This window comes from Streptomyces sp. NPDC051567, from assembly GCF_044454165.1.
Lineage (GTDB): Bacteria > Actinomycetota > Actinomycetes > Streptomycetales > Streptomycetaceae > Streptomyces.
This window is the reverse complement of sequence record NZ_JBITDK010000036.1, coordinates 1-53006: the sequence shown is the minus strand read 5'-3', so window position 1 is coordinate 53006 and position 53006 is coordinate 1. Positions and strand designations below refer to the sequence as shown.

Here is a 53006-nt window from a genome sequence, read left to right as displayed (position 1 = left end):
CCTCGTACGGGACGTACCTGGGCTTTCGGCCGGTACGGCGGGAGTGCGTGCCGGGCGTCGCGACGGGGCGAACGTTGCCCGACGCGGCACTAGCTCCAGCTGGCGTGCAGCGGCTTGCCCTCGGCGTAGCCGGCGGCGGACTGGATGCCGATCACGGCCTTCTCCTCGAACTCCGCGAGGGAGCCCGCACCGGCGTAGGTGCAGGAGGAGCGGACGCCCGCGATGATCGAGTCGATCAGGTCCTCGACGCCCGGGCGGGCCGGGTCGAGGAACATGCGCGAGGTGGAGATGCCCTCCTCGAACAGCGCCTTGCGGGCGCGGTCGTAGGCGGACTCCTCCGAGGTGCGGTTGCGCACGGCGCGCGCCGAGGCCATGCCGAACGACTCCTTGTACAGGCGGCCGTCCGCCGACTGCTGGAGGTCGCCCGGGGACTCGTACGTCCCGGCGAACCAGGAGCCGATCATGACGTTCGAGGCACCGGCGGCCAGCGCCATCGCCACGTCGCGCGGGTGCCGCACGCCGCCGTCGGCCCACACGTTCTTGCCGTACTTCTTCGCCTCGGCCGCGCACTCCAGCACCGCGGAGAACTGCGGGCGGCCCACGCCGGTCATCATGCGGGTGGTGCACATGGCGCCGGGGCCCACACCGACCTTGATGATGTCGGCGCCCGCCTCGATGAGGTCCTTGACGCCCTCGGCGGCGACGATGTTGCCCGCGACGATCGGGACCTGCGGGTCCAGGGCGCGCACGGCCTTGATCGCGTTGATCATCGACTCCTGGTGGCCGTGGGCCGTGTCGATGACGATCGTGTCGACGCCCGCGTCCAGCAGCTGCCTGGCCTTGGCCGCGAAGTCGCCGTTGATGCCGACGGCCGCCGCGATGCGCAGCTTGCCGTTCGCGTCGGTGGCGGGGGTGTACAGGGTCGCGCGCAGGGCGCCCTTGCGGGTCAGGATGCCGACCAGCCTGCCGTCCTTGTCGACGGCCGGGGCCAGCTTGCGGTGGCCCGCGTCGAGCTGGTTGAAGGCTTCGCGGGGGTCGATGTCGGCGTCGATGAGCAGCAGCTCCTTCGACATGACCTCGGAGAGCTGGGTGAAGCGGTCCACGCCGGTCAGGTCGTGGTCGGTGACGACGCCGACCGGGCGGCCCTCGGCGTCGACGACGACACCGGCGCCGTGGGCGCGCTTGGGCAGCAGGGAGAGCGCGTCGGCGACGGTCTGGGTGGGCGCCAGGGTGATCGGGGTGTCGAGCACGTGGTGGCGGGTCTTCACCCAGGAGATGACGTCGGTGACGACCTCGATCGGGATGTCCTGCGGGATGACGACGATGCCGCCGCGGCGGGCGACGGTCTCGGCCATCCGGCGGCCCGCGATGGCGGTCATGTTCGCCACGACGAGCGGAATGGTGGTGCCGGTGCCGTCGGGCGAGGAGAGGTCGACGGCCTGACGGGAACCGACCGCGGAGCGGCTCGGCACCATGAACACATCGTCGTACGTCAGGTCGTACGGCGGCTTCAGGTCATTGAGGAAACGCACGTGCTGAACATCCCAGTCGATCGGAGGTGACCCCCGGCAGGGCAGCCGCCGGGGAAACGCACGTACCTCATTCTCCCACGGTCCGGCGCCGGACGGTCCCGGGGCGATCGTCCAGGACATACCGGACCTGCTCATCCTTTCCTACGGGGCCTTGGTCCCGGCCGGGTACACGGGTGGGGCGGGGCTCAGCGGACGCACTCGTGGCGGGCCTGGCCGGGGACGAAGGGGCGTGGGGGGAGCGCGGGGGGAGCGGCGGGCCGGAAGGCGGGGGGCCGGGCCATGGCGCGGAGGGCGGCGGGGCGGGCGGGGGCGGGGTGCGCCTCCCCCGTCCGGTCCCGCGTCCGGCCGTGCGCGCCGAGCAGGGCCGCCGCGTGGGCGACGCTGACCAGGGTGGCGTGGTGGTGCCAGCCCCGGAAGGAGCGGCCCTCGAAGTCCCGGACGCCGACCGGTTCGCAGGTGCCGGTGAAGTCGCGGGAGACCCGGTCGGCGAGTTTGGCGAGCAGGAAGAGCTGGGAGAGCGGGCGGTCGCCGATGTTGGTGATCCAGAACTCGGAGGGCAGCAGGGCCGCCTCGCTCCAGGCCCCGACGAGCAGCAGCGGGGCGGGCGGGGCGGGTGCGGTGCGGTCCTCGCCGGGGGCGGTGAGGACGGAGGCCGAGGTCAGCAGGGTCACCACGCTCTCGGTACGGCCGTCACGGGTCCACTCGACGACCCGGCGCCGGGAGCTCAGGGGGCGCAGGGTGTCGATGAGTTCGGCGGCGGGCGCGGTCTGCGGGCCGCAGCGGTGGCGCCCGCCGCCGCTGAAGGAGACGGGCAGTGAGCCGTCGACCTTCAGGACGAAGGGGATGTCGTGGAGGGCGAGGGACCCGGCGGTCCACGGCAGGTCGCCGTTGGCGACCTCCATCACGACGGGGCGGCGCTGGAGCCGCCAGGTCGCGGCCATCCGCTGCACGGCGTGCACGGCGTCCTGGGCGGGGGTGAGCGAGCGGGCGGTGTCGGGGATGCCCGCGTGGCGGCGGCGCAGGGGTTCGCGGGTCCAGGGCTCGGGGAGGGTGAGGGTCCATTCGACGGGGAAGCCGGCCTCGTCGGAGGCGAGCCATATCCCGCTGGCCTGCTGGCAGTTGGCGGTGCGGCCGAGCTGGGGGACGAACTGCCGCGCGACCCCGACGGAGCGGTCCCCGGCCTTCTCCACGACCATCGGCCGGACCACCCAGGCCAGCGGGGGCCGGGCGGCGTGTTCGAGGTACTGGGCGAGGGAGCGGCGGACCGGGGTCCAGTCCCAGGGGGACTTGCCGATGAACTGCTGGAGGCTCTGCTCGACGGAGCTGGCCCCGGCCCCGGCTCCGGCGATGTTGCGGACGGTCTTCTTGCCGGCGGTCCGCACGAGGCCGTTCAGATAAACGCGGGCCCAGTTCCGCTGGTCCCGCCGGGGTAACGATTCGAAGAGAACGGAAAGCAGACCGTCGATCAATTCGGAGATTTCCTGTGCGGAATCCTCCGGCAGCAGTAAGCGAGCCATCTGGTGTCTCCCCCGCGACCAGCTAGATCCCATAACCCTACGCGCCCGCGGAGAACGTCCGCAGGCCCCAGCGGCTGCTTCCTGGGGTCGCTCACAGTTTCGAGCCGCTCTTCCTCTGCCACGAGAGGGACGGTCATCCGGTTCCGCCGCACGACGGAACCCGACGGGAAAGTGCGCGAAGACAACAGCGGCCGGTGCCGTGGAATATGCCAGGGGCGTCTTGCCTGGACAGCGGATGGTCCCGGGCGGTAAACGCGGGGGTACGACGCGGAGCCACGGCATGCGGGTGGCTCCGCCGGACTCTGCGGCAAAGGCCCGGTCCGGTTTCCTCCGGGGGCTTCCGCTCCGGGTCCCCCAGCGCGGCGGAGAGGACGGACGGAACGTCGCCGAATGCCTCACCCCGCCGGGTTTCGCATTCCATGGCCTCCCCTTTGCCATTCCGTGCCGTATCTGCGGGAGAACGTTTCCCCGCGCTCTCCGCCTTCCCCGCACACGCTACCCGGATTCCGCGGTCCTGCCTCCGATATCCCGCTGTCCGCCACCAGATCCGGCCATCGCGCAGGGGTTCCCGTAAGACGTGCCCCGGCCCGGAATCCGGGGCCGCCCGGCGGCGCGGCGGCGCCCGGCAGAAGGGGCGGGAGCGGACCGGCGGAGGCGGGTCCGTGCGGGTGGGGCAGCAAGGGCGGACCGGCGGGGGCGGCCGGCGCGGGCCCGGGGGGCGTCCCGGCCGCGCGCCTGGCTTCCGTCCGGCTTCCGCCCGGCTCAGTCCCGGCGGCGCCCCGGGCGCACGGCCCCGGCGGCCGGTCCGGCGAGCAGTACCGTCAGCGGGGTCGGCGGCTCGTCCCCGTCGCTGTGCCGCCAGAAGTCGACGGCCTCCTCCAGGATCTCCCGCAGGGTCTCCCAGTCGCCCGGCCGGGCGGCGGCGTACGCCTGCCACGAGGTGACCACCAGCAGTCGCCCCGGCGCTCCCGGCAGCCAGGACAGGTCCGTCAGCGAGTCCGCCAGCGCGTCCCAGTTCGCGCCGAACCACTCGGGCGCCTCCAGGACGTCCCCGAACCGCCGCATCAGCGCGGCCTTGGCCCGTACGCCGTCCAGGTCCAGCCGCAGGACCGTCCAGTGGGCCTTCTCGGCGGCGGCGAGCGCCGGGGCGAGCGGCTGCGGGTCGAGGGTCATCGGAGAACCGCCTTGAAGGTCTTGTAGTGGTCGTCCGTGTAGAAGAACTCCCCGCCCTCGCCCGTCACGATCCGCCGGGCCCCACGGTCCCGCTCACCCGGCGTACGCACGGTGAACTCGTGGTAGTAGCCGCGTTTCTGTTTCGGCAGGAGCTTCTCGAAGTTCCCGAAGACGGTCCCGTCCTGCCGGTACGGGTACGGCCCGCCCTTGTCGATGAGCGTGAGCACCTCCCGGGCCTGCGCCGGCAGCGCGCCGGCCCGTACGGTGGCCTTCCCCTTCGCCCATCCGGGCGTGGTGGCGGCGCTCTCAGCGGCTGTGGCGGCGGGCGCGGGCTGGTTCCCGCCACAGCCCACCGCACCGGCCAGCGCGGCGCAGAGGAACAGAGCCCCCAGCAGACGCAGCAACGATCGGGGCACGTTCCGAAAGATCATGCACCGATCGTGCCAAATATCCGATTCGCCAGCGAATCGCCCGGTGGCCTCAGAGCGCGGCCATCTTGGTGTAGGGACTCAGGATGCGTTTCTGGACCGAGCCGAAGTCGACGAGAACAGCGATCCCCTCCTCGATACCGACGACACGGCCGAGACCGTGTTCGTCGTGAGTGACCCGGTCGCCGACGCTGAACTGCCGGAGCGGCGGTTCCACGGGGGCCTTGAACGGGCTGGACGGCAAATGGCGGCGAGGTACTGCTGACTTTGTCATTGGAACCAGTATGCGCCCCTCGGGCCGCCCTGCGGGCCGCCGTTCGGATCTCATTCCGGCACCATCCGCCCCTGCGGGGGCCGGACCCGCCCGATTCGTCCGATCGGTCGCTCCCGGCCCGTCACCCGCCCGTCACCCGCCTGCCGGTCACCCGGCGGTCACTCGTCGGGGTCGGCCCGCTCCAGCGCCGGCCGCAGCCCCGGGGCCGACTCGGTCAGCAGGTAGTCGGCGACCGCCGTGTCCGTCACCAGGCTCGTCACCAGGCCCGACCGCAGGACCGCGCCGATCGCGGACGCCTTGCGCAGCCCGCCCGCGATGGCCACGACCTCGGGAATCCGCCGCAGCCGGTCCGCCTCGACGGTGATGCACCGCTCGCCCAGGTCCCGGCCGACCCGGCGCCCCTCGGAGTCGAACAGGTGGGCGGACATCTCGGCCGCCACGCCCAGCGAGGCGTAGTGGGCCCGCTCCTCGTCGGTCAGCATGTCGTGGACGGTGGAGATCCCGGGCTCCCACGAGCCGATGGAGACCGCCGCGACCGTCACCTTGTCGAAGTAGTCGAAGGCGCGCGCGATCCCGGTCTGGCCGCGCAGCGCGGCGGCCGTCGCCGGATCGGGCAGGAGCATCGGCGCGTAGATCGGGTGCGCGTCGCCGCCCGAGACCTGCGCGGCCCGCCGTACCGCCTCGACCGAGCCGCGCTCGGCGGTGCCCGCGTCGTACACCCCGGTCAGCTGGACCACGGTGCAGGGCGGCAGCCGGTGCAGGGAGGCGGCCATGTGAATGGTCGAGCGCCCCCACGCCAGGCCCAGCACGTCGCCCTCGGCGACCAGCTCGCCCAGCAGGTCGGCCGCGACCGCGCCCAGGTTCTCCGGGTCGGGCGCGTCCTCGGTCGCGTCGGCCGGGGACTCCACGACCACCGCGTGGCGCAGCCCGTACCGGGAACGCAGCGCGTCGGAACGCTCCGCGTCCAGCTCGGCCGGCACCCGGATCTCGATCCGTACGAGGTCACGTTCGAGGGCGGTCTCCAGGACCCGGGCCACCTTGAAGCGGCTCACGCCGAACTCCTCGGCGATCTGGATCTTGGACTTGCCCTCCAGGTAGAAGCGGCGGGCCATCGCCGCCGCCTGCACCAGCTCCGCGGGTCCCATCCGCAGGGCTGACCGTCCCGCCGACATTGCAGACACCGCGTTCTCCTCACTGCTGTTCACACTCTCGTGTGCACGCTCTCGACTCGTCGTTCATCCTGTCAGATCCGACGGCCGCTGATCGGCCTGGACGGCTTCCGTTCACCGAGCCGTCCCGTCAACTCCCCGGCTCAGTGCCGGCACCCCCACGGCGCCGCCGCGATCGCCGCGTCCGCCTGCTCGCGCAGCGTACGGACGGCGGTGGCCGGATCGACCGAGCCGTAGACCGCGCTGCCCGCCACGAAGACGTCGGCCCCGGCCTCGGCGCAGCGTTCGATGGTCGCGGCGGAGACACCCCCGTCGACCTGGAGCCACAGCTCCAGACCGTGCCGGGAGATCAGTTCCCGGGTGCGCCGGATCTTGGGCAGCATGATGTCCAGGAACGCCTGCCCGCCGAAGCCCGGCTCCACGGTCATGATCAGCAGCATGTCGAGCTCGGGGAGGAGGTCCTCGTACTGCTCGACGGGCGTCGCGGGCTTGAGCGCCATGGACGCCCGCGCCCCCTTGGCCCGGATCTCCCGCGCCAGCCGCACGGGCGCCGCCGCCGCCTCGGCGTGGAAGGTGACCGACCCGGCCCCGGCCTCCACGTACTGCGGGGCCCAGCGGTCCGGGTCCTCGATCATCAGGTGCAGGTCCAGCGGGATGTCCGTCGCCCGGCTCAGGGACTCCACGATCGGCACGCCGAGGGTGAGGTTCGGGACGAAATGGTTGTCCATGACGTCGACGTGCAGCCAGTCGGCCCCCTCCACCGCCTTCGCCTCCTCGGCGAGTCGGGCGAAGTCGGCGGACAGGATGCTGGGAAAGATCTGGGCGGCCATGCCCCAAGCCTGCCATGCCCCCGGCCCCGCCCGGCCACGCCCCCGTAACTGGTACGGGCAAGCCCCGGCCGGCCCCGGAAGGGACGGCTCCCCCGCCTCCCCTAGGTCGTGTCTTCAAAGTCTCGTCTGGCCGGCGGCCGGCCACCGCCCTCCGGGCGGACGACGCCACTTCGAAGACACTCCCTAGGCCACCCGCCTCAGCAGCGCCAGGTACATCGCGTCCGTCCCGTGCAGGTGCGGCCAGAGCTGGACGTCCGGGCCGTCGCCCAGGGCCGGGACGCCCCCCATGTACGGGCGGGCGTCGATCAGCTCCGCCACCACCGGGGCCGCCGCGGAGCCGCGGCCCTTCAGGACGTCGTCCACGACGACCCGGGTCTCCGCCAGGTGCGGCGAGCAGGTCGCGTAGCCCACGACACCGCCCACCCGGACCGCCGCCAGGGCCTCCCGCAGCAGTCCCCGCTGGAGCGGGGCGAAGCCCTCCAGGTCCTCGGGGCGGCGCCGCCAGCGCGCCTCGGGCCGGCGGCGCAGCGCGCCCAGGCCGGAGCACGGGACGTCCATCAGGACCCGGTCGAAGGAGCCCGGCCGCCACGGCGGGCGGGTGCCGTCCGCCGTGATCACCTGGTACGGGCCCGGGTTGCCCGCCAGCGCCCGTTCCACCAGGCGCGCCCGGTGCGGCTGCTTCTCGGAGGCCAGCAGGAACGCCCCGCGCCGCGCCGCCAGCGCGGCCAGCAGCGCCGCCTTGCCGCCGGGGCCCGCGCAGCCGTCCAGCCAGCGTTCGTCGCGGCCCTCGACCGGGACCTCCGCCAGGGCCATGGCCACCAGCTGGCTGCCCTCGTCCTGCACACCGGCGCGCCCCTCGCGCACCGCCTCCAGCGCGCCGGGCTCACCGCCCTCGGCCATCCGCACCGCGTACGGCGACCAGCGGCCGGGCAGCGCCGAGTCCTCGCCCAGCGCCTGCGTCAGCTCCTCGGTCGTGGACCGTCCCGGCCGCGCGACCAGGGTGACCTCGGGCCGCTCGTTGTCGGCCTCCAGCAGGTCCTCGATCCCGGCGCGCCCGCCGCCCAGCGCGTCCCACAGGGCGCTGACGACCCACCGCGGGTGCGAGTGGTAGACGGCGAGGTGTTCCTCGGCGTCGTCCTCGTAGGGCGGGGCGACCTTCTCCAGCCAGCCGTCCAGGTCGTGCGCGGTGATCTTGCGCAGCACCGCGTTGACGAACTTCGCGCGCCCGTCCCCGAGGACCACCCTGGCCAGCTCGACCGTGGCCGAGACCGCCGCGTGCGGCGGGATGCGCGTGCCCAGGAGCTGGTGCGCGCCGAGCGAGAGCACGTCCAGCACCGGCGGGTCCACCTCCCGCAGCGGCCGGTCGATGCACGCCTTGATCACCGCGTCGTAGGTGCCCTGCCGGCGCAGCGTCCCGTAGACCAGCTCGGTCGCCAGGGCGGCGTCGCGCGCCTCGAACTTCTCGTCCTGGCGGGCCTTGCGCAGCAGCGGCGGCAGGACGAGGTTGGCGTACGCGTCGCGCTCGTCCACCGCCCGCAGCACCTCGAAGGCCAGCAGCCGGACGGGGTCCTTCTGGGGCCGGCGGTAGGGCTTGGCCTGCTTGCCGCCCGCGTTCTGGGCGGCGGGGCGGCGGCGGGGCTGTTCGCTCACGTGAAAGGTGCTCCGGGTGTACGAGGTGCGACGGGGTCGCGGCGATGCGGGTGTGCGGATGCCGTGGAACGCGGTGGCGCGGTGGGCGCCGTCGTGCGGGCCCGGCTGGGATCAGCCTACGTCGGCCCCGCCCAGCCGCTCGCCGGGAGCGATCCGCACGCCGCGCGCCCAGTCGGCGCCCTTCATCGGCTTCTTGCCCTGCGGCTGGACCCAGAGCAGCTCCACGGCGTGCGAGCCGGTGCCGACGTGGACGTGGTTCTTGGCCGGGGCCAGCTCGCCGGGCGTCAGCCCGGTGCGGTCGGTCACCAGGCCCACCGAGATCAGCTTGAGCCGCTCCCCGCGGAAGACGGTCCAGGCGCCGGGTGCCGGGGTGCAGCCGCGCACCACGCGGTCGGCGCGCAGCGCCGGGGCCGTCCAGTCGATCCGGGCGTCCTCCACCGTGATCTTCGGCGCGAGCGAGAGGCCCTCGGCGGGCTGCGGGACGGCGCGCAGGGTGCCGTCCTCGATGCCGTCCATGGTGGCGGCGAGCAGGCCGGAACCCGCGAAGGCCAGCCGGGTCAGCAGGTCGCCGCTGGTGTCGGTGGGGCGGATCTCCTCGGTGAGCACCCCGTAGACCGGGCCGGAGTCGAGCCCCTCCTCGATCTGGAAGGTGGAGGCCCCGGCGACCTGGTCACCGGCCATGATCGAGTGCTGCACGGGCGCGGCCCCGCGCCAGGCGGGCAGCAGGGAGAAGTGCAGGTTGACCCAGCCGTGCCGGGGGATCTCGATGGCGCTCCGGGGGATCAGCGCGCCGTAGGCGACGACGGGGCAGCAGTCCGGGTCGATCTCGCGCAGCCGGGCCTGGAACGCGGGGTCGCGCGGCCGGACCGGCTTGAGCACCTCGATGCCGGCCTCCTCGGCGCGCTCGGCGACGGGGCTGGCGACGAGCCGGCGGCCCCGGCCGGCCGGGGCGTCGGGCCGGGTGACGACGGCCGCGACCTCGTGGCGCCCGGAGGCGATCAGGGCGTCCAGGGCGGGCACGGCGACCTCGGGGGTGCCTGCGAAGACGAGTTTCACTCGGGTCTACCTCGTTCATTGCGGCTGTCGGGCTGTCGGCGACGCACCAGTCTATGGGTCGGGTGCGCGAGGGCCCGTCCCCGGTCGCGGACCGCGGCGCCCGGGGGGCGTACGCACACGCGCGCGCCTCTCGCATATGCCGACACGCCCCCATAGCGTGACCTGGGCGCCCGGTGGCGCGTTGGTCAAGAGAGATTGACCTAGAACGGGCCGCGTGTGAACGGTGTCAGCGGCCCGATCCGCCCTTCAGCACCGGTTCGAGAGGCTTCTTCATGGCCGACCACGCCACCCACGACGCCCAAGCCCGGGCCAGCCTGCACCTGCTGGTGCGGGACATCGAGCGGGTTCGCCGTCAGGTGGATGCTCTGCGCACGCTCACCGCCCAGCTCGGCAACGTGTACCGCCCGCGCCGCTCCGGGCCCTCCACTGGTTTCGTCGTCTACGGCCGGGCGCCCGCGCCCACCGTCCGCCTCGCGCAGGAACTGCGGGACAGCGTCGAGACGCTCGTCACCGCCGCGGTCGACTTCGACCGCTCGCTCGGCTTCTCCTGGGACGCGGTCGGGTCCGCCCTCGGCGTCACCAAGCAGGCTGTGCACCGGCGCTACGGTGCCCGGCGGGCGCAGTCCGCCGACTCCGCGGAGCCGCTGGCGGAGGGGACGGCCACCCGCGTCCTGGGAACGCTCCCCACCGTCCCCGCGGCCCGCTCGGTGCCTCCGCAGCCCCTGCGCGAGGAGTCCCCGGCGGCGGCCCTCACCCGCCCGTCCGCCGCTTTCCCCGGTCCCCGCAACGGCTGATCCACCGCCGGAGCCGGCCGACCGGCCCCGGACGACGGCCCCCGGCCGTCGCACCCGGACCGACGCCCCTGGTGGGGCGGCCTCGTGGCCGCTCCCGCCGGGGGCGTCCGGCGTCCGCCCGCCCGGCCGCTCCCCGGCCGGGTCCGCTCGTCAGCCGATGTCCGGCGGGTCGATCCGGACCCGGACCGCCTCCGCCGCCGGGACGCCCCGCGCCAGCCGGGCCGCCTGCGCCGCCTTGAGCGCCGCCGCCAGGGCCGCGCCGCTGCCCGGCGGGACCCGGACCAGCGCCCGCTCCCCCGCCGGGGGCTCCCCGCGCCGCGCCGGGAGCGGCACCGGACCCAGGATCTCCGCGTCCGGCGGCAGCGGCGCGCCCTCCAGGAAGGCCAGCACCGCCTCCTGGCGGCCGGTGACCGAGGCCATCCGGGACACCGGCGGGAAGCGCAGCTCGGCCCGGTCTGCCAGCTCGCGCAGCGCGTGCCCGACCGGGTCCCAGCGCACCAGCGCCTGTACCGGCCGCAGCGTCGGCTCGGCGACCACCACCACCTGTCCGTCGGGGCGCACCAGCGAGGCCGCGCCGATCCAGCGGCGCAGCGCCTCCTCGCCCGCCCGCAGGTCCGGGAAGCCGAGCATGGCCCAGCCGTCCAGGAGCAGCGCCGCCGCGTACCCGGAGCCCTCGGCCACCGGCTCCGCGCCGGGGGTGGAGACCACCAGCGCCGGGGTGTCCGGCACCCGTTCCAGCACGTGGTCCCGTCCCGAGGTGCGCACCGGGACGGCGGGGAACGCCCGGCCCAGCTCCTCGGCGGTCCGGCGCGCCCCGACCACCTGGGCCCGCAGCCGGACCGAACCGCACTCCTCGCAGTGCCAGCCGCTCTCCTGACGGCCGCACCACCCGCAGTACAGGTCCTGTTCGTTCGGCGCCTCCAGCGGCCCCGCGCAGCTCCGGCAGCGGGCCGGGGTCCGGCAGCGCTCGCAGGCCAGCCGGGGCACGTAGCCGCGCCGGGGCACCTGGACCAGGACCGGCCCGGCCGGCAGCGCGTCCCGTACGGTCTCCCAGGCCAGGCTGGGCAGCCGGGCGGTGCGGGCGGCGCCGTCCCGGGCCAGCAGTTCGTCGCCGACGGTCCGGATGCGGGGCGCGTGGGCCCGGACCGTCGCGCGGTCGGCGGTCAGGGGGCGGGCCCAGCCGGACTCCACCAGCTGGGCGGCCTCGACCGTGCAGCTGGTGGAGCCCAGCAGGAAACCGCAGCCCTCGGTCAGCGCGCGCAGCTCCAGCACCTCCCGGACCTGCGGGAAGGGCGCGTTGTCGTCGACGTGGCTGGAGTCCCCGTCGTCCCAGACCGCGACCAGGCCGAGGTTCTTGACGGGCGCGAACATGGTCGCGCGGGTCCCGATGACCGCGCGTACCGAGCCCCGGAGCACCGAGAGCCACTGTCCGTAGCGCTTCTGCGGTCCGGATTCGGCCGTCAGCACGGTGTGCAGGCCCGGACCCGCCAGGGCGGTCAGGGCCTCGTCCACCCGGGCGGCGGCCCGTCCGTCGGGCAGTACGGCGAGGGCCCCGCGCCCGGAGGCGAGCGTGGCGAGGATCGCGCGGGCCAGCTCCTGCGGCCAGCTTGGTCCGGGCAGCGCCGTCCACACGGCGCGCGGGCTCGCGCCCGCTGCCAGCTCCTCCAGGTACCCGGGGCCGGCCGGGTAGCGGCTCCAGGTGCCCGGCGCGGGTGGTCCGGGCGCCGGCGGCGGGTCCTGGGGCTTGCGGTTCTCGGCCTGGGCGTGCCGGGGCGGGATGGCGAGCTGGAGCACGTCGGCGAGGCTGCCCGCGTAGCGCAGGGCGACGGCGCGGGCGAGTTTCTCGATCTGGGGGGTGAGGACCCGCTCGGCGGAGACCACCTGGGCCAGCGCGGCGAGCGGCCGGTCGTAGTCCGTCCCGGCGGTCCGCTCGATCACGAATCCGTCGATCAGGCCGCCGCCCTCCCTGCGCCCGCCCCGGATGCGGCCTTCGCCGGCCCCGAACCGGACCCTGACCCTGACCCCGGGCTGGGCCGCCTCGTCCAGGTGCTCGGGCACCGCGTAGTCCCAGGTCTGGTCGAGGTGCAGGACACCCTTGTTGACCAGGATGCGGGCGACGGGAAGCTCCTTCGCCAGCGGCGCCCCGCGCCAGGTGCGGGGCTTGGCCTTCTCCTCGGCCCTGGTCTTCGCCTCGGCGACCATCTCCCGGATCAGCGCGAGCTGCTCCGGCGGCCCGCCGGTGCTCCCGCCGCCGGCCCGCTCCTCGGAATCGTTCGCGCTGCTCACACCCGCATTCTTACCAAACGCCACCGACAACGCGGAGGGCCCGGACCGTCACCGGTCCGGGCCCTGTCGTGCGGTTCGCCGCTGGTTACAGGCCGGCGGCCTGGCGCAGGGCGTCCACGCGGTCGGTGCGTTCCCAGGTGAAGTCGGGGAGTTCGCGGCCGAAGTGGCCGTAGGCGGCGGTCTGGGCGTAGATGGGCCGCAGGAGGTCCAGGTCGCGGATGATCGCGGCCGGGCGGAGGTCGAAGACGGCCGACACGGCTTCCTGGATCTGCCCGTCCGGGAGTGTGCCGGTGCCGAAGGTCTCGACGAACAGGCCCACCGGCTCCGCCTTGCCGATCGCGTACGCCACCTGCACCTCGCAGCGCGAGGCCAGCCCGGCCGCCACCACGTTCTTGGCGACCCAGCGCATCGCGTACGCGGCACTGCGGTCCACCTTGGACGGGTCCTTGCCCGAGAAGGCACCGCCACCGTGACGGGCCATACCGCCGTAGGTGTCGATGATGATCTTGCGGCCGGTCAGACCCGCGTCACCCATCGGCCCGCCGATCTCGAAACGACCCGTCGGGTTGACCAGGAGCCGGTAGCCCTCGGTGTCCAGCTTGATGCCGTCCCCGACCAGCTGCGCCAGCACGTGCTCCACCACGAACTCACGGATGTCCGGGGCCAGCAGCGAGTCCAGATCGATGTCCGCCGCGTGCTGCGAGGACACCACGACCGTGTCCAGACGGACCGCCTTGTCCCCGTCGTACTCGATGGTGACCTGCGTCTTGCCGTCCGGCCGCAGGTACGGGATCGTCCCGTTCTTACGGACCTCGGAGAGGCGACGGGCGAGCCGGTGCGCCAGATGGATCGGGAGCGGCATCAGCTCGGGCGTCTCGTCGCACGCGTACCCGAACATCAGGCCCTGGTCACCCGCGCCCTGCTTGTCGAGCTCGTCCTCATCGCCCTCGACACGCTTCTCGTAAGCGGTGTCGACGCCCTGCGCGATGTCCGGGGACTGCGCGCCGATGGACACCGAGACGCCACAGGAGGCGCCGTCGAAGCCCTTCTTCGAGGAGTCGTAGCCGATCTCCAGGATCTTGTCCCGGACGAGCTGCGCGATCGGCGCGTACGCCTTCGTCGTCACCTCGCCCGCGATGTGGACGAGACCGGTGGTGATCAGCGTCTCCACCGCCACACGCGAGGTCGGGTCCTCCCTCAGGAGCGCGTCGAGAATCGTGTCGCTGATCTGATCAGCGATCTTGTCGGGGTGGCCCTCGGTGACGGACTCCGAGGTGAACAGGCGGCGGGACACATCGCTCCCTGGGGTTGCAGCGGCTGCTGGCTGATCATTTGGCGGAACCACACCGGGGGCTGCGCCCGATCACGTTCCGGATGCAGTTTATCGGTCGCCACCGTCCGCCGGACCACCCGTCTCGCCCTATGGAAGCCGTGTGACCTGCGACACGCCATTCTGACCCACGGATCTCCTCCGGGAAAGGCCTTGGCTCAGGCGCGTCGCGACGGGAGCCGGGAGGCCACCTGGTCCCAGACCACATCGGCGAGGGCTTCCTTCGGGCCGTGGGGAACGGGGAGGTCGGACCCGTCGGAGGAGAGGATGACGGCCTCGTTCTCCTCCGAACCGAAGGTCTTGGACTCGCCCACCTCGTTGACCACCAGGAGGTCGCAGGCCTTGCGCAGGAGCTTGGCGCGGCCGTTGGCCAGGACGTCGTCGGTCTCGGCGGCGAAGCCGACCACGATCTGGCCTTCCCGGGGACGGTCCGCCGAGACCTCCGCGAGAATGTCAGGATTGCGGACGAGGGCGACCGGCTCGGGTTCCCGGCCGTCCTTCTTCTTGATCTTTCCGGTGGCGTACGCGGCGGGCCGGAAGTCGGCCACGGCCGCGGCCATCACCACCACGTCGGCGTCCGCCGCCGCCGCGAGGACCGCCTCCCGCATCTGCGAGGCCGTCCCGACGCGGACGACATCGGCCCCGGCCGGGTCGGCCAGGGCGGTCTCGGCCGCGACCAGGGTGACCCGCGCGCCGCGGGCGACGGCGGTACGAGCGAGCGCGTAGCCCTGCTTGCCGGAGGAGCGGTTGCCGAGGAAACGGACGGGGTCGAGCGGTTCCCGGGTGCCGCCCGCGCTGATCACCACGTGGAGTCCGGCGAGGTCGGGCGCGGCCGTCCCGCGCGCCAGCACCCGGCGGCACACCTCGAAGATCTCGCCGGGGTCGGGCAGCCGTCCCTTGCCGGTGTCCTTGCCGGTGAGCCGGCCGACGGCGGGTTCGATGACGACGGCGCCGCGCCTCCGCAGCGTGGCCACGTTCTCCCGGGTGGCGGGGTGCTCCCACATCTCGGTGTGCATGGCGGGGGCGAAGACCACCGGGCAGCGGGCGGTGAGGAGGGTGTTGGTGAGCAGGTCGTCGGCGAGCCCGTGGGCGGCCTTGGCCAGCATGTCGGCGGTGGCCGGGGCGACGACGACGAGGTCGGCGGCCTGCCCGACGCGTACGTGGGGCACCTCGTGGACGCTCTCCCAGACCTCGGTGGAGGCCGGGTTCCCGGAGAGGGCGGCCCAGGTGGCCTCACCGACGAAGTGCAGGGACGCCGCCGTGGGCACCACCCGTACCTCGTGCCCGGACTCGGTCAGCCGGCGCAGCAGCTCGCACGCCTTGTAGGCGGCGATCCCGCCGCTGACCCCCAGCACGACCTTCGGCTTGTCCACCACGTACTCCCCTTCGCCTTCGATCCGTCCGGCGCCCTCGGCGCTGATCGTCGTACCCACCCATGACACACCACAGGCCCGGCAGATGTTCTGCCGGGCCTGTGGTGAAAGGAATGCGCGGTGTCTTACTGGGGCGGGGCCTCGATGGCCTCGGAGGTCAGCAGACCCGCGTTGATCTCGCGCAGCGCGATCGAGAGCGGCTTCTCGTGGACGTGGGTGTCCACCAGCGGGCCGACGTACTCCAGCAGGCCCTCACCGAGCTGCGAGTAGTACGCGTTGATCTGACGCGCCCGCTTGGCCGCGTAGATCACGAGGCTGTACTTCGAGTCCGTAGCCTCGAGCAGCTCGTCGATCGGCGGGTTGATGATGCCCTCGGGCGCGGTGATGGAAGAGGACACGCTCTACCTTCCGAAGAATGGGTGAATGATCAAGCATTGACCGAAAGAAAACATCGATCAACGATCAGACAACTTCCATCAAGGCTAGCAGCTCGCGCGCCACGTCCTCGACGGAGGTGTTGACCAGGGTGGTGTCGAACTCGGACTCGGCAGCGAGTTCGATCTTGGCGGTGTCGAGTCGACGTGCGATGACCTCCGCCGTCTCGGTGCCCCGGCCGGTCAGCCGGCGGACCAGTTCGTCCCAGTCCGGCGGGGCCAGGAAGACGAGCTGGGCCTCGGGCATGGACTCGCGGACGAGCCGTGCGCCCTGGAGGTCGATCTCCAGCAGTACCGGCTCGCCGTTGTCCAGGCGTTCCAGCACCGCGCCGCGCGGTGTGCCGTAGCGGTTGCCCGCGAACTCGGCCCACTCCAGCAGCTCGCCGTTGGCGATCAGTTTGTCGAACTCGTCGTCGCTGACGAAGAAGTACTGGACTCCGTGTCGCTCACCGGGCCGCGGCTTGCGGGTGGTGGCCGACACCGAGAGCCAGACCTCGGGGTGAACCTTGCGCATATGCGCGACGACCGTGCTCTTGCCGACCCCGGAGGGGCCGGAGAGCACGGTCAGCCGCGGACGAACCTCTGCTGCCATAGAGCGATTATCCAGGTTCCCGGGACTGCCCGGGAACGCCGGGAGAGCTACAGGCGGCGCCTCAGGCGCCGGGACTGCCGAACTCACGCTCCAGAGAGGCGATCTGGTTGGAACCGAGACCTCGGACACGCCGGGACTCGGAGATGCCGAGGCGCTCCATGATCTGCTTGGCGCGGACCTTGCCCACGCCGGGCAGGGACTCCAGCAGGGCGGAGACCTTCATCTTGCCGATGACGTCGTTCTCCTGGCCCGTCTTGATGACCTCTTGGAGCGAGGCGCCGGAATGCTTGAGTCGATTCTTCACCTCGGCCCGCTCCCGGCGAGCCGCGGCGGCCTTTTCGAGCGCGGCTGCGCGCTGTTCAGGGGTAAGGGGCGGAAGAGCCACGCCTACGTCACCTCGGATGTCGAACTGTCGGATACGGACCGGTGGGATACCCAGGGGCACCACACCAGGCGAGCGTCCGAACAGCGGTGGAACTGATCCGCTGCTCGTTCCCTCTGGTCGGAGACTAGCGGCCACGGCCGCTCCAGTCAGCGAGAACGAACGAAAAGTCCTGGTCAGCCTCTACCGAATAGTGCATTGCGGACAAAATACCCCGCTTTTGTCCGAGGAAGCACGTTCGATTTCCGTCAAGTCGTGCGGTGAGCCCCTCCGGCGGCCTCCCCGAACGGGGTGAATCCGCGCGCGGCGGGTACGGCGCGCGGGTCCTCCCGGCGGTGCGGCGGCGCGGACGGGTCCTTGAACAGGGCCGTTCCCGCGGCGGTGCCCGGCGCCCCGGCGGGGACGGACCCCGGCGCCCGCCGGGCGGCCGTCAGGGGCCCCGGCAGAGCCCCCGACTGCCCGCCCGCCCCGCCCGGGGGCGGCGGCGTACGTCAGGCGGTGACGGCCGCGCGGATCTCGTCCGCGAAGGCGGCGGCGGCGTCCCGCAGGGCCCCGGTGTCCGGGCCGTGCCGAAGGACGCCCCGCGACACGTTCGGGACGACGTTGCGCACCGCCGCGCCGAAGACCGCCGGGAGGTCGGCGGCGGTGGCGCCCTGGGCGCCGATGCCCGGGGCCAGCAGCGGCCCGTTGATGTCCAGGTCGAAGGAGGACAGGTCGCCCAGGGTCGCGCCGACCACGGCTCCGAAGGAGCCCATCGGGTCGGCGCCCGCGTTCTCCGCCGCCAGGTGGGCCAGCATGGTCGCGCCGATGGTGCGGCCGTCCTCCCGTACCGCCCGCTGGACCTCGGCGCCCTCCGGGTTGGAGGTCAGGGCCAGGACGAAGAGCCCGGCGCCCGACCGGCGGGCCAGTTCGACCGCCGGCGCCAGCGAGCCGTAGCCCAGGTACGGGGAGACCGTCAGCGCGTCCGAGAAGAGCGGCGAGGCCGGGTCCAGGAAGGCCGAGGCGTAGGCCGCCATCGTGGAGCCGATGTCGCCCCGCTTGGCGTCCATGACGACCAGGGTCCCGGCCGCCCGCGCGTCGGCGACGGTGCGTTCCAGCACCGCGACGCCCTTCGAGCCGAACCGCTCGAAGAAGGCGGCCTGCGGCTTGAAGACGGCCACCGACTCGGCCAGCGCCTCCACCACGGTCCGGGAGAACCGCTCCAGCCCGGCGATGTCGTCCGCCAGGCCCCAGGAGGCCAGCAGGGCCGCGTGCGGGTCGATGCCCACGCAGAGCGGGCCGCGGGAGTCCATGGCCTCCCGCAGGCGGGTGCCGAAGGGGGTCACAGAGGGCGCAGGGGTCACAGCGCGGCCTTTCGGGTCTCGGCGCCCACCGCTTCGGCGAGCGTCGCGTACGGGCTGTCGGCCAGGCGCGCGGCCAGGCCCCGGTGGATGGCACGGGCGTAGCACGGGCCCTCGTAGATGAAGGCGCTGTAGCCCTGGATCAGGGTGGCCCCGGCCAGGATGCGCTGCCAGGCGTCCTCGGCGTCCTCGATGCCGCCGACCCCGACGAGGACCAGCCGGTCCCCCACCCGGGCGTACAGCCGCCTGAGGACCGCCAGCGAGCGTTCCTTGACCGGGGCGCCCGAGAGGCCGCCGGTCTCCCCGGCCAGCTCGGGCGCGGAGGTCAGGCCCAGGCCCTCGCGGGCGATGGTGGTGTTGGTGGCGATGATCCCGTCGAGGCCCAGCTCCAGCGCCAGGTCGGCGACGGCGTCGACGTCCTCGTCGGCGAGGTCGGGGGCGATCTTGACCAGCAGCGGCACCCGGCGGTCGGTCACGGTGCGGTCGGCGGCCTCGCGGACGGCCGTGAGCAGCGGGCGCAGCGACTCGGTGGCCTGGAGGTTGCGCAGGCCGGGGGTGTTCGGGGAGGAGACGTTGACGACGAGGTAGTCGGCGTGGCGGGCGAGGCGCTCGGTGGAGGCGACGTAGTCGGCGGTGGCCTCGCCCTCGGGGACGACCTTGGTCTTGCCGATGTTGACGCCGACGACGGTGCGGAAGACCGCCTTGCGGGCGGCCAGGCGGGCCGCCACGGCCTCGGAACCCTCGTTGTTGAAGCCCATCCGGTTGATCAGCGCGCGGTCCGGCACCAGCCGGAACAGCCGCTTCTTCGGGTTGCCGGGCTGCGGACGCGCCGTGACCGTGCCGATCTCGATGTGGTCGAAGCCGAGCATCGACATGCCGTCGATGGCGACGGCGTTCTTGTCGAAGCCCGCCGCCAGCCCGAAGGGGCCGTGCATCCGCAGGCCGAGGGCCTCGGTGCGCAGCGACTCGTGGCGGGGGGCGAGCCGGGCCGCGACGAAGGTGCGCAGCACCGGGGTGCGGGCGGCGAGGCGAATCCAGCGGAAGGCCAGGTGGTGGGCCTGCTCCGGGTCCATCCGCTGGAAGACCAGGTGGAAGAAGAGTTTGTACATGGTCGAGAAGATCCCTCTGCGCTCGTGAAGCTCATGAAGAGGGGGACACCCGTCGCGAAACCGGTGTCCCCCTCCCCGTCTACGGGCTGTTAGCAGGCCGACAGGTCCTCGTCGCGGGCCGCGGTCAGGTGCTCCGCGTGCTCCTGGAGCGACCGGACGCCCACGTCCCCGTGGCCCAGGGCCTCGATGCCCTGCACGGCCGCGGCGAGCGCCTGGACCGTGGTGAGGCACGGGACGCCGCGCGCCACGGCGGCGGTGCGGATCTCGTAGCCGTCGAGACGGCCGCCGGTGCCGTACGGGGTGTTGACGATCAGGTCGACCTGGCCGTCGTGGATCAGCTGGACGACGGTCTTCTCGCCGTCCGGGCCCTCGCCCTCGCTGAGCTTGCGCACCACGGTGGCGTTGATGCCGTTGCGGCGCAGCACCTCGGCGGTGCCGGAGGTGGCGAGCAGCTCGAAGCCGTGGGCGACGAGTTCGCGCGCCGGGAAGATCATCGAGCGCTTGTCGCGGTTGGCGACGGAGATGAACGCGCGGCCCTTGGTCGGCAGCGGGCCGTAGGCGCCGGCCTGCGACTTGGCGTACGCCGTGCCGAAGACCGAGTCGATGCCCATGACCTCGCCGGTGGAGCGCATCTCCGGGCCGAGGACGGTGTCCACGCCCGCGCCGTGGATGTCGCGGAAGCGCGACCACGGCATGACGGCCTCCTTGACGGAGATCGGCGCGTCGAGCGGCAGGGTGCCGCCGTCGCCGGTCCTCGGCAGCAGGCCCTCGGCGCGCAGCTCGGCGATGGTGGTGCCGAGCGAGATGCGGGCGGCGGCCTTCGCCAGCGGGACGGCGGTCGCCTTCGAGGTGAAGGGGACGGTCCGGGAGGCGCGCGGGTTGGCTTCGAGGACGTAGAGGATGTCCCCGGCCATCGCGAACTGGATGTTGATCAGGCCGCGGACGCCGACGCCCTTGGCGATGGCCTCGGTGGAGGCGCGCAGCCGCTTGATGTCGTGGCCGCCGAGGGTGATCGGGGGCAGGGCGCAGGCCGAGTCGCCGGAGTGGATGCCGGCTTCCTCGATGTGCTCCATGACGCCGCCGAGGTAGAGCTCGGTGCCGTCGTAGAGGGCGTCCACGTCGATCTCGATGGCGTCGTCGAGGAAGCGGTCGACCAGCACCGGGCGGGTCGGGGAGATCTCGGTGGACTCGGCGATGTACGACTCCAGCCGGGTCTCGTCGTAGACGATCTCCATGCCGCGCCCGCCGAGGACGTAGGACGGGCGGACGAGGACCGGGTAGCCGATCTCGTCGGCGATGGCCTTCGCACCCGTGAAGGTGGTGGCGGTGCCGTGCTTGGGGGCGGGCAGGCCGGCGTCGGCGAGGACCTGGCCGAAGGCGCCGCGGTCCTCGGCGGCGTGGATGGCCTCGGGCGAGGTGCCGACGACGGGGACGCCGTTGTCCTTGAGCGCCTGGGCGAGACCCAGCGGGGTCTGGCCGCCGAGCTGGACGATGACACCGGCGATCGGGCCGGCCAGCGACTCGGCGTGGACGATCTCCAGCACGTCTTCGAGCGTCAGCGGCTCGAAGTACAGGCGGTCGGAGGTGTCGTAGTCGGTGGAGACGGTCTCCGGGTTGCAGTTGACCATGACGGTCTCGTACCCGGCGTCGCTGAGCGCGAAGGAGGCGTGGACGCAGGAGTAGTCGAACTCGATGCCCTGGCCGATGCGGTTCGGGCCGGAGCCCAGGATGATGACCGCGGGCTTCTCGCGCGGGGCGACCTCGGACTCCTCGTCGTAGGAGGAGTAGAAGTACGGGGTCTTCGCGGCGAACTCGGCGGCGCAGGTGTCGACCGTCTTGTAGACCGGGCGGACCCCGAGCGCGTGGCGGACCTCGCGGACGACGTCCTCGCGCAGGCCGCGGATCTCGGCGATCTGGGAGTCGGAGAAGCCGTGGCGCTTGGCCTCGGCGAGCAGCTCGGGGTGGAGCTTGTCGGCGGCGGCCAGCTCGTCCGCGATCTCCTTGATGAGGAAGAGCTGGTCGACGAACCAGGGGTCGATCTTCGTGGAGTCGAAGACCTCTTCCTGGGTGGCGCCGGCGCGGATGGCCTGCATGACGGTGTTGATGCGGCCGTCGGTGGGGCGCGCCGCGGTGGCGAGGAGCTCGTCCTTGTCGCCGGGCTCGCCGACGAAGGTGAACTGCGAGCCCTTCTTCTCCAGGGAGCGCAGGGCCTTCTGGAGCGCCTCGGTGAAGTTGCGGCCGATGGCCATGGCCTCGCCCACCGACTTCATGGTGGTGGTGAGGGTGGAGTCGGCGAGCGGGAACTTCTCGAAGGCGAAGCGCGGGGCCTTGACGACGACGTAGTCGAGGGACGGCTCGAAGGAGGCCGGGGTCTTCTCGGTGATGTCGTTGGGGACCTCGTCGAGCGTGTAGCCGATGGCCAGCTTGGCGGCGATCTTGGCGATCGGGAAGCCGGTGGCCTTCGACGCGAGCGCCGAGGAGCGCGAGACGCGCGGGTTCATCTCGATGACGATGACGCGGCCGTCGGCGGGGTCGATGGCGAACTGGATGTTGCAGCCGCCGGTGTCGACGCCGACCTCGCGGATGATCGCGATGCCGATGTCGCGCAGCCGCTGGTACTCGCGGTCGGTGAGGGTCATCGCCGGGGCGACGGTGATGGAGTCGCCGGTGTGGACGCCCATCGGGTCGAAGTTCTCGATGGAGCAGACGACGACGACGTTGTCCTTGGTGTCGCGCATCAGCTCCAGCTCGTACTCCTTCCAGCCGAGGATGGACTCCTCCAGGAGCACCTCGGTGGTCGGGGAGAGCGTCAGGCCCTGGCCGGCGATGCGGCGCAGCTCCTCCTCGTTGTGGGCGAAGCCGGAGCCGGCGCCGCCCATGGTGAAGGAGGGGCGGACGACGACGGGGTAGCCGCCGAGGATGTCGACGCCCTGGATGACGTCGTCCATCGTGTGGCAGATGACCGAGCGGGCGGACTCGCCGTAGCCGATCTTCGCCTTGACGGCCGCGACGACGCCCTTGAAGAGGTCGCGGTCCTCGCCCTTGTTGATGGCCTCGACGTTGGCGCCGATGAGTTCGACACCGTACTTCTCCAGCACACCCTGCTCGTGCATGGAGATGGCGGTGTTCAGCGCGGTCTGGCCGCCGAGGGTGGGCAGCAGCGCGTCGGGGCGCTCCTTCGCGATGATCTTCTCGACGAACTCGGGGGTGATCGGCTCGACGTACGTGGCGTCGGCGATCTCCGGGTCGGTCATGATCGTCGCGGGGTTGGAGTTGACCAGGATGACCCGCAGGCCCTCGGCCTTGAGGATGCGGCAGGCCTGGGTGCCGGAGTAGTCGAACTCGGCGGCCTGTCCGATGACGATCGGGCCGGAGCCGATGACCAGGACGGACTGGATATCGGTGCGCTTAGGCACGATCGGCCTCCATCTGGGCGGTTTCCATCAAGGACGTGAAGCGGTCGAAGAGGTACGCGGCGTCGTGCGGGCCCGCGGCGGCCTCGGGGTGGTACTGGACGGAGAACGCCGGCCGGTCGAGGAGCCGGAGGCCCTCGACGACGTTGTCGTTGAGGCAGACGTGGGAGACCTCGGCGCGGCCGTAGGGGGTCTGGGAGACCTGGTCGAGGGGCGCGTCGACGGCGAAGCCGTGGTTGTGCGCGGTGATCTCGACCTTGCCGGTGGAGCGGTCCTGGACCGGCTGGTTGATGCCGCGGTGGCCGTACTTCAGCTTGTAGGTGCCGAAGCCGAGCGCGCGGCCCAGGATCTGGTTGCCGAAGCAGATGCCGAAGAGCGGGGTCCCGCGCTCCAGGACGGCCCGCATGACGGCGACGGGGCCGTCGGCGGTGGCGGGGTCGCCGGGGCCGTTGGAGAAGAAGACGCCGTCGGGGGCGACCGCGTAGATGTCCTCGACGGTGGCGGTGGCGGGCAGGACGTGCACCTCGATGCCGCGTTCGGCCATCCGGTGCGGGGTCATGCCCTTGATGCCGAGGTCGACGGCGGCGACGGTGAAGCGCGCGGCGCCGACCGGGACGGCTTCGCCGTCGGGGCCGAGCGCGGGGACGACGTACGTCTCCTTGGTGGCGACCTCGGCGGAGAGGTTCGCGCCCTTCATCTGCGGGGCTCGCAGGACCCGGGCCAGCAGCGTCGCGTCGTCCGCGAGGGAGGCACCGGAGAAGATGCCGACGCGCATGGCGCCGCGCTCGCGCAGGTGGCGGGTGAGGGCGCGGGTGTCGATGCCGGAGATCCCGACGACGCCCTGCTTCACCAGCTCCTCGTCCAGCGAGCGCCGGGAGCGCCAGTTGGACGGGGTGCGCGCGGGGTCGCGCACGACGTACCCGGCGACCCAGATGCGCGAGGACTCGGGGTCCTCGTCGTTGACGCCGGTGTTGCCCACGTGCGGGGCGGTCATCACGACGACCTGCCGGTGGTACGACGGGTCGGTGAGGGTCTCCTGGTAGCCGGTCATGCCGGTGGAGAACACGGCCTCGCCGAAGGTCTCCCCCACAGCGCCGTAGGCGCGGCCGCGGAAGATGCGGCCGTCCTCCAGGACGAGTACGGCGGGAGCTTTGGCTGCTCCCCTGGTGGAGGTCGTCATCGTTCGGCGCCTTCCGTCGTGATGGATTGGTTCATGAGGTTGACGGCTTCGACCCAGGCGGCGTGTTCGGCCGCGCGGTCGGAGCGGAATCCGGAGTCGATCAGCTTGTCGCCGTGCGCCCAGGTGACGACGAGCAGACCGCCTTCGGTGAGTACCTTGCCCGCGATCCCCTTGTCGAGGCGGGCGCCGCGCAGCTGCGCGGCCGGTACGAAGAAGTCGTTGGCCCCCGGCCGGACCACGTCCAGGCCCGCGTCGGTGAGCGTGAGCTCGACCCGGCTGCGGACGCCCAGGCCGTGGGCGACGATCCGGTCGAGCCACTGCCCGGCGGTGGTGGACCCGTGGTACCGGCCGGTGAGGGCGAGCCGGTGGGCGGGGAGACCGTCGGGGGCGGCGGGCAGCTCCGGCAGATCGCTCTGCAGTGCGCCGCGCCATTTCCAGCCCTGCCGCATCAGCCAGTACACGAAGGCGATGAAGACGAGCAGACCGAGCACCCACGCGATGCGCGCGCCCCAGTCCGTCACCTCCGCCGACCGTCGTTCGGCGGCCTCTGCGGCCAGTTGGATTACTGCAGGTGTCACGCCAGCGTCCCGTCCACGACCGTTGCCCGGCCCCGCAGGAAAGTGTGAGTGACGCGACCCGGCAGCTCACGGCCCTCGTAGGGCGTGTTGCGGCTGCGGGAGGCGAAATGCGCGGGGTCCACGACACCACGGTACGAGGTGTCGACCAGCGTCAGGTTCGCGGGTTCGCCCACCGAGACGGGACGGCCGTGTCCGGCCAGTCCGCCGATGCGCGCCGGGGCGAAGGACATCCGCTCGGCGACGCCCGCCCAGTCCAGCAGGCCGGTCTCCACCATCGTCTGCTGGACGACGGAGAGCGCGGTCTCCAGGCCCACCATGCCCATGGCGGCGGCGGCCCACTCGCAGTCCTTGTCCTCGTGCGGGTGCGGGGCGTGGTCGGTGGCGACGATGTCGATCGTGCCGTCGGCGAGCGCCTCGCGCAGGGCCATGACGTCGCGCTCGGTGCGCAGCGGCGGGTTGACCTTGTAGACCGCGTTGTACGAGCGGACGAGCTCCTCGGTGAGGAGGAGGTGGTGCGGGGTGACCTCGGCGGTGACGGCGATGCCGCGGGCCTTGGCCCAGCGGACGATCTCGACGGAGCCGGCGGTGGAGAGGTGGCAGATGTGGACGCGGGAGCCGACGTGCTCGGCGAGGAGCACGTCCCGGGCGATGACCGACTCCTCGGCGACGGCGGGCCAGCCGCCGAGGCCGAGTTCGGCGGAGACGACGCCCTCGTTCATCTGGGCGCCCTCGGTCAGGCGGGGCTCCTGGGCGTGCTGGGCGACGACGCCGCCGAACGCCTTCACGTACTCCAGGGCGCGGCGCATGATGACGGCGTCGTCCACGCACTTGCCGTCGTCGGAGAAGACGGTGACGCGGGCGGCGGAGTCGTGCATGGCGCCCAGCTCGGCGAGCTGCTTGCCCTCCAGGCCGACGGTGACGGCGCCGATGGGCTGCACGTCGCAGTAGCCGGACTCCTTGCCGAGCCGCCAGACCTGCTCGACCACGCCGGCGGTGTCGGCGACCGGGAAGGTGTTGGCCATCGCGAAGACGGCGGTGTAGCCGCCGCTCGCGGCGGCGCGGGTGCCGGTCAGGACGGTCTCGGAGTCCTCGCGGCCGGGCTCGCGCAGGTGGGTGTGGAGGTCCACGAGGCCCGGGAGGAGGGTCAGGCCCGCGGCCTCGACGAGGGTCGCGCCCTCGGCGGACAGGTTCCGGCCGACGGAGGCGATGGTCTCGCCGTCGATCAGGACGTCCTGCGCCTCGCCGCCGAGGACCTTCGCACCACGGATCAGGATCTTGCTCATGGTTACTTGCTCTCCTCGGTACGGGCGGCGGGGGTGGTGGGGGTGGTGACGGCGGGCCCGGAGCCGCCCAGCAGCAGGTACAGGACGGCCATCCGGGTGGAGACGCCGTTGGCGACCTGTTCGACGGCCGTGCAGCGGTCGGAGTCGGCGACCTCGGCGGTGATCTCCATGCCGCGGTTCATCGGGCCGGGGTGCATCACGATGGCGTGCCCGGGCATCTTCGCCATCCGCTCGCCGTTGAGGCCGTAGCGGCGGGAGTACTCCCGCTCGGTGGGGAAGAAGGCGGCGTTCATGCGTTCGCGCTGCACCCGGAGCATCATCACCGCGTCGGACTTCGGCAGCACCCGGTCCAGGTCGTACGAGACCTCGCAGGGCCAGCTCTCGACGCCGATCGGGACCAGCGTGGGCGGGGCCACGACGGTGACCTCGGCGCCCAGTGTGTGCAGGAGCTGGACGTTGGAGCGGGCGACCCGGCTGTGCAGGACGTCGCCGACGATGGTGATCCGGCGGCCGTCGAGGTCCTTGCCCAGGCCCGCGTCCCGGCCGACCAGGCGGCGGCGCATGGTGAAGGCGTCCAGCAGGGCCTGGGTCGGGTGCTCGTGGGTGCCGTCGCCGGCGTTGACCACGGCGGAGTCGATCCAGCCGGAGGTCGCGAGCCGGTAGGGGGCGCCGGAGGCGTGGTGGCGGATGACGACCGCGTCGGCGCCCATGGCCTCCAGGGTCAGCGCGGTGTCCTTGAGGGACTCGCCCTTGGAGACCGAGGAGCCCTTGGCGGAGAAGTTGATGACGTCGGCGGAGAGCCGCTTGGCGGCGGCCTCGAAGGAGATCCGGGTGCGGGTCGAGTCCTCGAAGAAGAGGTTGACGACGGTGAGCCCGCGCAGGGTGGGCAGCTTCTTGATCGGCCGGTCGGCCACGCGGGCCATTTCCTCGGCGGTGTCGAGGATGAGGACGGCGTCGTCGCGCGTGAGGTCGGCGGCCGAGATGAGGTGGCGCTTCATCCGGGTGGCTCCGTAGGTCGTGAGGGCAGGCTGACGGGCGGGGGCGGGGTGCGGGCAGGGCAGAGCTCGGCGCGGACCCCGCCGGGGGCCCGCGTCGGTGAGAGCTACTGTCCTGCTGCCGGGGCGGTCCGCTGGCCGAGCAGTACGGCGTCCCGGCCGTCCTCCTCCTGGAGCTGGACCTTGACGGTCTCCCGCAGCGACGTGGGGAGGTTCTTGCCGACGTAGTCGGCGCGGATCGGCAGCTCGCGGTGGCCGCGGTCGACGAGGACGGCGAGCTGCACGGCGCGGGGCCGGCCGAGGTCGCCGAGCGCGTCGAGGGCGGCGCGGATGGTGCGGCCGGAGAAGAGGACGTCGTCGACGAGGACGACGAGACGGCCGTCGAGGTCGTCACCGGGGATCTCGGTGCGGCCGATCGCGCGGGCGGGCTTCATCCGCAGGTCGTCGCGGTACATGGTGATGTCGAGGGAGCCGACCGGGATCTTGGTGCCGGTGATCTCTTCGAGCTTGGCGGCCAGCCGGCGGGCGAGGAACACACCGCGGGTGGGGATGCCGAGGAGGACCACGTCGTCGGCGCCCTTGGCGCGTTCGACGATCTCGTGGGCGATCCGGGTCAGGACCCGGGCGATGTCCTGGGCCTCCAGTACGGGGCGCACGGCATCGGGGTGCCCGGCGGTGCGGGCGGAATTCTGGGCGTCCATGAAAAGGACCTCCTTCTCCGCCTCACGGGACGGACCTTAAAGGACGTCTGATGTACGCCTCCCACGGTACCAGGGGGATTCCCCGATTCCGTACCGGAACCGGTGCACGGCGGCGCACAGGGGCCGCGAGGCCCCTTCCCGGAACCGCCGGGGGGACCATTCGGCTTGACGCACCCAAGTAACGCTGCGTAACCTCACAGTGAGTTACCAGCCGCGCGGCGGAGCCGCATGTCGTCCATGTAGTCACAGCGTCACAGCGTCCGGGAGCCTTATGTCCAGCGAATACGCCAAACAGCTCGGGGCCAAGCTCCGCGCCATCCGCACCCAGCAGGGCCTTTCCCTCCACGGTGTCGAGGAGAAGTCCCAGGGCCGGTGGAAGGCCGTGGTGGTCGGTTCCTACGAGCGCGGGGACCGCGCCGTGACCGTCCAGCGCCTCGCCGAGCTGGCGGACTTCTACGGGGTGCCGGTGCAGGAACTGCTGCCGGGCACGACTCCCGGCGGGGCGGCCGAGCCGCCGCCGAAGCTCCGTCTCGACCTGGAGCGCCTGGCGGGCGTCCCCGCCGAGAAGGCCGGCCCGCTCCAGCGGTACGCGGCGACCATCCAGAGCCAGCGCGGGGACTACAACGGCAAGGTGCTGTCGATCCGCCAGGACGACCTGCGCACCCTGGCCGTCATCTACGACCAGTCCCCCTCGGTCCTGACCGAGCAGCTGATCAGCTGGGGCGTCCTGGACGCCGATGCCCGCCGCGCCGTGGCGCACGAGGACATCTAGTTCCAGGGCTCCGGCCCAGCAGAAACGTTACCGGCGGGTGCCGGGAGCCGAAGGGCTTCCGGCACCCGCCGGTTTCTCGTTCCCGGGCCGGGGCGCTGTGCCGGGGCCGGTGCCCCGGCACACCGGAAGGGCCCGCGGCGCGGATGCGCTGCGGGCCCTTCCGTACGGCGTGGAGCCGGTGGTGCCGTACGGCTCAGCTCTCGCTGCGGCGCAGGTTGGGCTTCAGGTCCTTGAACCGGGCCAGCAGCCCGTTCACGAACGAGGGGGACTCGTCCGTCGAGAACTCCTTGGCCAGCTGGACGGCCTCGTCGATGGCGACGGCGTCCGGGGTGTCGTCCACCCAGATCAGCTCGTACGCACCCAGCCTCAGGATGTTGCGGTCCACGACCGGCATCCGGTCGAGGTCCCAGTCCACGGCGTAGGTGATGATCAGGTCGTCGATGCGGTTCACCTTGTCGGCGTACCCCTCGACGAGATCCATCGTGAAGGCGCTGACCGGCGGCTGCCGGTCGTCCGACCGCGCGTGCCGGACCCAGTCCGCGAGAACCTCGCGCACGGGTACCCCGCGCTGGTCGGCCTCGAACAGGATCTGGAAGGCGCGCTTGCGCGCATTGCTCCGAGCAGACACGGGTTAGTTGCTCTTCCGGCCGAGGTAGTCGCTGGTACGGGTGTCGACCTTGACCGTCTCGCCCGTCGTGATGAAGAGCGGGACCTGGATCTCGTAACCGGTCTCCAGCGTCGCCGGCTTGGTGCCGCCGGTGGAACGGTCGCCCTGGACACCCGGGTCGGTGTGCTCGATCTTCAGCTCGACGGCGGCCGGCAGCTCGACGTAGAGCACCGAACCCTCGTGCTGGGCCACGGAGGCGGTGAAGCCCTCGATCAGGAAGTTGGCGGCGTCGCCGACGGCCTTGCGGTCGACCATCAGCTGGTCGAAGGTGTCCATGTCCATGAAGACGAAGTACTCGCCGTCCATGTACGAGAACTGCATGTCACGGCGGTCGATCGTGGCCGTCTCGACCTTCGTGCCGGCGTTGAAGGTCTTGTCCACGACCTTGCCGGACATCACGCTCTTCAGCTTGGTGCGCACGAAGGCCGGGCCCTTGCCGGGCTTGACGTGCTGGAACTCGACGACGGACCAGAGCTGGCCCCCGTCGAGCTTCAGCACCATGCCGTTCTTGAGGTCGTTCGTGGAAGCCACGGTTGCGGAATCTCCTGCACTGGAAGACCACGGGTGCGCGCACAGCCCGGCGAGGCGGGCTAGAGCGCGAGCAGCTCCTTGGTCGTAATGGTGAGTAGCTCGGGACCGCCGTCCGCCTCGGGGCGTACGACGAGCGTGTCATCGATCCGGACACCGCCCCGGCCCGGGAGGTGAACCCCCGGTTCGACGGTGACCGGCACGCAAGCGTCCAGTTTACCCATGGCCGTAGGTGCAAGCTGCGGGTCCTCGTCGATTTCGAGGCCGACCCCGTGTCCGGTGGACGCCGCGAGCTCCTCCCCGTGCCCCGCGGAGTCCAGTACGGAGCGTGCGGCACGGTCCACGTCGCGGCACGCGGCCCCGGGCAGCAGCGCCTCCCGCCCGGCCCGCTGGGCGGCGAAGACGAGTTCGTACAGCTCGATCTGCCAGTCGGCGGGGGTGGTGCCGATCACGAAGGTCCGGCCGATCTCGCACCGGTAGCCGCGGTAGTTGGCGCCCAGGCAGACGGAGAGGAAGTCACCCTCCTCCACCCGCCGGTCGGAGGGCCGGTGCCGGGAGCGGCCGGAGTGCGGGCCGGTGCCGACGGAGGTCGGGAAGGCCGGCCCGTCCGCCCCGTGGTCCACGAGCCGCCGCTCCAGCTCCAGCGCGAGGTGGCGTTCGGTGCGCCCGACGAGGATCGACTCCAGCAGCTCGCCCAGGGCCTGGTCCGCGATCTCGGCGGCGATCCGCAGGGAGGCGATCTCCTCCTCGTCCTTGACCAGGCGCTGCTGCTCCACGGCGGTCCCCAGGTCGGCCAGGCGCAGCCGGGGCGCGACGGAGCGCAGGGCCCGGTGGCGGGCCACGGTGAGGTGGTGCTCCTCCACGGCCAGGGAGTCGGCGCGGACGGAGGCGGCCAGGTCGGCGGCGGCGACGGCCGGGTCCCCGCCGGGGCAGGACAGTACGGAGACCCTGAGCCGGTCGTCGAGCCGCCCCTCGCCCGCCTCGCCGGTGGGCGGGCCGCCGCAGAACAGGACGTCCTCGGCCGGTCCGACCAGCAGCACGGCTCCCGGCGGGGAGCCCCCGGAGAGGTAGCGGACGTTCGCCGGACGCGTGATCAGCGCGGCGGCGTTGCCCGCCGCGGCGCAGCGGTCGCGAAGCAGGCCCCGGCGGGCGGCGTACACGTCTGACATTCTTCGAGCCTACGAGCGGCCCCCGCATCCGGCCCGGTGAGCGCGTCCGGACGTGGCCCGCCGGGCGGGGCAGGACCGGGCGGGACTCCTCGGACAGGCCCTAGCCGGATGCCTTGAGGGTCCGGGCCAGGGTCTCGTCCAGGGCGTGGGCGGTGGCCGCCACGTCCAGGCGGGAGTTGTCGATGATCGGCAGGCCGGAGCCGTACCAGCCCGCCATCCGCCCGTGGATCCGCGCGACCTCCTCGTCGGGAAGGCGCCGGTTGCCGGAGCGGGCCGCGTTCCGTTCCAGGACGACCTCCAGGCCCGGCAGGAGCACCACGGGCAGCAGCGCCGGGCCCACGTGCCGTTTCCAGCCGCCCAGCCCGACCACCGGCCGGTCCGGGAAGACGGCGTCGTCCAGGATGCAGGAGATGCCGTTGGCCAGGAAGTTGCGGGCGGCGAAGCCGCAGGTGCGGCGGGCGAGGCGGTACTGGGCCTCGGAGTGCCCGTTCCAGCCCGCCTGCGGGTCCGCGAAGCCCGAGCGGACCCACTCCCGGACGTCGTCCAGGCTGACGTGGGCGGTCGGCACCGGCCGGGTGGCGGCCCAGTGCCGGGCCACGGTGGTCTTCCCGGCGCCCGCCGGGCCGATCAGCAGCACGGCGAGGGTGGCCCCTGCGGTACCCGCCGCCGCGCGCGGCAAGGGGATGTGCCCGGTGGCCCCGGGCAGCGGGGGAACGTCCGGGGGCAGGTGCGGCGCGGGGGGCACCGTCGGCCGCGGGGGCACTGCCGGGTGCTGTCCGCCCGGCGGGCCCCAGCCACCGCCCCCCGCTCCCTGCTGCATCCGCTGCGCTCCGTCCCGTTCCGGCCCGACTGGTGCGAGAACGTTATATGACCCCGCAGGCGGACGGCCCCGGGGCCCGGACCGCCCACCGCCGTCCGGCGGACGGCGGTGGGCGGTGGGCGGGCGGCATGCCGCGCGCGGGCGCGCGGGTCCTCAGGCGGAGATCTCCTCCGCCAGCGCCCGCAGGGCCAGCCGGTACGAGCCGATCCCGAACCCGGCGACCGTCCCGGTCGCCACCGCGGCGATGACCGAGGTGTGCCGGAACTCCTCACGGGTGTACGGGTTCGAGATGTGCACCTCGATCAGGGGTGCGGTGCGCTGGGCCGCCGCGTCCCGCATGCCGTACGAGTAGTGGGTGAAGGCCCCCGGGTTGATGACCACCGGAATCCGGCCGTCCGCCGCCTCGTGGAGCCAGCGGATCAGCTCGCCCTCGTCGTTGGTCTCGCGGACCTCGACGTCGAAGCCGAGCTGCTCGCCCAGGGTCCGGCAGGTGTCCACCAGCCCCGCGTACGAGGTGGCCCCGTACACGTCGGGCTCGCGGGAGCCGAGCCGTCCCAGGTTCGGGCCGTTCAGGACCAGGACCCGGGTCGGGGTCCCGCTCACGCCGTGACCTCGCCGTAGGCGGCGAAGAGGACCGCCGGGTCCGGGCCCTCCAGGACGGTGGGCTTGGCCAGCCCGTCGAGGACGATGAAGCGCAGCAGGTCGCCGCGGGACTTCTTGTCGACCTTCATGGTCTCCAGCAGCTTGGGCCACTGGTCGCCGCGGTAGGTCAGCGGCAGCCCCACCGAGGCGAGGACCGCCTTGTGCCGCTCGGCCGTCGCGTCGTCCAGCCGGCCCGCGAGCCGGCCGAGTTCGGCGGCGAAGACCATGCCGATCGAGACGGCCGCGCCGTGGCGCCACTTGTAGCGCTCGTTCTTCTCGATGGCGTGCGCGAGGGTGTGGCCGTAGTTGAGGATCTCCCGCAGCCCGGCCTCCTTGAGGTCGCTGGAGACCACGTCCGCCTTGACCTGGACGGAGCGCACGATCAGCTCGGCCGTGTGCGGGCCGGCGGGCGTCCGGGCGGCCTGCGGGTCCTGCTCGATCAGGTCGAGGATCACCGGGTCGGCGATGAACCCGGCCTTGATGATCTCGGCGAGGCCGCTGACGTAGTCGTGGACGGGGAGCGAGTCCAGCGCCGCCAGGTCGCAGAGCACACCGGCCGGCGGATGGAAGGCGCCGACGAGGTTCTTGCCCTCGGCGGTGTTGATGCCGGTCTTGCCGCCGACCGCCGCGTCCACCATCCCGAGGACGGTGGTCGGCACGGCCACCCAGCGCACCCCGCGCAGCCAGCTGGCCGCGACGAAGCCCGCGAGGTCGGTGGTGGCTCCCCCGCCGACGCCGACGATCACGTCGGTACGGGTGAAACCGGACTGGCCGAGCGCCTTCCAGCAGTACGCGGCCACCTCGGCGGTCTTGGCCTCCTCGGCGTTCGGCACCTGGATGGCGACCGCCTCGTACCCCTGTGCGGCGAGGTCGTCGCGCAGGGCCTCACCGGTCGAGGCGAGCGCCTCGGGGTGGATCACCGCGACCCGCCGGGCCGTGCGGCCGATCAGCGTGGCGAGTTCGCCGAGCAGCTGCCGGCCGACCAGCACGTCGTACGCGTCGTGGCCGGCACTCGCGCCGACGTGGATGCGCGTCACCTGGTCTGTCATACGTCCTTCAACTCCAGAGCGTCGAGGACCGCCTGGGCGACCTCTTCGGGGGTGCGGTCGTCGGTGGCCACGACCACGCGTGCGACTTCGGTGTACAGGGGGCGCCGCGCCTCCATCAGCTCGCGCCACTGGCGGCGCGGGTTGACGGCGAGCAGCGGGCGCGCGGCGCCGAGGCCGACGCGCCGGACGGCCTCGTCGACGTCCATCGAGAGGTAGGCGACGGGCAGGCCGGTCAGCAGCGCGCGGGTGCCCTCGTCGAGGACGGCGCCGCCGCCGAGGGCGAGGACCCCGGTGTGCCCGGCGAGGGCGGCGGCGACGGCCCGCCGCTCCAGGGCGCGGAAGTGGGGCTCGCCCTCGTCGACGAAGAGGTCGGAGATCTCCCGGCCCTCGGCGGCGACGATGTCGGCGTCGGTGTCCCGGTAGGGGACCCCCAGCCGGGCGGCGAGGAGGCCGCCGACGGTGGACTTGCCGGAGCCCATGGGTCCGACGAGGACGACCAGGGGGCCGCCGGTCACCGGATCTGCAGGTGGTCGAGGTACGACTGGACGTTGCGGCGGGTCTCGGGGACCGAGTCGCCGCCGAACTTCTCGACCACCGCGTCGGCGAGCACGAGCGCCACCATGGCCTCGGCCACGATGCCCGCGGCGGGCACGGCGCACACGTCGGAGCGCTGGTGGTGGGCGACGGTCGCCTCGCCGGTCGCCACGTCGACGGTGGCCAGGGCGCGCGGCACGGTCGCGATGGGCTTCATGGCGGCCCGGACGCGCAGCAGCTCACCGGTGGTCAGCCCGCCCTCGGTGCCGCCGGAGCGGCCGGAGGTGCGCCGCAGCCCCTCGGGGGTGGAGACGATCTCGTCGTGCGCCTGGGAGCCGGGCACGCGGGCCAGCTCGAAGCCGTCGCCGACCTCGACGCCCTTGATGGCCTGGATGCCCATGAGGGCGGCGGCCAGGCGGGCGTCCAGGCGCCGGTCCCAGTGGACGTGGGAGCCGAGCCCGACGGGGACCCCGTAGGCGAGGACCTCGACGACGCCACCGAGGGTGTCGCCGTCCTTGTGGGCCTGGTCGATCTCGGCGACCATCGCCTTGCTCGTGTCGGCGTCGAGGCAGCGCACCGGGTCGGCGTCGAGCTTGTCGACATCGGCGGGGGTGGGGTAGAGGCCGTACGGGGCCCTGGCCGCGGCCAGTTCCACCACGTGCGAGACGATCTCGATGCCGGCGGCCTCCTTGATGAAGGAGCGGGCGATGGCGCCGAGGGCCACGCGGGCGGCGGTCTCCCGGGCGCTGGCGCGCTCCAGGATCGGCCGGGCCTCGTCGAAGCCGTACTTCTGCATGCCGGCGAGGTCGGCGTGGCCGGGCCTCGGGCGGGTCAGCGGCGCGTTACGGCCGGTCTCCTTCAGCTCCGAGGGGTCCACGGGGTCGGCCGACATGACCTTCTCCCACTTGGGCCACTCGGTGTTGCCCACCATGACGGCGACGGGGGAACCCAGCGACAGTCCGTGGCGGACACCACCGAGGAAGGTGATCTCGTCCTGCTCGAACTTCATCCGGGCACCGCGGCCGTAGCCGAGCCGGCGCCGGGCGAGGTGGTCGGCCACCAGTTCGGTCGTGACCGGGACACCGGCGGGAAGCCCCTCCAGCGTCGCCACCAGCGCCGGTCCGTGGGACTCCCCGGCGGTCAGCCAACGCAACCTGCTCAACGATGCTCCTCATGCTCGCGCCTGGTACAGCGGCGGCGCGAACGGGTGCGCGGCCCGGACCCGCCATACCCGATCCTCCCACGTCCGGGCCGGTGCACCGCCCTCCGGTCCAGCTGTCGGACGCGGTGCACCCGCCCCTCACGGTGCGGGTCCCCGGCCGCGCCCGCAAGGCCGGCCGGGGCAATGCATCAGGTACGACCGGGTCCGGCCCGGGGCGGGGCTCCCGGGCAGGGCTCAGCGGCGGGCCAGGAGGGCGCTCTCCCCGGCGGCCCGCATGGCGGCGAGCGGCGCGGCCGGGCAGCCGGTCATCTGCTCGACCTGGAGCACGGCCTGGTGGACCAGGAGGTCCAGGCCGCCGAGGACCTGGCCGCCCCGCCCGGACCAGGCGGCGGCCAGGGCGGTCGGCCAGGGGTCGTAGAGGACGTCGAAGAGCGTGCCGGGCCGGCCGGGCACCTGGGCGGCGAGCGCGTCCGTGGTCCCGGCCGGGGTGGTCGCGATCACCAGCGGCGCGGTCAGCGCCTCGGCCGCCCGCGACCAGTCGGCCGTCCTGACGGGGACGCCGAGCCGCTCGCCCCACCGCCGCATCTCCTCGGCGCGGGCCGAGGAGCGGACGTACGCCGTGACCTCGCCGGTGCAGATCCGTGAGAGCGCGGCCAGCGCCGAGGAGGCGGTGGCCCCGGCGCCGAGGACGGCGGCACGGTCCACGGTGGTGACGCCGCGCTCGTGGAGCGCGGCGACGATGCCGGGGATGTCGGTGTTGTCGCCGAGGCGGCGGCCGTCCTCGGTGAGGACGACCGTGTTGACCGCCTCGACGGAGGCGGCGGTGTCGCTGACGGCGTCGAGCAGCGGGATGACCGCCCGCTTGAGCGGCATCGTCAGCGACAGTCCGGCCCACTCGGGGCCGAGCCCGGCCACGAAGGCCGGGAGCGCGGCCTCATCGGTCTCGAACCGGTCGTACGACCAGCCGGTGAGGCCCAGCTCCCGGTAGGCGGCGCGGTGCAGCACCGGTGAGAGGGAGTGCTCGATGGGCGAACCCAGCACCGCGGCCCGTATCCGTGACATGTCCCGCTACCCGCCGTTCTCTTGCTTCTGCTTCAGCCGTTCCTGGAACTCGGCGACGAGCTTCAGGTGCTCGGCGTAGGTCTTGGTGAAGGTCGTCTTGTTGCCGTCGACCGACACGAAGAACATCCAGCCGCCGTTGTCCGGGCTGAGCGTAGCGGTCAGCGCGTCCGCGCCGGGGTTCCCGATCGGGCCGGGGGGCAGTCCCCTGACGAAGTGCGTGTTGTAGGGGTGGTCGAGCTTGCGGGCCTCGGTGAGGTTGAAGTTGATCTCACTGGTGCCCTTGATGTAGTTGTACGTCGAGTCGAACTCGATCTTCTGGTTCGTGACGTCGTTGGTCTTCTTGAGGCGGTTGTAGACCACCTCCGCCATCTTCCGGAAGTCGTCGTGGTTCTTGCCCTCGGCGTTGACGAGGCTGGCGACCGTGATCACCTGGAGCGGGTTCTCCAGGCCCAGGCCCTTGGCCTTGCCCTCGATCCCGAGTTCCGTGTACTTGTCGGTCGCGTTCTTGACCATCTGCTTCAGCAGGGACTGGGGGGTGCTGTCCTTGCCGAGGTCGTAGCGCGCCGGGTACAGGAACCCTTCGAGCGGGTCCATGACCTTCGGGTCGTTCAGCGCCCAGGCCGGCAGGCCGAGGTTCTTCACCTCGCGGATCGCGACTTCCTGGGTGGTGCCCGCGGGTTTGTCGAGCTTCAGGTCGATCGCCTTGTAGACGTCGACGTTGCGCGTGCCCTCGGGGACCGTCACCACGTTCAGCTTCGAGGGGTCGACCATCACCTCGACGGCGGCCTGGGCCGACATCTTCTTCTTGAGGGTGTAGACGCCCGGCTGGATGCCCTTGCCCTTGGGGTTGGCCTCGGCGGCGTCGACGAACGCCTGCGCGCTCGCGACGACGCCGTGCTCCTTGAGGATGCGGCCCATCTGGCCCAGGCCCGCGTTCTTGGGGATCTCGATCTGGACGGACTCGTCGGTACCGGCACCCGCGAAGTCCTCGGCCGCGCCGAACCTGGCCTTGACGAAGGTGTAGCCGTAGTACCCGCCGCCACCGACCACGGCGAGGACGACGACAGCGGCGACCAGGCAGGTCGCGCGGCTGCGTTTCTTCCCGGGCCCGCCCTTGCCCTTGGAGCGGCCGGAACGACGGCCACCGGAGGGCGGCCCGTCGCCGTCCGCCGGGAGCGGGCTCTCCCGCTCCTCCTCCGGCGCTTCCTCGACCGGTTCCGGCTCCAGATGGCGCCGGCCCGGGGGCTGCGGCGGCGGGTAGGCCCCGTCGGTGGCGTAGGGGTCCGGGGCCTCGCCGGGGTAGGCGGCCACGGTCTGCTGCGCGTAGGGCTCCGCGCCCGCGTAGGGATCGGCCGCCTGCCCGGTCTGCCAGCCCTGGCCGTCGTACGCCTGCTCGGGGAGCTGCTGCGCCTGCGCCGGGTAGGGCTGCTGCGCGCCCTGGGGCTGGAGGTACTCCTGCGGCTGTGCCTGCGGGTACTCCTGCGGCTGCTGCGGAGCCTGGGGCTGCGGGTACTGCGGCGCGTAGCCCTGCTGCTGCCCCGGGTACTGCGGTTCCTGGTAGTGGGGGTCCTGGTAGTGGGGGTCCTGAGGATGCGGCGCCGGGTACTGGTGGCCGGGGTACTGCGGGTCCTGGAGGGGGGACCCGGGGTGCTGCTGTCCCGGGTACTGCTCCGGGTAGTGGGAGTCCTGGTACTGGGGGTCCTGGGGATGCGACGCCGGTGCGTACTGCTGCTGCGCACCGGTGTCGTAGGGCGCCTGGCCCTGCTGGGTCTGGTGCCCGGTCCACCCCTGGTCCCCGAAGAGGGGGTCCTCGGGGTGCCACGGTTCGGGGCCACGGCCCTGGCCATACTCAGTCATCGGTCCCCTAGAGCCGCGAGACGAAGGCCACGGTCTCCGTCAGCCGCGACACCCGGGTCCGCCTCTTTGGTGGTGGGCGACGGCTGTTCGAATGCCGTCTCATCGCGCGGAACGTTACCGTATCGCGATCAGACAACCACTTCGACGCACTCACCGGGCGGATTACCTGATACCCGTTCGGTCTCCAGAGCGTTCTGGAGGATCACCACAGCGGCCGCCTGGTCGATGACCGACCGGCCCTTCTTCGCGTTCCGCCCCGAGGCCCGCAGCCCCTGGGCCGCGGTGACCGTGGTCATCCGCTCGTCCACGAGACGGACCGTCACGGGCCTGATGCCCTTGGCGAGTTCCCCCGCGAAGGCCCGCACCTTGGCCGCGGCCGGGCCCTCCCGCCCGCTGAGCGAGCGGGGCAGGCCGACCACCACCTCCAGGGGTTCGTACTCCTGCACGAGCTGCCGCAACCGCCGGTGGGCGAAGGGGACGTCCCGTCCGGGCACGGTCTCGACCGGTGTGGCCAGCACCCCGTCGGGGTCGCAGGAGGCGACCCCGATCCGGGCGTCACCGACGTCGACGGCCAGCCGTCGGCCGCGGCGCAGGGTCACGCGGTCTCCCCCACGAGACGCTCGACGGCCGCGATGGCGTCGCCGATGGCGGCCGGGTCCTGGCCGCCGCCCTGGGCGACGTCCGGCTTGCCGCCGCCACCGCCGCCGAGGGTCTTGGCGGCGGCGCGGACCAGGTCGCCGGCCTTGAGGCCGCGGGCACGGGCCGCGTCGTCGGTGGCGATGACCGTCAGCGGACGGCCGCCCGCCACGGTGAAGAGGGCCACGACGACCGGGCGGTCGCCCTGGAGCCGGCCGCGGATGTCGAGGACCAGCTTGCGCAGGTCGTCGGCGCCGGTCCCGTCCTGGACCTGACCGGTGACCACGGCCACGCCCCGGACGTCCCGGGCCCCGGCGGCGAGACCGGCGGCGGCCTGGAGGACCTTCTCCGCGCGGAACTTCTCGATCTCCTTCTCGGCGTCCTTCAGCTTGCCGAGCATGGAGGCGATCTTCTCCGGCAGCTCCTCCGGACGGCCCTTGACCAGCTCCTGGAGCTGGGCGACGACCGTGTGCTCCTTGGCGAGGAAGTTATAGGCGTCCACACCCACCAGGGCCTCGACGCGGCGCACGCCGGAGCCGATGGAGGACTCGCCGAGCAGCTTCACCAGACCCAGCTGGGCGGTGTTGGCGACGTGCGTGCCGCCGCACAGCTCCTTGGAGAAGTCGCCGATGGTCACGACGCGCACGCGCTCGCCGTACTTCTCGCCGAACTCGGCGATGGCGCCCTGCTTCTTCGCCTCGTCGATGCTCATGATCTCGGCGGTGACGTCGAGCTCGCGCGAGAGCACGTCGTTGATCTTCTGCTCGACGTCGGTGAGGACCGAGCCGGGGACGGCGTTCGGCGAGCCGAAGTCGAAGCGGAAGCGGCCGGGCGAGTTCTCGGACCCGGCCTGGGCGGCCGTCGGGCCCAGCGCGTCGCGCAGGGCCTGGTGGGTCAGGTGCGTGGCCGAGTGGGCGCGGGCGATGGCCCGGCGGCGGGTGATGTCGATGGCGGCGTACGCGGCGGCGCCCACCGTGACCTCGCCGACCTGGACAGAACCCTTGTGCACGGAGACGCCCGGGACCGGCTGCTGGACGTCGCGGATCTCGATGACCGCGCCGGAGTCGAGCCTGATCCGGCCCTGGTCGGCGAGCTGGCCGCCGCCCTCGGCGTAGAAGGGGGTGCGGTCGAGGACGACCTCGACCTCGTCGCCCTCGGAGGCGGCGGGCGCGGAGACGCCGTTGACCAGGAGGCCGACGATGGTGGACTCGCCCTGGGTGGTGGCGTAGCCGGTGAACTCGGTGGCCCCGGAGCCGTCGGCGATCTCACGGTAGGCGGAGACGTCGGCGTGGCCGGTCTTCTTGGCCCTGGCGTCGGCCTTGGCGCGGTCGCGCTGCTCCTGCATCAGGCGGCGGAAGCCCGGCTCGTCCACGGCCAGGCCCTGTTCGGCGGCCATCTCCAGGGTGAGGTCGATCGGGAAGCCCCAGGTGTCGTGGAGCAGGAACGCCTTGTCGCCGGAGAGGACCGTGCCGCCGGCGGCCTTGGTCTCGCTCACGGCGGTGTCGAGGATGTTCGTGCCGCCCTTGACGGCCTTGAGGAAGGCGGCCTCCTCGGCGAGCGCGACGGTCTCGATGCGCTTGCGGTCGGTGACCAGCTCCGGGTACTGCTCCCCCATGGTGTCGATCACGACGCCGATGAGGTCCTGGACGACCGGGCCGGTGGCACCCATGAGGCGCATGTTGCGGATGGCGCGGCGCATGATGCGGCGGAGCACGTAGCCGCGGCCCTCGTTGCCGGGGGTGACACCGTCGCCGATGAGCATGGCCGAGGTGCGGATGTGGTCGGCGACCACGCGCAGCGAGACGTCGGTGCCCTGGGCGGCTCCGTACCGGACGCCGGTCAGCTCGGTGGCCTTGTCCATGACCACGCGCAGGGTGTCGGTCTCGTACATGTTCCGTACGCCCTGCAGGATCATGGCGAGGCGTTCGAGACCGAGGCCGGTGTCGATGTTCTTCGAGGGCAGGTCGCCGAGGATCGGGAAGTCTTCCTTCCCGTCGCCCGCGCCGCGCTCGTACTGCATGAAGACCAGGTTCCAGATCTCCACGTACCGCTCGTCGTTGACGGCCGGGCCGCCCTCGGCGCCGAACTCGGGGCCGCGGTCGTAGTTGATCTCGGAGCAGGGGCCGCAGGGGCCCGGGACGCCCATGGACCAGAAGTTGTCCTTCTTGCCCAGGCGCTGGATGCGCTCGGCGGGGACGCCGATCTTCTCGCGCCAGATCTGCTCGGCCTCGTCGTCGTCGAGGTAGACCGTGATCCAGAGCTTCTCCGGCTCCAGGCCGTAGCCGCCGTCCGCCACGGAGCTGGTGAGCAGCTCCCAGGCGTACGTGATGGCGCCTTCCTTGAAGTAGTCGCCGAAGGAGAAGTTGCCGCACATCTGGAAGAACGTGCCGTGGCGGGTGGTCTTGCCGACCTCTTCGATGTCCGGGGTGCGGACGCACTTCTGGACGCTCGTGAGCGTCGGCGCGGGCGGCTTGACCTCGCCCAGGAAGTAGGGCTTGAACGGCACCATGCCGGCGGGCACCAGCAGCAGAGTCGGGTCGTCCGCGATGAGCGACGCCGAAGGGACGACGGCGTGACCGCGCTCCTCGAAGAAGCTCAGCCAGCGGCGGCGGATCTCAGCCGACTCCATCAGTGGTCCTCATTCCGGTTGTACGAAAAATTCGGTCGGTGGGTGGTCCGGTCGTGCGGGTCGTGCTCGATGGCCCGCAGCCGCCGCGGCCCGGGGAGGGCGGTGACGTTGTCGGGCCGGGCCGGGTCGTGGTGCAACCCCAGTGCGTCGTTCAGCTCGTCCTCGCGCTGGGACATTCCCGCCCTGACGTCGAGGGCGAAGTCCTTGAGGCGGTGACCCGCCTCGACCGCCTTGTCGGCGGCCTGTGCGGCGAGGCTCTCCGGCGTCAGCTTCTTCAGCTGCCGGTTGACCTTGGTGGTGGCCCACACGCCGGCGGCGGCGCCTGCGGTGAACCAGAAGGCTCGGCGGAACATCGGCGGTCTCAGCCCTTCTGCTTCCGGCGCCGGGCCGACGGCACGGTACGGCCGGCGATCACGGTGCGACGGGGTGTCCTGGCGGGTGCCTCGTCGCCCCGGCCCAGCGCCTTGCGCACGCCGTAGCCGAAGGCCGCGACCTTGACCAGCGGGCCGCCGAAGGCGGAGGCCACGGTGGAGGAGAGCGCGGAGGCGTTGGAGGTGACCTCCTGGACGTCGCTCGCGATGGCGTCGACCCGGTCGAGCTGGGTGCGCGCGGAGCGGACGGTGTTCGAGGCGTCCGCCAGCAGCGGGACGGCCTGGTCGGTCACCTCGGCCACGAGCTTCGTCGTCGCCCTGAGCACCTGGGCCAGCCTCACGAGCACCACCGCGAGGAAGGAGACCAGGATGGCCCAGAAGACGGCCACGAGAATCCCGGCCACCTCACCACCGGACACGTTGCACCGCTCCCTGCGCCTGGAAGATCTACGGAGAAGATCTACGGAGAAAAGTCGTCCTCCGAGCCTATCGCGCCGGAGATCCCCGCCCGTACCGGTATTCGGGACCCGGGGGACGGAAAAACCCGCCGCCCCCCGAGGGGAGCGGCGGGCTGACCAGCCTGTGAGGCTACGCCTGCGTCAGCGGGCGTAGTACTCGACGACGAGCTGCTCGTCGCAGATGACCGGGATTTCCTTGCGGTTCGGGTCGCGGTCCAGGCGGAAGGCCAGGGCCTTCAGGTTGACCTGCAGGTAGCGGGGGGTCTCGCCCTCGCCTGCGTAGCCACCCTCACGGGCAACCTGGAACGGAACCTTCTCGCGGCTGCGCTCGCGCACGGTCACGACGTCGTCCGGGCGGATGCGGAACGACGGCTTGTCGACCTTGCCACCGTTGACCTCGATGTGGCCGTGAACGACCATCTGGCGGGCCTGGTAGATGGTGCGGGCGATGCCCGAACGCAGGACCAGGGCGTCGAGGCGACGCTCGAGCTCGACGACCAGCGCCTCGCCCGTCTTGCCTTCGGCCTTCTTGGCGCGGTCGTACGCGCGGGCCATCTGACGCTCAGAGATGTCGTACTGAGCGCGCAGACGCTGCTTCTCCAGCAGACGAACCTTGTAGTCCGAGTTCTGCTTGCGGCCACGGCCGTGCTCGCCCGGCGGGTAGGGGCGGGCCTCGAAGTACTTGACGGCCTTCGGGGTCAGCGCAATGCCGAGGGCACGCGACTTCTTGACCTTGGGTCGCTTCTGGTTCACGTGGAACCTACCTCCATGTAAGTTAGGTGAGGCTTACCTTAGCGAGGAGGACGTAATGTCTCGACCACATGGAATCCCCCTGCCCAGTGCGCACCGAAGTTCGGATTCCAATCGAACGGAATCCGCTTTCGACGACGATAAGCAAGGTCAGCCGCGTTCCAGGGAAGACGTTCGGCAGCTCACCGGAGCCGAACGCGTACGAACCCTCGTAGAGTCCAACGCCTCAGTATCCCTCACCCTGCCGGGTGCTCGCGACAGTCAGACGTCCGAGGAGTTCGGGACCGGGGCTCCGGCCGCACGGACCGTCACCCCGGACGGGGACGTGATTCTCCTTGTCTCCGGGGAATCCGCGGCTGCCAGGGCAGCCGCTCACGCCCAGGACGACGACCTCACCGCCGTGATCGAGATCACGGACGTGGCGCCGGTGTCCGTGCCCCATCGTATCCGGGGCCGCGCATGGCTGGCCGGGTGGCTGACGCCGGTCCGCGGGGACGACCGCGCGCGCTGCGCGGCGCTGCTCGCGGAGCGCCGTCCGGTGGGCGAACTGCTGGGCACGGTGGAGGCGCTCGACGAGCCCTTCGGGCGGCCGGCGTGGATGATGCTCCGGCTGGAGGTCGGGGAGATCTCGGTGGACGACCTGTGGGGCGCCGGGCACGTGGAGCCGGAGGAACTGGCCGCGGCGGAGCCGGACCCGGTCGCCGCGCACGAGGCGGAGCTGCTCCAGCACCTGCACTCGGCCCACAGCGAGCGGATCGGCGAGCTCGGCGCCCTGCTGGGCCCCCGCGAGGCCGAGGGGATGACCGCCGTCCCGCTCGCCCTGGACCGGCTGGGCCTGCGGGTCCGCTTCACGGGCGGGAGCGGCGCTACCCTCCGCGCCTTCGACGCCCGCTTCGACTTCCCGGAGCCGGTGGCGGACATCTGCGGCCTGCGCCGCGCGATGCACACCCTCTTCTCCGCGACCTCGCGGTAGGCCGTCCGGGCCGGTGGCGGGCGGGGCACGGCGGGGTGGCGGGGCCGGTCCGGGTCAGGGGCCGCCGCGGAGGCGTTCGCGGACCTTCTCCACCACGTCCGCGTACCGCGCCTCCGCCCCGTACCGGGTCGGCTCGTAGTACTGCCTGCCGTGGATGCCGTCCGGCGCGTACTGCTGGGCCGCGATGGCGCCCGGCACGTCGTGCGGGTAGACGTACCCCTGCGCGTGCCCCAGCTTCGCCGCGCCCTTGTAGTGCCCGTCCCGCAGGTGCGGCGGGACGGTGCCCGCCAGCCCCGCCCGCACGTCGGCCAGCGCCGCGCCGATCGCGGTCGTGGCGGTGTTGGACTTCGGGGCCAGCGCGAGCGCGATGGTGGCGTGGCTCAGGGTCAGCGCAGCCTCCGGGAAGCCGATCATCGCCACCGCCTGGGCCGCGGCCACCGCGATCGGCAGGGCCGCCGGGTCGGCCAGGCCGATGTCCTCGCTCGCCGAGATCATCAGGCGCCGCGCGATGAACCGCGGGTCCTCCCCCGCGTCGATCATCCGGGCCAGGTAGTGCAGGGCGGCGTCCACGTCCGAGCCGCGGATGGACTTGATCAGGGCGCTGGCCACGTCGTAGTGCTGGTCGCCGTCGCGGTCGTAGCTGACCGCCGCCCGGTCGACCGCCTCCTCCACCGTCCGCAGCGTGATCTCCGCCTCGCCCTGCGCCAGGGCCGACCCGGCCCCCGCCTCCAGCGCCGTCAGCGCGCGCCGGGCGTCGCCCCCGGCGATCCGCAGCAGGTGCGCCCGCGCGTCCGCCGCCAGGGTGAGCGCCCCGCCGAGCCCGCGCTCCTCGGTGAGCGCGCGTTCCATGAGCGCGCTCAGGTCGTCGTCGGTCAGGGGCTCCAGCGTCAGCAGGATCGAGCGCGACAGCAGCGGCGAGATGATCGAGAAGTACGGGTTCTCCGTGGTCGCCGCGATCAGCGTCACCCAGCGGTTCTCCACCGCGGGCAGCAGCGAGTCCTGCTGCGCCTTGCTGAAGCGGTGGATCTCGTCCAGGAAGAGGACGGTCTCCTTGCCGTAGCCGCCGGCCGCGCGGCGGGCGCCCTCGATGACCGCCCGGACCTCCTTGACGCCCGCGGTGATGGCGGAGAGCTCCACGAACCGTTTCTGCGTGGCCTGGCTGACCACGTACGCCAGGGTCGTCTTCCCGATGCCCGGCGGCCCCCAGAGGATCACCGACGAGGCTCCGGCCGGGCCTCCCGCCCCCTCCCCGACCAGGCGCCGCAGCGGCGCCCCGGGCTTGAGCAGGTGCTGCTGGCCGACGACCTCGTCCAGGGTGCGGGGGCGCATGCGGACGGCGAGGGGAGAGCTCGCGGGGTCTTTCTCCTGGCGGTCTTCGGCGGCGGCGGTGAACAGGTCTGGTTCCACACCGGAAAGCCTATGCGAGCCCACCGACAACACCGGTTGCCCGAGGACGCCGGCCACCGCCGGGCCGGGCTCCGCGAGGGCCCGGCCGGGGCCGCTCAGGAGGTCCAGAACTCCCACCAGCGGGTCAGGACCAGCATCCCGATGATCCCGATGTGCAGCACCGGGAGGACCCAGGTGAACTCGTCGAAGAAGCCGCGCAGCCAGGCCGGGGCCGGGATGAGCCGCTCGCGCACGTTGTGCGAGGTGACGTACCAGAACATGACGATCGTGGCGGCCCAGGCCAGCGAGCACCAGAGGCAGAGCGAGTTGATCTGGTACAGCGACTGGTACATCAGCCAGCCGCAGAAGACGACGCCGAAGAGCATCCCGGCGTTGAGGGTCAGCCAGTACCAGGGGCGGAAGCGGGCCCCGGCCAGCAGGCTCATGCCGACGCAGATCACGATCGCGTAGGTGACCAGGCCCAGCATCGGGTTGGGGAAGCCGAAGACGGCCGCCTGCTCGCTCTTCATGATGTTGCCGCAGGAGACGACCGGGTTCAGGCTGCAGCCCGGTGTGAAGTTCGGGTCCTCCAGCAGCTTGAACTTGTCGATGGTGATCACCCAGGCCGCGAGCAGCCCCGCGGCTCCGGTGATCACCAGCAGCAGGGCCAGGGCCCTGCTGCCCGCGACGGCCGTCCGCGGGGCGGTGCCGGTGTCCGTACCTCGTGTCGTCATCCGTGCCGCCCCGCCCGTCCCGTTCTCGGCCGTCCGGCCATGTCTTCAAGGTCGTCAAGCCCGGCCATTGTGCCGTACCGGGCTGTGTCCCCGCCGTCGGGCGGGGACGGGTCCCGGTCAGGCCAGGCGGGCCCGGACCTCGGCGACCAGGTCGGCGACGGCCACGGCCGTCTGCTCCCCGGACTGCATGTCCTTGAGCTGGACCAGGCCCTCGGCCAGGTCGCGCTCGCCGGCGACCACCGCGAAGCGGGCCCCCGACCGGTTCGCGTCCTTCATCGCGCCCTTGAGGCCCTTGCCGCCGTACCCGAAGTCCGCCGCGACCCCGGCCCGGCGCAGTTCGGTGACCTTCCCGAACAGCACCCGCCGCGCCTCCTCGCCGAGCGCCACCGCGAAGACCGAGGTCGCCGCCGGGATCTCCAGCTCGATGCCCTCGGCCGCCAGCGCCAGCACCGTACGGTCCACGCCCAGCGCCCAGCCCACCGAGGGCAGCGCGGGGCCGCCGATCATCTCGGACAGGCCGTCGTAGCGGCCACCGCCGCCCACCGCGGACTGCGCGCCCAGGCCGTCGTGGACGAACTCGAAGGTGGTGCGGGTGTAGTAGTCGAGGCCGCGCACCAGCTTCTCGTCGTCCTCGAAGGCGACCCCGGCGGCGGTGATCAGGGCCCGGACCTCCTCGTGGTACGCCTTGCAGGCGTCGCAGAGGTAGTCGCGCAGCGCGGGCGCGCCGGTCAGCTGCTTCTGGACCTCGGGACGCTTGTCGTCGAGGACGCGCAGCGGGTTGATCTCGGCGCGGCGCACGGTGTCCTCGTCGAGGTCGAGGCCGCGCAGGAAGGACTGGAGCGCCTCCCGGTAGACGGGACGGCACTCCTTGTCGCCCAGCGAGTTCAGCAGGATGCGGAACCGGCGCAGGCCGAGCGCGCGGTACGCCTGGTCGGCCAGGATGATCAGTTCGGCGTCCAGCGCCGGGTCCTCCATGCCGATGGCCTCGGCGCCGACCTGCGAGAAGTGGCGGTAGCGGCCCTTCTGCGGGCGCTCGTAGCGGTAGTACGAGCCGGAGTACCAGAGCTTGGCCGGCAGGTTGCCCTGCTTGTGCAGGCTCGCCTCCAGGGCGGCGCGCAGGACGGAGGCGGTGCCCTCCGGACGCAGGGCGAGGTGCGAGCCGCCCTTCGTGGTCAGGGTGAACATCTCCTTCGTCACGATGTCGGTGGACTCACCGACACCGCGGGCGAAGAGGTTCACGTCCTCAAAACCGGGCGTCTCGATGTACCCGTATCCGGCCGTGCGCAGCGGGGCGGAGATCGCCTCGCGGACCGCCAGGTAGGTGGCCGAGTACGGCGGGATCAGGTCGTACGTGCCCTTGGGGGCCTTGAAGGTGCTCACGGAGCTCTCGTCACATTCCTCGTCGTGGGGCGGCGGTGGGGTCCGCGCCCCGGCCGGCGGCGACCTCCCGCAGATACGGGTTGGTGGCGCGCTCGTGGCCGATGGTGGTCTGGGAACCGTGGCCGGACAGCACCACGGTCGAGTCGTCGAGCGGCAGGCACACGCGGGCCAGCGAGGCGAGCATCTCGGCAGGGGAGCCGCCGGGCAGGTCGGTGCGTCCGACGGAGCCGGCGAAGAGCAGGTCGCCCGAGAAGAACACCGGGGGGATGTCGGCCAGCTCGGGCATCCTGAAGGCCACCGACCCCTTGGTATGGCCGGGCGCGTGCGCCACCGAGAACTCCATCCCGGCCAGTTGCAGGGTGCTGCCGTCGGTCAGTTCGCGGACGTCGTCCGGCTCGCCCACGGTCAGCTCGCCCATGAGGGGCATCCCGATGGAGCGGCCGAGGGCCTTCTCCGGGTCGCTCATCATGTAGCGGTCGGCGGGGTGAATCCAGGCCGGGACGTCGTGTGCTCCGCAGACCGGGACCACGGAGGCCACATGATCGATGTGGCCGTGGGTGAGGACGACCGCGACGGGCTTGAGCCGGTGCTTGCGCAACGTCTCCTCGACGCCCCGGGTGGCCTGGTGGCCCGGATCGATGATCACGCACTCCTCGCCGGCGGCGGGGGCGACCAGGTAGCAGTTGGTCCCCCAGGCCCCGGCGGGGAAGCCGGTAATCAGCACGTTCGTCCTCAATCGTCGTCCGGTGGGAGGCTGCAGATCCCCATGCTGCTGCTCAGAGCCTACCGGCGCCGCTCATCACACAGCTAACCCATATACGGTACGCCCTAGCCCCAGCCCGGACAGTGGTACCAGAGACGCACAAGGAGACGACCCGGTGGTCACGAGCGATCAGCGGCGACGACAGCTCGCCAGGGAGAAGTACGAACGCCAGCAGGAACGGCGCACACAGGCCCGGAGCCGGTCCCGGCGCCGGGCGGCGGTGATCGGCGCGGCGGTGGCCGTGGTGGTGGCCGCGCTGGTGGGCCTCGTCGTGGGCGGTGTCTTCGACACGGACAAGAAGGACGCGGCGGCCGAGCCGTCGGCGACCCCGTCCGCCCCGCCCACGCCGGCGCAGTCGCCCTCCCCCGCGATGGCCGTCGACCCGAAGGCGAAGTACACCTTCGCCCTGAAGACCGGCGCGGGCGAGATCAAGGCCGGGATGGACGCGGCGAAGACCCCGCAGACGGTCAACTCGTTCAAGTACCTCGCCGACAAGGGCTTCTTCGACAACACCAAGTGCCACCGCCTGACCACCTCCGGGATCTTCGTGCTCCAGTGCGGCGACCCCGAGGGCACCGGCACGGGCGGCCCCGGCTACACCATCCCGGACGAGAACCTCGACGCCCTCGGCAAGCCGAACGAGCAGGGCCAGGTGATCTACCCGGCGGGCACGCTGGCGATGGCCAACACCGGCCGCCCGGGCTCCGGCGGCAGCCAGTTCTTCCTGGTCTACAAGGACAGCCCGCTGGCCCCCTCGTACACGCCGTTCGGCACGATCGACGCGGCGGGGATGAAGACGCTGGAGGCGATCGCCGGAGCCGGCACGGCCGACGGCGGCCAGGACGGCGCCCCGAAGAACGAGGTGAAGATCGAGAAGGCCACCGTCACGCAGAACTGACGGGACCGGCGGCGCGGGGCCGGCCGGCCCGCCGCCCGTACGCCGAGATTGCGTCGTGCGGGATGCGGACAGCCGGCCCGGCGGTCGCCTATGTTGGCGTTGTGCAGGGCGGGCGCTGCCCGCCCCAGGAAACTGTGGACGATGTCCGGGGGCGAACCCCTCACGGGCATCAGGTGGAGGAGGCGCTGTGAGCAGCGACCCGTGGGGCCGAGTCGACGAGACGGGCACCGTGTACGTGCGTACTTCCGATGGCGAGAAGGTCGTCGGCTCGTGGCAGGCGGGCACCCCTGAGGAGGCCCTGGCGTACTTCGAGCGCAAGTACGAGGGCCTGGTGGTCGAGATCGGTCTCCTCGAAAAGCGGGTGCGGACCACCGATCTGTCGTCGAAGGACGCGCAGACGGCGATCGACCACCTGCGCACGCAGGTCGACGAGCACCACGCCGTGGGCGATCTCGACGCCCTGCGCGTACGGCTGGACCAGCTGGTCACGACCGTGGAGTCGCGGCGCGAGGAGCGCAAGGCCCAGAAGGCCAAGCAGACGGACGAGGCCCGCGTGGCCAAGGACGCGCTGGTCGTCGAGGCCGAGGAGCTGGCCGGGAGCGACCAGTGGCGCAGCGCCGGTGAGCGGCTGCGGGCGCTGGTGGACATCTGGAAGGCCCTGCCGCGGCTGGACCGCAAGTCGGACGACGAACTGTGGCACCGCTTCTCGCACGCCCGTTCCGCCTTCTCCAAGCGCCGCAAGGCGCACTTCGCCTCGCTGGACGCCCAGCGCGAGGACGCCCGCAAGGTCAAGGAGAAGCTGGTCGCGGAGGCCGAGTCGCTGTCGAAGTCGACCGACTGGGGTCCGACGGCCGCCCGGTACCGCGAGCTGATGACGGACTGGAAGACGGCGGGCCGGGCTCAGCGGGAGTCCGAGGACGATCTGTGGAACCGTTTCCGTGGTGCGCAGGACGTCTTCTTCGCGGCGCGCGGCGAGGTCTTCGCGGAGCGTGACGCCGAGCAGGTGGAGAACCTGAAGCTGAAGGAGGAGCTGGCCGACGAGGCCGAGAAGCTCCTCCCGGTGACGGACCTGAAGGCGGCCCGTGCCGCGTTCCGTTCCCTCAACGAGCGCTGGGAGGCCGTCGGCCACGTGCCGCGCGACGCCCGGCCGAAGGTCGAGGGCCGGATGCACACGGTCGAGCGGGCCGTCCAGGAGGCCGAGGAGGGCGAGTGGCGCCGGACCAACCCGGAGGCACGGGCCCGCGCGGCCGGTCTGACGGGTCAGCTCCAGGCGGCGGTCGACAAGCTGCGCGGGCAGGTCGACGCGGCGCGCGGCGCGGGCAACAACGCCAAGGCCGACAAGCTGGCGCGTGAGCTGGAGGGCCGCCAGGCCCTGCTGGACCAGGCGCTGAAGGGCCTGGAGGAGTTCGGCGGCTGAGCCACGGCCACCTGATCGGGGGGGGGGGGGGGGGGGGGGGGGGGGGGGGGCCCCCGGCCGGGGGGGGGGGGGCCGCGGGGGGCGGGGGGGGGGGGGGGGGGGGCCCGCCGCGCCCCCCCCCCCGGGGCGCGGCCGCCGCGGGGCCCGGCCCCCCCCCGCCCGTGCGTTGCGGCCCGACGCCGCCGTGCGGGACGGCGGCGTCGGGTCACCCGCCTACGGCCGCCGGGCCGAGGTCACGCGGTAGACGTCGTAGACGCCCTCCACGCCCCGGACGGCCTTCAGGACGTGTCCCAGGTGCTTCGGGTCGCCCATCTCGAAGGTGAAGCGGGAGGTGGCCACCCGGTCGCGGGAGGTCTGGACCGCCGCCGACAGGATGTTCACGTGCTGGTCCGACAGGACCCGGGTGACGTCCGACAGCAGCCGGGACCGGTCCAGCGCCTCGACCTGGATGGCGACGAGGAAGACCGAGGACTGGGTGGGCGCCCACTCGACCTCCAGCATCCGCTCGGGCTGCTGGGAGAGCGAGTCGACGTTGACGCAGTCCGCGCGGTGGACCGACACGCCGCTGCCGCGCGTGACGAACCCGATGATCGGGTCCCCCGGCACCGGGGTGCAGCAGCGGGCCAGCTTGACCCACACGTCGTCGACGCCCTTGACGACCACGCCCGGGTCGGCGTTGCTGCGCCGCTTGGACCGGCCGCGCGAGGGCGGGACGATCTCCTCGATGTCCTCGTTGGCCGCGTCCTCGCCGCCGAGGGCCTGCACCAGCTTCTGCACGACGCCCTGCGCGGCCACATGGCCCTCGCCGATCGCCGCGTACAGGGAGGAGATGTCGGGGTAGCGCATCTCGTGCGCGAGGGTGACGAGGGAGTCGCCGGTCAGGATGCGCTGGATCGGCAGGTTCTGCTTGCGCATGGCCCGCGCGATGGCGTCCTTGCCCTGCTCGATGGCCTCGTCGCGCCGCTCCTTGGAGAACCAGCCCCGGATCTTGTTGCGGGCCCGGGGGGACTTGACGAAGCCCAGCCAGTCGCGGGACGGTCCGGCGCCCTCGGCCTTGGAGGTGAAGACCTCGACCAGGTCGCCGTTGTCGAGGGTCGATTCGAGCGGGACGAGCCGCCCGTTGACCCGCGCCCCTATGGTGCGGTGGCCGACCTCGGTGTGGACGGCGTACGCGAAGTCCACGGGCGTGGCGCCGGCGGGCAGCGCTATGACGTCGCCCTTGGGAGTGAAGACGAAGACCTCGTTGCGGGAGAGGTCGAACCGCAGCGAGTCGAGGAACTCGCCCGGGTCCTCCGTCTCCTTCTGCCAGTCCAGCAGCTGCCGCAGCCAGGCCATGTCGTTGACGGTGTCCTGGCCGGCGCTGCCCTTGGCGGCCTGCGGGACGTCGGTGCGGACCTTGGAGGTGCCCGCCACGGTCTGCTGCTTGTACTTCCAGTGCGCGGCGATGCCGTACTCGGCGCGGCGGTGCATGTCGAAGGTGCGGATCTGGAGCTCGACCGGCTTGCCGCTGGGCCCGATGACCGTCGTGTGCAGCGACTGGTACATGTTGAACTTGGGCATCGCGATGTAGTCCTTGAACCGGCCGGGGACCGGGTTCCACCGCGCGTGCACCGTGCCGAGGGCCGCGTAACAGTCCCGGACGGTGTCGACGAGGACGCGGATGCCCACCAGGTCGTAGATCTCCGCGAAGTCCCGGCCGCGGACGATCATCTTCTGGTAGACGCTGTAGTAGTGCTTGGGCCGTCCGGTGACGGTGGCCTTGATGCGGGCCGCCCGCAGGTCGGCCTGGACCTCGTCGGTGACGACGGCGAGGTACTCGTCGCGCTTGGGCGCCCGCTCGGCGACCAGGCGGACGATCTCGTCGTACATCTTCGGGTAGAGGATCGCGAAGGCGAGGTCCTCCAGCTCCCACTTGATGGTGTTCATGCCCAGCCGGTGCGCCAGCGGGGCGTAGATCTCCAGGGTCTCGCGGGCCTTCTTCTCCTGCTTCTCCCGCTTGAGGTAGCGCATGGTGCGCATGTTGTGCAGGCGGTCCGCGAGCTTGATGACCAGGACGCGCGGGTCCTTGGCCATGGCGACGACCATCTTGCGGACGGTCTCGGCCTGCGCGGCCTCGCCGAACTTGACCCGGTCGAGCTTGGTGACGCCGTCGACGAGCAGGGCCACCGCGTCGCCGAAGTCGCGGCGCAGCTCCTCCAGCCCGTAGTCGGTGTCCTCGACGGTGTCGTGCAGCAGACCGGCCATGAGCGTCGCCGGGTCCATGCCGAGTTCGGCGAGGATGGTGGTCACCGCGAGCGGGTGGGTGATGTACGGGTCGCCGCTCTTGCGCTTCTGGCCCCGGTGCCAGCGCTCCGCGACCTGGTACGCCTGTTCGAGCTGGCGCAGGGTGGCCGTCTCGATCTTCGGATCGTTGCCGCGGACTATGCGGAGCAGGGGTTCCAGCACCGGGTTGTACGGGTTGGAACGCTGGACGCCGAGACGGGCGAGGCGGGCGCGCACCCGGTGGGAGGACCCGGCCTGCTTCGTCGGCGCGGGCTTGACCGGCGGGGCCGGCGGGGGCGTGGCGGCGGCTGCCGCGGCCTGCTCGGCCTGGGGGTCGGGCTGCGCGGCGGAGAGTGGCTGGACCTCGTCTGGCAAGAGCGCTCCTCACGGGGGTCCCCCCAGACTTCGTCGGGGGGAGGTTCCGGGGCCCCGGTCAGGTCCGGACCACCCATGGTAGCGAGGGATGCGCCGGCCCGTCCCCTCGCGGCCTCCCGCCCGGCGGCGCCCCGGCCCCGGACGCGGAAGCGGGGGGGGGGGGGGGGGGGGGGGGGGGGGGGGGGGGGGGGCCGGGCCGCCCCCCCCCCCCCCCGCCGGCCCCCCCCCCCCCCGGGGCGCCGCCGGCCCCCCCCGGGCCCCCCCCGCCCGGGGGGGGGGGGGGGGGGCGGGCC

48 protein-coding genes are annotated in these 53006 nt (G+C 72.4%); 5 read left to right on the top strand and 43 right to left on the bottom strand.

Going from position 1 to position 53006, the window contains the following annotated elements:
• Positions 1–89 precede the first annotated feature (89 nt).
• From ACIA5F_RS28015 to fmt, 9 genes are all read right to left on the bottom strand, one after another.
• Positions 90–1532 carry a GuaB1 family IMP dehydrogenase-related protein gene (locus ACIA5F_RS28015; protein WP_399357691.1) on the bottom strand — a complete coding sequence of 481 codons (1443 nt, stop codon included), beginning with the start codon at positions 1530–1532 and terminating at the stop codon, positions 90–92.
• A gap of 185 nt (positions 1533–1717) precedes the next feature.
• A complete protein-coding gene (locus ACIA5F_RS28010) occupies positions 1718–3049 on the bottom strand; it encodes an IS701 family transposase (RefSeq protein WP_399357689.1) in 1332 nt (443 codons plus the stop codon).
• A gap of 762 nt (positions 3050–3811) precedes the next feature.
• Positions 3812–4222: a barstar family protein gene (locus tag ACIA5F_RS28005; RefSeq protein WP_399357687.1), complete on the bottom strand. Its 411-nt coding sequence runs from the start codon at positions 4220–4222 to the stop codon at positions 3812–3814.
• A complete protein-coding gene (locus ACIA5F_RS28000; protein ID WP_399357685.1) occupies positions 4219–4653 on the bottom strand; it encodes a ribonuclease domain-containing protein in 435 nt (144 codons plus the stop codon). Before ACIA5F_RS28000 ends, ACIA5F_RS28005 begins: the two co-directional genes overlap by 4 nt.
• Before the next feature lie 49 nt (positions 4654–4702).
• Positions 4703–4924, bottom strand: coding sequence for a CarD family transcriptional regulator (locus ACIA5F_RS27995; RefSeq protein WP_031145007.1), 222 nt, complete (start codon positions 4922–4924; stop codon positions 4703–4705).
• 158 nt (positions 4925–5082) lie between these two features.
• Entirely contained in the window at positions 5083–6129 is a 1047-nt protein-coding gene (locus ACIA5F_RS27990; RefSeq protein ID WP_399357683.1) for a sugar-binding transcriptional regulator, read from the bottom strand.
• A 107-nt stretch (positions 6130–6236) separates the two neighbouring features.
• On the bottom strand, positions 6237–6923 hold the full coding sequence (gene rpe, locus ACIA5F_RS27985) for a ribulose-phosphate 3-epimerase (protein ID WP_399357681.1): 687 nt from the start codon (positions 6921–6923) through the stop codon (positions 6237–6239).
• A gap of 183 nt (positions 6924–7106) precedes the next feature.
• The gene (locus ACIA5F_RS27980; protein WP_399357679.1) at positions 7107–8573 is read right to left on the bottom strand and encodes an RsmB/NOP family class I SAM-dependent RNA methyltransferase; all 1467 of its coding nucleotides are present in this window, start codon (positions 8571–8573) and stop codon (positions 7107–7109) included.
• Positions 8574–8684: 111 nt separating this feature from the next.
• A complete protein-coding gene (gene fmt, locus ACIA5F_RS27975) occupies positions 8685–9629 on the bottom strand; it encodes a methionyl-tRNA formyltransferase (RefSeq protein ID WP_399357677.1) in 945 nt (314 codons plus the stop codon).
• 272 nt (positions 9630–9901) lie between these two features.
• On the opposite strand from fmt, the gene ACIA5F_RS27970 reads away from it, so the two are divergent.
• Complete coding sequence (locus ACIA5F_RS27970) at positions 9902–10423, top strand: hypothetical protein (RefSeq protein WP_399357675.1); 522 nt, start codon at positions 9902–9904, stop codon at positions 10421–10423.
• A gap of 150 nt (positions 10424–10573) precedes the next feature.
• Here the strand turns inward: ACIA5F_RS27970 and ACIA5F_RS27965 are convergent, their stop codons facing one another.
• The 14 genes from ACIA5F_RS27965 to pyrR all read right to left on the bottom strand — a co-directional run bounded on the left by ACIA5F_RS27965 (position 10574) and on the right by pyrR (position 27419).
• Positions 10574–12709 carry a primosomal protein N' gene (locus ACIA5F_RS27965; RefSeq protein WP_399357673.1) on the bottom strand — a complete coding sequence of 712 codons (2136 nt, stop codon included), beginning with the start codon at positions 12707–12709 and terminating at the stop codon, positions 10574–10576.
• Positions 12710–12794: 85 nt separating this feature from the next.
• Positions 12795–14003 (bottom strand): methionine adenosyltransferase, encoded by a 1209-nt coding sequence (metK, locus tag ACIA5F_RS27960; protein ID WP_399357671.1) that lies wholly within the window; start codon positions 14001–14003, stop codon positions 12795–12797.
• Positions 14004–14197: 194 nt separating this feature from the next.
• Complete coding sequence (gene coaBC / locus ACIA5F_RS27955; protein ID WP_399357695.1) at positions 14198–15412, bottom strand: bifunctional phosphopantothenoylcysteine decarboxylase/phosphopantothenate--cysteine ligase CoaBC; 1215 nt, start codon at positions 15410–15412, stop codon at positions 14198–14200.
• Between the two features lie 125 nt (positions 15413–15537).
• Complete coding sequence (rpoZ, locus tag ACIA5F_RS27950; RefSeq protein ID WP_266910431.1) at positions 15538–15810, bottom strand: DNA-directed RNA polymerase subunit omega; 273 nt, start codon at positions 15808–15810, stop codon at positions 15538–15540.
• Between the two features lie 64 nt (positions 15811–15874).
• The gene (gene gmk, locus ACIA5F_RS27945; RefSeq protein ID WP_399357669.1) at positions 15875–16438 is read right to left on the bottom strand and encodes a guanylate kinase; all 564 of its coding nucleotides are present in this window, start codon (positions 16436–16438) and stop codon (positions 15875–15877) included.
• A 61-nt stretch (positions 16439–16499) separates the two neighbouring features.
• On the bottom strand, positions 16500–16823 hold the full coding sequence (locus ACIA5F_RS27940) for an integration host factor (protein WP_399357667.1): 324 nt from the start codon (positions 16821–16823) through the stop codon (positions 16500–16502).
• A 488-nt stretch (positions 16824–17311) separates the two neighbouring features.
• The gene (gene pyrF, locus ACIA5F_RS27935; protein ID WP_399357693.1) at positions 17312–18145 is read right to left on the bottom strand and encodes an orotidine-5'-phosphate decarboxylase; all 834 of its coding nucleotides are present in this window, start codon (positions 18143–18145) and stop codon (positions 17312–17314) included.
• Between the two features lie 14 nt (positions 18146–18159).
• Positions 18160–19269, bottom strand: coding sequence for a quinone-dependent dihydroorotate dehydrogenase (locus tag ACIA5F_RS27930; RefSeq protein ID WP_399357665.1), 1110 nt, complete (start codon positions 19267–19269; stop codon positions 18160–18162).
• Positions 19270–19358: 89 nt separating this feature from the next.
• On the bottom strand, positions 19359–22685 hold the full coding sequence (gene carB / locus ACIA5F_RS27925; RefSeq protein WP_399357663.1) for a carbamoyl-phosphate synthase large subunit: 3327 nt from the start codon (positions 22683–22685) through the stop codon (positions 19359–19361).
• A complete protein-coding gene (gene carA / locus ACIA5F_RS27920) occupies positions 22678–23862 on the bottom strand; it encodes a glutamine-hydrolyzing carbamoyl-phosphate synthase small subunit (protein WP_399357661.1) in 1185 nt (394 codons plus the stop codon). Before carA ends, carB begins: the two co-directional genes overlap by 8 nt.
• Complete coding sequence (locus ACIA5F_RS27915; RefSeq protein WP_399357659.1) at positions 23859–24440, bottom strand: hypothetical protein; 582 nt, start codon at positions 24438–24440, stop codon at positions 23859–23861. The genes carA and ACIA5F_RS27915 overlap by 4 nt, the downstream gene beginning before the upstream one ends.
• Complete coding sequence (locus tag ACIA5F_RS27910; protein WP_399357657.1) at positions 24437–25723, bottom strand: dihydroorotase; 1287 nt, start codon at positions 25721–25723, stop codon at positions 24437–24439. Before ACIA5F_RS27910 ends, ACIA5F_RS27915 begins: the two co-directional genes overlap by 4 nt.
• A 2-nt stretch (positions 25724–25725) precedes the next feature.
• Positions 25726–26721, bottom strand: coding sequence for an aspartate carbamoyltransferase catalytic subunit (locus ACIA5F_RS27905; protein WP_399357655.1), 996 nt, complete (start codon positions 26719–26721; stop codon positions 25726–25728).
• A gap of 104 nt (positions 26722–26825) precedes the next feature.
• Positions 26826–27419 (bottom strand): bifunctional pyr operon transcriptional regulator/uracil phosphoribosyltransferase PyrR, encoded by a 594-nt coding sequence (pyrR, locus tag ACIA5F_RS27900; RefSeq protein ID WP_399357653.1) that lies wholly within the window; start codon positions 27417–27419, stop codon positions 26826–26828.
• Between the two features lie 271 nt (positions 27420–27690).
• On the opposite strand from pyrR, the gene bldD reads away from it, so the two are divergent.
• A complete protein-coding gene (gene bldD, locus ACIA5F_RS27895) occupies positions 27691–28191 on the top strand; it encodes a transcriptional regulator BldD (RefSeq protein WP_007263032.1) in 501 nt (166 codons plus the stop codon).
• Positions 28192–28384: 193 nt separating this feature from the next.
• Here the strand turns inward: bldD and nusB are convergent, their stop codons facing one another.
• The 15 genes from nusB to rpsD form a co-directional block, all read right to left on the bottom strand.
• Entirely contained in the window at positions 28385–28819 is a 435-nt protein-coding gene (gene nusB / locus ACIA5F_RS27890) for a transcription antitermination factor NusB (RefSeq protein ID WP_399357651.1), read from the bottom strand.
• A 3-nt stretch (positions 28820–28822) separates the two neighbouring features.
• Positions 28823–29389, bottom strand: coding sequence for an elongation factor P (efp, locus tag ACIA5F_RS27885; protein WP_399357649.1), 567 nt, complete (start codon positions 29387–29389; stop codon positions 28823–28825).
• 59 nt (positions 29390–29448) lie between these two features.
• Complete coding sequence (locus ACIA5F_RS27880; protein WP_399357647.1) at positions 29449–30555, bottom strand: M24 family metallopeptidase; 1107 nt, start codon at positions 30553–30555, stop codon at positions 29449–29451.
• A 100-nt stretch (positions 30556–30655) separates the two neighbouring features.
• On the bottom strand, positions 30656–31375 hold the full coding sequence (locus tag ACIA5F_RS27875) for an AAA family ATPase (protein WP_399357645.1): 720 nt from the start codon (positions 31373–31375) through the stop codon (positions 30656–30658).
• Between the two features lie 153 nt (positions 31376–31528).
• Positions 31529–31978 carry a type II 3-dehydroquinate dehydratase gene (gene aroQ / locus ACIA5F_RS27870; RefSeq protein WP_399357643.1) on the bottom strand — a complete coding sequence of 150 codons (450 nt, stop codon included), beginning with the start codon at positions 31976–31978 and terminating at the stop codon, positions 31529–31531.
• Entirely contained in the window at positions 31975–33066 is a 1092-nt protein-coding gene (aroB, locus tag ACIA5F_RS27865) for a 3-dehydroquinate synthase (protein ID WP_399357641.1), read from the bottom strand. Before aroB ends, aroQ begins: the two co-directional genes overlap by 4 nt.
• Positions 33063–33581, bottom strand: a complete 519-nt coding sequence (locus ACIA5F_RS27860; RefSeq protein WP_399357639.1) for a shikimate kinase — start codon at positions 33579–33581, stop codon at positions 33063–33065. The genes aroB and ACIA5F_RS27860 overlap by 4 nt, the downstream gene beginning before the upstream one ends.
• A complete protein-coding gene (gene aroC, locus ACIA5F_RS27855) occupies positions 33578–34762 on the bottom strand; it encodes a chorismate synthase (RefSeq protein ID WP_399357637.1) in 1185 nt (394 codons plus the stop codon). The genes ACIA5F_RS27860 and aroC overlap by 4 nt, the downstream gene beginning before the upstream one ends.
• 234 nt (positions 34763–34996) lie before the next feature.
• Entirely contained in the window at positions 34997–35824 is an 828-nt protein-coding gene (locus ACIA5F_RS27850) for a shikimate dehydrogenase (RefSeq protein ID WP_399357635.1), read from the bottom strand.
• A 6-nt stretch (positions 35825–35830) separates the two neighbouring features.
• Positions 35831–37681 (bottom strand): endolytic transglycosylase MltG, encoded by a 1851-nt coding sequence (gene mltG, locus ACIA5F_RS27845; RefSeq protein ID WP_399357633.1) that lies wholly within the window; start codon positions 37679–37681, stop codon positions 35831–35833.
• A 128-nt stretch (positions 37682–37809) separates the two neighbouring features.
• A complete protein-coding gene (ruvX, locus tag ACIA5F_RS27840; protein WP_399357631.1) occupies positions 37810–38280 on the bottom strand; it encodes a Holliday junction resolvase RuvX in 471 nt (156 codons plus the stop codon).
• Positions 38277–40946: an alanine--tRNA ligase gene (gene alaS / locus ACIA5F_RS27835; protein ID WP_399357629.1), complete on the bottom strand. Its 2670-nt coding sequence runs from the start codon at positions 40944–40946 to the stop codon at positions 38277–38279. The genes ruvX and alaS overlap by 4 nt, the downstream gene beginning before the upstream one ends.
• Positions 40946–41299, bottom strand: a complete 354-nt coding sequence (locus tag ACIA5F_RS27830; RefSeq protein WP_399357627.1) for a DUF6167 family protein — start codon at positions 41297–41299, stop codon at positions 40946–40948. Before ACIA5F_RS27830 ends, alaS begins: the two co-directional genes overlap by 1 nt.
• Before the next feature lie 8 nt (positions 41300–41307).
• Positions 41308–41736: a DUF948 domain-containing protein gene (locus tag ACIA5F_RS27825; protein WP_399357625.1), complete on the bottom strand. Its 429-nt coding sequence runs from the start codon at positions 41734–41736 to the stop codon at positions 41308–41310.
• A 180-nt stretch (positions 41737–41916) separates the two neighbouring features.
• Positions 41917–42528 (bottom strand): 30S ribosomal protein S4, encoded by a 612-nt coding sequence (gene rpsD / locus ACIA5F_RS27820; RefSeq protein WP_399357623.1) that lies wholly within the window; start codon positions 42526–42528, stop codon positions 41917–41919.
• Positions 42529–42583: 55 nt separating this feature from the next.
• On the opposite strand from rpsD, the gene ACIA5F_RS27815 reads away from it, so the two are divergent.
• Positions 42584–43498, top strand: coding sequence for a DUF2470 domain-containing protein (locus tag ACIA5F_RS27815; RefSeq protein ID WP_399357621.1), 915 nt, complete (start codon positions 42584–42586; stop codon positions 43496–43498).
• 54 nt (positions 43499–43552) lie between these two features.
• Here the strand turns inward: ACIA5F_RS27815 and ACIA5F_RS27810 are convergent, their stop codons facing one another.
• From ACIA5F_RS27810 to ACIA5F_RS27795, 4 genes are all read right to left on the bottom strand, one after another.
• Positions 43553–44905 carry a replication-associated recombination protein A gene (locus ACIA5F_RS27810; protein WP_399357619.1) on the bottom strand — a complete coding sequence of 451 codons (1353 nt, stop codon included), beginning with the start codon at positions 44903–44905 and terminating at the stop codon, positions 43553–43555.
• Positions 44906–45000: 95 nt separating this feature from the next.
• The gene (locus ACIA5F_RS27805) at positions 45001–45618 is read right to left on the bottom strand and encodes a vitamin K epoxide reductase family protein (protein WP_399357617.1); all 618 of its coding nucleotides are present in this window, start codon (positions 45616–45618) and stop codon (positions 45001–45003) included.
• Positions 45619–45735: 117 nt separating this feature from the next.
• Positions 45736–46998, bottom strand: coding sequence for a histidine--tRNA ligase (gene hisS, locus ACIA5F_RS27800; RefSeq protein WP_399357616.1), 1263 nt, complete (start codon positions 46996–46998; stop codon positions 45736–45738).
• 10 nt (positions 46999–47008) lie between these two features.
• On the bottom strand, positions 47009–47722 hold the full coding sequence (locus ACIA5F_RS27795) for an MBL fold metallo-hydrolase (protein ID WP_399357614.1): 714 nt from the start codon (positions 47720–47722) through the stop codon (positions 47009–47011).
• A 154-nt stretch (positions 47723–47876) separates the two neighbouring features.
• Here ACIA5F_RS27795 and ACIA5F_RS27790 point away from each other — a divergent pair, with 154 nt between their 5' ends.
• Together ACIA5F_RS27790 and ACIA5F_RS27785 are read left to right on the top strand one after the other, a co-directional pair.
• Entirely contained in the window at positions 47877–48659 is a 783-nt protein-coding gene (locus ACIA5F_RS27790; protein WP_399357612.1) for a peptidylprolyl isomerase, read from the top strand.
• Between the two features lie 187 nt (positions 48660–48846).
• The gene (locus ACIA5F_RS27785) at positions 48847–50076 is read left to right on the top strand and encodes a DUF349 domain-containing protein (RefSeq protein ID WP_399357610.1); all 1230 of its coding nucleotides are present in this window, start codon (positions 48847–48849) and stop codon (positions 50074–50076) included.
• Positions 50077–50289: 213 nt separating this feature from the next.
• Here the strand turns inward: ACIA5F_RS27785 and ACIA5F_RS27780 are convergent, their stop codons facing one another.
• The gene (locus tag ACIA5F_RS27780; protein ID WP_399357607.1) at positions 50290–52713 is read right to left on the bottom strand and encodes a RelA/SpoT family protein; all 2424 of its coding nucleotides are present in this window, start codon (positions 52711–52713) and stop codon (positions 50290–50292) included.
• Positions 52714–53006 lie beyond the last annotated feature (293 nt).

Bases quoted from the DNA above. Each gene is read 5' to 3' on its own strand.
- ACIA5F_RS27905 (WP_399357655.1), bottom strand. From the start codon at position 26,721: ATGAAGCGCCACCTCATCTCGGCCGCCGACCTCACGCGCGACGACGCC.
- ACIA5F_RS27930 (WP_399357665.1), bottom strand. From the start codon at position 19,269: ATGTACAAACTCTTCTTCCACCTGGTCTTCCAGCGGATGGACCCGGAG.
- aroB (WP_399357641.1), bottom strand. From the start codon at position 33,066: ATGACAGACCAGGTGACGCGCATCCACGTCGGCGCGAGTGCCGGCCAC.
- ACIA5F_RS27805 (WP_399357617.1), bottom strand. From the start codon at position 45,618: ATGACGACACGAGGTACGGACACCGGCACCGCCCCGCGGACGGCCGTC.
- ACIA5F_RS27875 (WP_399357645.1), bottom strand. From the start codon at position 31,375: ATGCAGCAGGGAGCGGGGGGCGGTGGCTGGGGCCCGCCGGGCGGACAG.
- ACIA5F_RS27910 (WP_399357657.1), bottom strand. From the start codon at position 25,723: ATGAGCAAGATCCTGATCCGTGGTGCGAAGGTCCTCGGCGGCGAGGCG.
- ACIA5F_RS28005 (WP_399357687.1), bottom strand. From the start codon at position 4,222: ATGACCCTCGACCCGCAGCCGCTCGCCCCGGCGCTCGCCGCCGCCGAG.
- gmk (WP_399357669.1), bottom strand. From the start codon at position 16,438: ATGGCAGCAGAGGTTCGTCCGCGGCTGACCGTGCTCTCCGGCCCCTCC.
- ACIA5F_RS27995 (WP_031145007.1), bottom strand. From the start codon at position 4,924: ATGACAAAGTCAGCAGTACCTCGCCGCCATTTGCCGTCCAGCCCGTTC.
- ACIA5F_RS28010 (WP_399357689.1), bottom strand. From the start codon at position 3,049: ATGGCTCGCTTACTGCTGCCGGAGGATTCCGCACAGGAAATCTCCGAA.
- alaS (WP_399357629.1), bottom strand. From the start codon at position 40,946: ATGGAGTCGGCTGAGATCCGCCGCCGCTGGCTGAGCTTCTTCGAGGAG.
- ACIA5F_RS27850 (WP_399357635.1), bottom strand. From the start codon at position 35,824: ATGTCACGGATACGGGCCGCGGTGCTGGGTTCGCCCATCGAGCACTCC.
- carA (WP_399357661.1), bottom strand. From the start codon at position 23,862: ATGACGACCTCCACCAGGGGAGCAGCCAAAGCTCCCGCCGTACTCGTC.
- ACIA5F_RS27880 (WP_399357647.1), bottom strand. From the start codon at position 30,555: ATGTCAGACGTGTACGCCGCCCGCCGGGGCCTGCTTCGCGACCGCTGC.
- ACIA5F_RS27815 (WP_399357621.1), top strand. From the start codon at position 42,584: ATGTCTCGACCACATGGAATCCCCCTGCCCAGTGCGCACCGAAGTTCG.
- ACIA5F_RS27830 (WP_399357627.1), bottom strand. From the start codon at position 41,299: ATGTTCCGCCGAGCCTTCTGGTTCACCGCAGGCGCCGCCGCCGGCGTG.
- ACIA5F_RS27970 (WP_399357675.1), top strand. From the start codon at position 9,902: ATGGCCGACCACGCCACCCACGACGCCCAAGCCCGGGCCAGCCTGCAC.
- mltG (WP_399357633.1), bottom strand. From the start codon at position 37,681: ATGACTGAGTATGGCCAGGGCCGTGGCCCCGAACCGTGGCACCCCGAG.
- bldD (WP_007263032.1), top strand. From the start codon at position 27,691: ATGTCCAGCGAATACGCCAAACAGCTCGGGGCCAAGCTCCGCGCCATC.
- pyrR (WP_399357653.1), bottom strand. From the start codon at position 27,419: ATGGACGCCCAGAATTCCGCCCGCACCGCCGGGCACCCCGATGCCGTG.
- ACIA5F_RS28000 (WP_399357685.1), bottom strand. From the start codon at position 4,653: ATGATCTTTCGGAACGTGCCCCGATCGTTGCTGCGTCTGCTGGGGGCT.
- rpe (WP_399357681.1), bottom strand. From the start codon at position 6,923: ATGGCCGCCCAGATCTTTCCCAGCATCCTGTCCGCCGACTTCGCCCGA.